Raw genomic sequence first — 57,671 nt, forward strand, 5'->3', positions numbered from 1 at the left:
ATATTTTACTATTTTACTCAAAAGAGAGAGAAAGGCCCGCAGATCCTCTTCGCCCGGCATACCTGACCATCCCTCCTCTCCTCTTATCACACTCCCGTCAAGTTGGTAAAATAGACAAATACCAAAATCAAAGCCGGAATCTACCTTCGATCGCTGAAATAAACCCGCAAACACTTGACGGACCATTTGACAACTACCCTCACCTTTCGGCAAGCCAGAACCCGTTCCTTTTCATCCCGCCTTTTTGGTAAAGCTCCCTGTTCCACCGGACCACCTTCTTATTCTCCGACCGCCGAAGCTCCGGATCCTCGGCATCCGGCCGTGTCTCCGACAACCGCTCCACACCTATGGCCGCTGTCTGGGCTAAGAGACCGTCCGATCCCTGCTCATTCTTCCCGTACAACGCATGGGAAAGCTGGCTCTGGGAAAGACCTGTCGCGACCCGGATATCCCCAAACGGAATAAGACCCGACTCCTGCTCACACAGCCATCCAAGGATCTTTGCCCCGGATTTCGACAGCTTATCATGCTGACTCCCCTTCTGATTGGCAAACAGCGGCTCCAAAATCTCCATCACCGCATAAAAATCCTCCTCCTCTGCCAGAAGATCCCCGCCGATCATCGATCTGCGAACAGGAGAATGCAAAAGAGCATGTGCCTCCACCAGACAAAACATCAGCTTCAGATTTCGTGAATCCATCATCGGATCACACCGGACCCGGTTCGCAAAGGGAACCGACACGACTTTTGGCTCCACCAGACCCCAAAGAGCACGGGCAATCGCAAAATTCGTATCCTCCCCCTCTTTCATCCGGGGCATCTCTGCCCGCTTCATGATCGCGGCATGCACGCTTTTTCTCTGCTCATCGGACTCATCGGTCCAGAAAAGCAGCTGACGGTCCAGAACCTGGTCATCCCCGTTCAGATCGACTTTGCAGACCCAGAACACGCAGCGGCGTGGAAGAGCAAGCGTAAGGCCGGCATTTCTCGCAACGGTCTTGTATTCTCCCGGATGATCCCAGTCAGACGTCGCCGTTTTGAACAGCTCCTGAAAATCCGGCGACATCTCCTGATCATCCAGAATAAGGACGGATCGGTCTTTGATCGGATGATAATACAGTGATTTGTCCGAAAGATGGGCATTCACGACCGCTGATTTTGGAAGACACGACGAGGCGACAACGGCCGCATGACTTTTTCCTGTGCCTGTCCTGCCGGAGATGCTGATATGGATGCCTTCCGAGTTCTCGACCCGGGTCGCTGCATAGGAAAGAAGCATGGCCCGTATGATCTGCGTGTCGCCGACATGGATCTTAGCGCAGATCTTTCTCAGAAAGGCAAGCATCTCTCCCTTTTCCCAGATCTGGCCGGCATAGACCTCGGCGGCATGTTCTCTGGTCGAGGGCTGGGTCAGATAGAAGGAAAGACGGCACGCGGAAAAGAGGTCGGCAGGGATGTAGGGCCGGGCGCCTTCGAAGATGTCTTCCGGGTCCGCGTCGCGGCCTTTCGCCCATCGGCCGATCTCAGATCCGTTGTGCCGAAGACTCCATTCGTGAGCTTCGAAAAGTTTGAGGCCTTCGAGACGTTCGCCTTTGTCGAGGGTCGCGGTTTTTTCGAGATAATAGCCGTGAGCAAGGGAGTAGTAGTCGTCTTTATCCGGTTCGATCCAGGATCCCGTCTCGGGAGAGAGGAGGTATTTTATGTCGGCAAAGACTTCCGCTGTTTCCACCCGTGAAAGGAAGTCTTTGATGCCTTCCCACAGCGCTTCTCTGCTTGAGTCAAACGAGGGAAAGGAGTGGCAGACCCATCCGTTATGGGTGAGTGCCCAGAAGGATTCGAAATAGCGGGGAAAGGTCTCGGTTTTCGCATAGACGAGCTCAAACGGACATACGAGCTCCCAGCCGTGAGGCAGGACCACCCGATCCAGGAAGTCAGTGGTATCCAGCGATGTGATCCGGTATTCCCGCATGCAGGAACTGCGCCAGGGAAGAAGGGCCAGGTAATCCGGGTCCACATCGTCGGGTATGTCGGGAATAAATTCAGGGTCGCAGAGGAGTTCGAGTTCTGCACGGATTTTTTCTGCTGATTCAGCTTTGTCCAGGGCGGATGAGGCGGATGGGATCGTGGTATTCATACAAAAACTTCGATCCGGATTTATATAAACCCCCAACCGCGCGGTGCGATAATGCCCCGGATTTTGGCAAAAAGAGGGTGGTCAGTGAGTGGGGAGGGTGTTTTTCGATGCAAAAAAATGAGATTTTGGGGGTCATCACGACCCCTCACATCAGCGGATAGCTCGCTTTAACGACGCTGCCCTCCGCCTCGATATTCCCGTTCCCTTTCATCCTCGGGACCCCCTCAACCGCCTCCCTGAAAACCATCTCTGCTCGGAGCATCCCGACCGGCTCGAACCGCATCTCTAACCTCTTGGGCAGACTTGTCAAAGGGTTATCTGAGATTGAAAATCCGACTCCTCTATTATCTTACTATATCTGCAACTCTATTTTTGTTTTTACTGTAATTCTCGAATATCCGCATAATAACTATTAATCCTACGATGGGTATTAATGATATGAGCATCTATCAATGAATTACGAAATGTCGACATACAAACATTTTGAGGTGAGAAATGAATATTCAAAAATTATGGGAACAACTTCAAACTAAAGAGGAACATGATGAATTGGAGGCGAAGCCCGGAAATGAAATAGGTCGTTCTGTTAAAGAGACGATCAGTGCTTTTTCAAATACCATCGGATTAGGAGGGGGAGTAATACTGTTTGGAGTAACTGAGATGAATGAGGGAGGCAAGAATAAATATGTACTTACCGGTGTAAAACATCCTGAGAAAATACAAAAAGACTTGGCAACTCAATGCAGAACGAATTTTAATGTACCCATTCGTCCGGAAATTAAAATTGAACAAATAAATGGAGTGTGTATAATCGGGGTTTACATTCCGGAAACAGACCCTTCCCAAAAACCGGTATATATTGATGCTTTGGGCCTTCATGAAGGTTCTTTTGTTCGGGTTGGTCCCACAGATCAAAAATGCACGGACACTGATTTTGCAAAAATATATGCAGCACGTGATTCGAAATCATATGATTCCCATGTTTTAGATTACTTATCAACAGATAATTTGAACCCCGTTGCCATTTCTGAATATAGGCGACTGAGAAATCTGGTGGATCCAACGGCAGTGGAACTTAAACTTGAAAATGATGATCTTCTTATATCGTTAAAATGCGCTGAAAAAGTCAACGGAGTTCTGAGACCAACGATTGCCGGCATTATTTTATTTGGCAACAAAGATGTGATCCAAAAAGAATTCCCGATGATTCGTTTTGATTATATTCGTATGCCGGGTACGACCTGGAATCCCGGATCCAGCAAATCCTACTACACACAGGAAATGAATGAAGGATTGTTCACTCTTTTACCCCGGGCTGAAGGAGCAATAATGGATGATATTCCACGAACAATACGTTTGCCGCAAACAGGACTGACACGAGATGATTATCCAATTATCCCTTCCCTCGTAGTTCGTGAAGCATTGGTAAATGCCGTCATGCATCGTGATTACAGAGTAAATGGACCAACACAAGTCATTCGCTATGCAGACCGGCTCGAATTTAGAAATCCGGGTCATTCATTGAAACCACATCCTGAAGAGGGAAATCCCGGATCAATTCTCAGAAATCCAATTATTGCAAATGTCCTTCACGAAACTAAATATGCGGAAAACAAAGGAATCGGCATTACAATAATTATGGAAGAGATGCAAAAGGTGAATTTATCTTTACCCATTATCAGATCCAGTCGGGAAAACAATGAGTTCAGCGTTACGGTATTTGTCCACAATCTCGCAGGGGAAGAGGATATCATGTGGTTGGCACAATTTAAAGAGTTCAATCTGTCAACCACTGAAGTTCAAATATTAATGCTCTTACATAAAAATGGAATGATAAAGAATGCCGATTGTCGTCAGCATCTCCAGTTAGATACCCTTCATGTCAGCAGTATTCTTCAACGTCTAAGAAAGCTGGATATTTTAGAGGTGCACGGCGGGGGAGGCTGGACATATTACACACTTAGTCCCAAATATTTGACGGGGGATTTTCTTGGGAGTGGAAATAAGGGATTAGTCGGGTTAAAAAAAGAAAATAAGCTTAAAAATGAATTAAAAGAGAAACCGCCTCAAATTACGCTGCGTGAAAATAATGGATTAAACAGCTCAAAATCTGGAAATGAGCCAAATATTAAGTTAAAAGACATTTTTAAGACAGGCCCGGGTGATGAATTTATTGGATTAAACCAATCTAATCCGTTGAAATCAGAAGAAAACCGATTAGATAAGAGTTCACCGGAAAGGATATTGGAGTCAAGTCTTGATTATAATGAACTATTGACATTATTACCGGAACATGTGCGGCATGAGATTAAACGCATTCCCGGCAGAGTTGATAGGGAATCTGCAACAGACGCTATTCTTAAAATATGTGACACAGGAAAAGCATTTACTCCAAATCAGATAGCAGTCCTTATCCGCCGGAATAGGAAATGGTTAACTCCTATACTCCGGGAAATGGTTGAAAACGGGTTGATTGCCCCCACGATCCCGGATAATATTGGATCAAGAAAACAGAGATATCATGCATTACATGCAAAAGGACAGAGTAAACTTAACAGTTATCTGAATAAAGAATAAGCATACTCTTTCTGGACTTCAGGCGATGGGCGAAGATCCGAACAGGAGGGCAAAGCAAAGCTTTGCAGTCATACAGATTTGTGGCGGGGTTTCCCATTTTCCCCCTCACATCAGCGGATAGCTCGCTTTAACGACTCTCCCTTCCTCCTCGATATTCCCGTTCCCTTTCATCCTCGGGACCCCCTCAACCGCCTCCCTGAAAACCATCTCTGCTCGAAGCATCCCGACCGGCTCGAACCGAAGTTCAAGCCTCTCAGGCTCGCCTGCCTTCGCCAGATCCTCCAGATGATCTGCGATCGATGCCGCCTGTCTCCGGTCAAGCGTCCACTCCCTTCCGCACTCGGCCACAAACCTCTGCAGATTCGCATCCTTCGAAAAATCAAACGACCGGCGCTTCCTGATCCCGATTTTCAGCACCAATCCCAGCACCAAAACCGCCATCGACCCGGACGTCAGCGGCGACGCGAAAAACAGCGCCAGCGTTTTTGGGAGGTCAGCATACAGATACGGACAGACCGCCGACGACACCCCGATCAAAATCGGCAGGATCACCACGAACTTCCGGCGGGGATCCAGCATCCGTGACGAAATACTCTGGATACCGCTGATCATCACAAACGTAACCGCATACAGAAGGGTCGCCCCGAGGATCGGCTTTGGGAGAATATGAAACACCCAGCCGATCGCCGGCAAAAATCCGCACAGGATCAGAAAGACCCCAAGGCCGAGGCCCACCCTTTTTGCTGCGATTCCGGTCCCGACAACGAGCCCTGTAGCTCCTGAAGATGACCCGATCCCCACCCCGCCCAGCGCTCCGGCGATCGCGATACCTGCTCCTTCCGACAAAAGCCCGTTTTTCAGCGTATCGTTTCGTCCCTCCCTCGTGTAGGCGTTCAGAAGCGAAATGTTTCCAACCGACTTCAGCATCACGCAGATCATCGCGATCAGAAATGGGATCAGCAGAGCGAAATCAAACGAGTATGCGACGATCCCGACAGGATTCGGGATCTCAAACACCGAAAGGTCCGCGATCTCCAGCAGGGTCTCAAGTCTGAACACCCCGAGAAGCACCGAGGCCGCCATCCCGATCACGATACCGATCAAAATTGCATAGAACTTGAAAAACCGCCTTGGGATCACGCTCAAAAGGATCGTTGCGGAAAGCGTGATCACGCCGACCGCGGCAGAAGCCGGATCCAGGGGACCTGAATCGGCACTCCCGAAAAACAGCGGGAATGCGAACGGAACGATGGCGATCCCGAGAAGAAACAAAACGACTCCCGTGACTTCGTTTGGGAACACGATCCGGAAAAACTTCGTGAACCGGCTGAGAACCATCTCAAAGAATCCCGAGATGATCAGCATTCCATAGAGAAGAGGGAGTCCTCCGGCGGTTGCCGCAAGAAGGGATGCCGGCAGATACGACGAGTTTGGGACCATTGGGAGAAGGTATCCTGCCCCTGTTTTTGAAAAAGACTGAAGGATCGTCGCGACCCCGGAACCGATCAGGGTCGCGCTGATCAGAAACATCGTCAGATCCGTCGAGCCTCCGACCGCATTGCTGATGATCACCGGATACGTCATATACACGGCGAGAACGAAAAAATGCTGAAGGATCGTGAGAACCGTCGTTCCTAAAGGCACCCTGTCCCTGACGTTGTAGACCGGTTCATCCCCCTCTGCCATTATGAACATCTGTTGGTCGTACTTTTATGTTAAAGCTTATTGTAGGAATAGGATTATCAATTTTTCAGACATACAGAGTAGAAATCCCATGTACGATAAAGATGAGTTCGTCGAAAGGATCGAAAACCAGATCCGGGTCGAAGAGGAGTACACAAAGATGCTCGAGGACGGCAGAAACCGTCTTGCCCGTTCAAAGTATCTGATCCTGATCCCGCTTGCAATGTTTCTGATCGCGGCGGCAGCGTTTGGGTTATCCTCCAATAATCCCGGGCAGGTCCTTATCCTCTGGATCGAAGGAAGCTTCTATCTCTACATGTTCTACTTCTTTTTGATGATGATCCCCTCCATCGGCTCGGATGCGAAGATAAACATCTTCGATAAAAAGTTCCGGGTGTATGTGATGGAGTTTCTCCGGCTCGCCAATATTCTCCGGACCGTTCGGAGAAATCCGCTGACCCTGGTGGAGTTTTTCTGGAACGCCTTTCTCATCAACACCAAACCGCTCGTGAAAGGATTCACGATCCTGTATCTGATCGATCTTGTCTGTGCGGTCGTTATGAAACTTTTCGATATCATCGACTGGATGATGTTTTTTCTGCTTGTTGTCCAGATCGGCGTGATCCTGCTTTTTTATTCGCGGGTCACTGCGGCAAAACCCGGAACACCGGGATTTTTTGTCGGCAAACCTCTTCCGGATGCGGACATATTCGATGTCAGAAATCTGAAAGCCTGGCTGTATGTCGGGATCTTCTGCATATTCACCTGTCTTATCATCGTTGGGGCGATGTTTTTCCCGGGGATGACGCTTGGTCAGTTTCTGCGGGATATCTCGCTTGTTCCCGGGCAGTATCCGCTCCTTCTCGCTCTGATCCTGATCACGCAGGGTCTGATCCTGCGGTATTTCCAGGGCGTCGAGAGCAGAAAACTGATGAATACGCTCAATGAGCATCATCTTTCGGTTTTGAAGGAGGATCTTCTGCCCCGGGTGAGCCGGTCAGAACCGGAGGATCTTCCCGGGCTGAAGCGCGAGTTCCTGCTGTTTATCATGAACAAACTGATGGTCCAGGAGTTCTTCTACCGGTTCCCGGCATATACGCTGATGCCCAATCTGCTGCTGGCTCTCGATCCGGTGGCTCAGGAGATCCTGACGGAGACGGGCGAGGAGAAAAGTCTGAAGGATATGCTGTAAAAAAAGATTGGAATCAGAATCGGCTCATCTTGTATTCAGCTGCCGATCCGGATTCCGATCCGGCATAGATCGCAGCGCTCTCGGTCAGCGATGCAGTCATAATATACGACACGACGCTCATAACGATCATCAGGATCATCGGGACAAGGATGCAGGTGAACACCTTCTTCGGCGGCAGTTCGGTGATCGAGGCGATCCCAAAGACCCAGACCGGGATACACCAGAACATCAGCGCTCCCTGAACGGCGAGGTTCATCAGGAGATCCACGGTCCCGATCAGGCCGACAAGTCCGGTCAGAAGCGCCCCTATCGCGAGGATCGCCGAGGCATAGCCGGTAACGGCGAGCATCTGCTTATATGTGCATTTCGCATACCCGATGAGTTTGACCCCGGCAAGAAACATTCCTGCGACGACCGCCCAGGAGATGAATACCCCGATCACTCCTCCGATCACGGTCATGACCGCCATAAACGGATCGGCAGGTATGAGGAAAACGATCGAGAGCAGCGTATAGGCAAGCGTGATCAGTACAGGGATCAGAAGACCTTTTGGGCACTCTTCGAAGAACTGCTTCTGATCAAAAAGCAGGTATTTCATTGCATTTTTCATATCCATAGATGTCGGATTATATTTCTATTCAGTCAGTATTAACCTTCGCCAGGGATCTCGTCAGAAGCGCGATCGTTTTAGCATCGACGATCTCTCCCCGGGCGATCATCGCAAAGATCTCGCTCTTTTTGATCCTGACCACGTCGATGATCTCATCTTCGTCTCTGGCGCAGTCTTCGCAAGGGATAAGTCCCCGCGCCTCAAAAAGCCAGAGTTTTTCCGTGCAGAATCCGGGCGTCGAGTAGACATATCCTCTTGGCACAAATTCGTTTGCCGAGAATCGCGCTTCTTCTGCAAGTTCGCGTTTTGCACACTGCAGAGGGGTTTCACCGGCATGATCCATCCCGCCTGCGGGAACTTCCAGGATGTATTCATTGATCACGGCTCGGTACTGTCTGATGAGATACACATGCTCCTCATCGGTCGGGAGGATACATACCGCCGGGACCGGCTGGACGAAGAGATAGTTTCTGTCCTTCCCGTTCGGGAGATGGACATGCCGTGTTTCGATGGTGAGTCTTGGGGTGTCGTAGATCTTCGTGCAGCTTTCTGCCGGAGCGGCAGATTTTGTTTTCGGCGACGCCAGATAGGCAAGCAGGGGAAGGATCTCCTCTTTTTTTACCCCGTCCACCTCCTCGATCTTCTCCTTTTTCAACATCAGTTTGTAGACCAGCCCGACCTTGTCGTAATCGAGCGCCCCCCGGAGATGGAAGACCCGCACCTTTTTCATCATATCGGGAGTGAAGTTTTTGAGCAGGAGATCCTCTGTCCGCCGTTTTTCCTCAGGATCGGTGACGCCGACGGTGAAAACGATCACCGATTTGTCCTTCAGCTGCCTGAAGTTATTCGCTATCAGGGCGATGCCTGCGATACAGCCGATATAGATGCCTGCACCGTAAATGACCGTGTCATAGGGGAGGAGGTCTTCGACCTTGGTTTCGTCGGCATTTTTCAGGTCGGCGCCCAGCTCTTTTGCGATCCATTCGGCATACTGTTTCGCGGATCCGTATTTCGATTTATAAACGACTACTGTACTCACAAAATATCCCTTCTCTATTCAGAATAGGTCGTGATGAGATAAGTGTTTTAGTATCGCACGGGCGAAAAAAAGGAGTGGATATTATTCTGCCTGGGAGATGCTGATGTGAACTTTGAGATCATCGATCTCCCAGTCCATTGCGAGGTCTGCCTTTTCAGCAACACCGCATCCGCAGGATTTCCCTTCCGGCACTCTGATCTTGAGACAGTTTGCTCTGACCTCGTTTTCGATGACGTCATGCTGAGAATCCACAAGAGGCATCACCCGTGCATCATCGATGACGACTTCGGCTTTGATCTTTGCATCGACGGCAAGACCTGCCTGTTTTCTCATCTCCTGGATCCTTCGGATGACCTCGCGGGAGTATCCTTCGGCTTCGAGTTCCGGCGTGAGGGTCACGTCAACATAGATCATACCGTTTTCGATCGGCGAGGAGAAGATGTTTTCCGGCATCTTTTCTTCGAAGGTTATGTGCTCTTCGGTAAGTTCGGCGGCAAAGCCGTCCTTTTCCATCATGACCTTTCCGTTTGCTGTCAGCAGAGCTTTGAGCTCGGTCCCGTTCGACTCTTCGATGAACGCCTTGACTTTGGGTCCGTCTCTGCCGAACTGTTTGCCGATAACTTTCATGACCGGGACCGCGGTCCAGTCGAGTCTGTCCCAGATGCCTTTTACGACCGTGACGGACCGGGCATTTGCCCGGTCACAGCACATATCGTTCATTGCCGAGATGGCGGCCGCGATCTTTTCCGCATCGGTCGCGACAACGATCTGTCCAACCGGCCAGCGTCCTTTCCGTTTTCCGTTCTGGCGGGCGTTCGATACCGCTTCGTCGAACTCCTGAACGATCTCCATCTCCTCTTCGAGGACCGGGTCGCGGAGTGAATCGTTTCCGCTGAACCAGTCGGCCATGTGGACTGATTTCGGATCGCCAACACACTTCAGGTTCTGATACATGCTTTCGGTGATGTGGGGAGCAAACGGAGCAAAGATGGTGATCAGTCTGCGCAGAACATAATACATGGTGTCGTACGCCTGCATCTTCGAGACCGACTCTTCTTCGAGCCACATTCTCGGTCTGACCAGCTGGACGTACCAGCGGGAGAGTTCATCGAGAATGAACGTGCTGATCGGGCGGGTCGCCCGGTGAAGGCTGCAGACCTCCATCTCTTTCGTGACCTGCTCTGCAAGAGAGTTCACGCGGGAGATCAGCCAGCGGTCTTCTCTGCAGAACTCTTTGATGTGATCTTCGACTGCGGACGGATCCCAGACGCCGTCTTTTTCCGCCGGCTTGTAGCTGTCGAGCGCCATGTACGGCAGCGGGAATTTGTAGACGTTCCAGAGAACGTTGAACATCCGGTGGTTCGTCTTGACTCCTTCAAGAGAGAAGCGCATATCATCCCAGGGGGCATTTGCCGAAAGGATGTACTGGCGCATAACGTCCACACCGAACTGTTTGATGACGTCTTCGGGTGCGATGACGTTTCCAAGACTTTTACTCATCTTTTTGCCGTTCGCATCAAGCGCGAATCCGTGCATGAGTACAGATTTGTACGGGGATCTGCCAAAGGCGATCGTCGAGAGGGCGAGCTGGGAGTAGAACCATCCGCGGGTCTGATCCTGCCCTTCGAGAATGAAATCTGCCGGCCAGTATTTGGCGAAGTCTTCGGTCTTCTCCGGGAACCGGAGTGTTGCCCAGGAGGCGATACCTGAGTCATACCAGACATCGAAGATGTCCGGGATACGTTTCATCGTTCCGCCGCATTCGCAGGGCATCGTGATGTCATCGACGTACGGCCGGTGGGGGTCGGTCATCTTCTGACCGGAGAGCTGTTCGAGCTCTGCGTATCTGCCGACGACATGATATTTATTACAGATCGGACAGACCCAGACCGGGATCGGGATACCCCAGTATCTCTGCCGGGAGATACACCAGTCGCGTGCCTCTTCGATCCAGTCATGGAATCTGGCGGAACCTGCCCACTCCGGATACCAGGTGACTTCTTTCGAGATCTCTTCGAGCATCTTTTCCCTGACATCCTTTGCTTTCAGGAACCACTGTGAGGTTGCACGGTAGATGATCGGGGTCTTGCATCTCCAGCAGTGTCCGTACCGGTGAGTGATCTTCCGGACAGCGAGCATGGCGTCACCTAAGACGTCGATGACCTCCTGATTGGTCTCGGGAGCCTTGACGTATTTTCCTGCAAAGACGCCGGCTTCTTCGGTGAAGTTTCCGTTTCCGTCAACGGGACAGACGATCGCAAGATCCTCTTTCAGACCGACAAGGTAATCGTCCCAGCCGTGACCCGGAGCGATATGGACCATTCCGGTGTTTTCCATCGCCACGTAATCGGCGATGACGACACGGTGCTCGATTTTTTCCTGGATGGGAACTGCGGAAGCGAGGGGAGAAATATATTTTGTTCCGGCGAGTTCAGCTCCGGTCTTTGTTTCAATGACGGAGTAGTCCTGATATTTTCCGTATTTCAGGATCTGTTCAGCGAGGTCTTTTGCGATCCAGAGATCTTCGGTCTTTCCGTCTTTTACTGCCCGGCATTTTGCGTAGACGAAATCCTTTCCTACGGCCACTGCCACGTTGGCCGGAAGGGTCCAGGGGGTCGTGGTCCAGATCACGAGGGACTCGTTCTCGGCTCCCCGGATCGGGAACTTGACGAAGATCGAGGGGTCGGTCTCGTCCCAGTACTCGACTTCCGCGTCCGCGATGGCCGTTCCACAGCGCGGACACCAGTTGACGACCCTGGATCCGCGTTCGAGCATTTTTTCTTCTTCGCAGCGTTTGAGGGTGTACCATGCAGCTTCGATGTATCCTTTGTCGACCGTCTGATAGGGATCGTCGAAGTCCATCCAGGTACCGAGTTCCTTGAACTGTTCGCTCATCAGATCTTTATGGGTGAGAGCGAACTCGCGGCACTCTTCGATGAACTTTGCGACACCGTATTTCTCGATGTCGGCCTTGTTTTTGAACCCGAGCTTCTCCTCGACTTTGACCTCGATCGGCAGTCCGTGCATATCGTAACCGGCACGTTCGATGATATGCTGGCCGGTCATTGAGTGGTATCGTATGATTGCGTCTTTGAGGATCTTGTTCCAGGCGGTTCCGAGATGGATGTAACCTGTGGTATAGGGCGGGCCGTCGACAAAGAACCACGGCTGGCCCGATTCGTGAAGTTTGCGTGTTTCACGATAGGTATTGTTTGTTTTCCAGTACTCCCGGACGTCGTTTTCGACAACGGCGGGTACATAGCTTTCTTGTATTTCTTTCACGAGTTTCCCTCACTCAATATGTGGGTAACTATTGGTCGTCGTTATACATAAGGGGTTTTGTGCTCCGGATGATTTTTGCCGGCAATGTTATTGCCCGCGTTTTATTGTTTCGAAAGCAGACACAGCTTTATTATCCCTAAACACGATACTCCTGTTTGGTAATCATCATGGACGGATACGCAGGGAACATGGTCTATGCCGATCTCTCGGCAGGGGTGGTAACGATCAAACCAACGCCCCCGGAACTGAAGTTGAACTATCTTGGCGGCCGGGGTTTTGGCATACGTATCCTGACCGACATGGTTGATCCTAATACCGAGCCGTTGAGCGATAAGAACATTCTTGTCTTTGCGGCAGGACCGCTGACCGGAACCGGGATCCCCCTTGGGAGCAGGTATGAGGTCTCGACGATCGCTCCTTTGACGGGACTTGCCATGAGCGCAAACAGCGGAGGAGTGTTTGGCTGGAAGCTGAAAAAAGCCGGATTCGATGCGGCCGTCATCTCCGGCAAATCGGCAAAACCGGTCTATCTCTTCCTCGACAACGGGAAGGCCGAACTTCGGGATGCTGCACATCTGTGGGGAATGACCACCGGACAGACTACCGACGCGATCATGGATGAGCTGAAGGATCCAAGCGTTCGCGCTTCCTGTATCGGCCCGGCAGGCGAAAAACTTGTGCTGATCTCCTGTATCATCAATGAAAAAACCCGGGCAGCCGGCCGCGGCGGGGTCGGCGCAGTGATGGGGTCGAAGAATCTGAAAGCGGTCGCAGCCAGAGGTGATCTCGCAATCAAAACGGCAGATGAAGCAGGACTGAAAGCGGTTAAAGACCGCGTGAAAAAGAAGATCGAGGCAAACGGTATCGCCAAAGGTCTGCATGATTACGGAACGGCTGTTCTCGTCAACATCGTGAACGAGAACTATCTTATGCCCACCCGGAACTTCCAGACCGCCCACTTCCCGGAGGCGGAGAAGATCTCCGGCGAGACGATGGCAAAAACGATCCTCAAAAAACCCAAAGGGTGTTATGCCTGTATCGTTCAGTGCGGAAGGGTCCATGAGTTCGACGGCGAGACAGGTGAGGGGCCGGAGTATGAACCCGACTGGGCGTTTGGTGCTGACTGCGGGGTCGACGATCTCAAAATGATCGCCCGGGCAAATAATCTCTGCAACGAGTACGGGCTTGATGCAATCTCGGCGCCGGCAACGATCGCCTGTTTGATGGAGATGGCCGAGAAAGGGTATGTCAGCCACCCGATCCGGTTCGGCGATGCAAAAGGCATGCTGAAACTCGTGGAGCAGATCGCCTTGCGCGAAGGAATCGGCGATGAACTTTCAGAAGGATCCTTCCGGTTTGCGACGAAATACGGCCATCCGGAATACTCCATGAGCTCGAAAATGCAGGAACTGCCGGCGTATGATCCCCGGGGCATCCAGGGATACGGGCTTGCAGCAGCGACCTCGGTCCGCGGAGGAGACCATGTCTATGCGTATATGATCTCTCCGGAGATCCTCGGATCGCCGGAAAAGATCGATCCGTATCTGATCGAGGGAAAACCCCAGTGGGTCAAGACCTTCCAGGATCTGACCGCCGCCATAGATGCAACGGGTATGTGCCTCTTTACGTCCTTTGCTCTCGGAGCTGAGGATTACGCGGATCTCCTTTCGGCAGCAACCGGAATGAAGGTCGACGCCGGCGAACTTTTGAAGATCGGCGAACGGATATGGAATCTCCAGAAGCTCTATAATATCAAACGCGGGTTTTCCCGCAAAGACGATACTCTGCCGGCCAGGCTCCTGACCGAGCCGCTGAAAGAAGGCGCCCCTGCCGGTCAGGTTTCCCGGATCCATGAAATGCTCGACGAGTATTATACTCTTAGAGGCTGGGATCCGGAAGGGACTCCTACAAAGGAAAAGCTCAGAGAACTGGGGCTGATGTGAGCAGTCGGATCTTCCCGGACCATCTGATATGTCTACAGCGTCTCCTGACTCCCGGTTTTTGAGACAGATTCCTCTTTTCGGGAAAGAGGGGCAGAAGAAACTTAAGGACGCCCGTGTCCTCCTGGCCGGGGCAGGGGGTCTTGGTTCAGCGATCGCTTTGTACCTCGCCTCAGCCGGGGTCGGGTTTATCCGGATCGCCGATGAGGATGTTGTCGAACGGTCCAATCTCAACCGGCAGATCCTGTATCATGAAACCGACATCGGCGCATGCAAGGTAGAAGCAGCAAAAAAAACGATCCATTCCCTCAACAGCGGGATCGAAGTGGAGGCGGTCTGCCGGCATATCGATGAGAAGTCGGCGGGAGATATCGTTCGCGGGATGGATCTGATCATCGACGGGATGGACAACTTTGCTGCCCGCTACGTTTTAAATCGTGCCGGCCTCGATGAAAAGATCCCGTTCATTCATGGAGCCGTGAACGGGTTCTACGGGCAGGTGACAACGCTGATCCCCGGAATCACGCCGTGTCTGCGCTGTCTTGTACCAACAACGCCAACCTGGGAAAAGAAGGTGATCATCGGGGTGACCTGCGGAGTGATCGGCTCCATCGAGGCAAACGAAGCGGTCAAATATCTCACCGGGACCGGGAAGCTTCTGCAAAACCGGCTCCTGCTCTGGGACGGGCTTTTGGGCGAGGCTGAGTCGATCGAGATCGCCAGCTCTCCCGACTGCACTGACTGCGGTTTTTCAGAGAGGGAGCCGGATGGCCGGAGGATCGTATCATGAAGATCACCATAAAGGCGTTTGCCATGTTTCGCGAGGTCATGGATATACAGCTCGAGCTTGAGGTTCCGGCAGGCGGGACCGTCCGCACGCTTCTTTCTGACCTGACCGCGCGATACGCTGGATTGGATGCGCTGATGTTTGCTGCGCCGGATACGCTGCGTGACTTTGTCAATATCCTCAAAAACGGCCGGAACATCCATTTTATTGCCGGTCTTGACACCCCACTCGACGAAGGCGACCTGATCGCCCTGTTCCCTCCGGCAGCCGGCGGGTAAGGTGTCTCTTTGCCGAAACGTGATCACGGTATCTCTCCTCTGTATTCCCCGGATCCGTTCCCCGGCCCGGATTTAAAAATCACTCCGGATCTTCCGTCAAACCGTCCGGCGGCGTTCTCTGCTGGTATACACAACTATATATCCCAGGGAGACGTATAAAGAGTCGCAGTTATCTGTGGGAAATATCAGTAAGACTTTTTTGTCTCATTGTTTTTTTCGTGAGCATTTATGCTCCAAGGAAATCCTATCATGGAAAGAAGAAATAATTTTGGCGCACCACGCCAGTTTAATGACGGCCCACGCGAAATGACCAAAACAGTCTGCTCAGACTGTGGAAAAGAATGTGAGGTACCGTTCAAGCCAACAGAAGGCAGACCAGTCTACTGTCAGGAATGCCTTCCAAAACACCGGACCCCACGGAACCGGTTCTAATACTGTTTAGACACTCTGTCTAAACACATCATTTTTTTAGTCTGTTCTTTTGGCAGCTTTTTGTATCCTTTGCCCGCTTTGTCCCTTCATCAGTCAGATTCATCTGTCAAAAAATCCAACATGATAAATAATGGAGATTCAGATATACGGAAAAGCGGTGTTGGCCAGACGCGCCGAACCGGTTGATACGATAACCCCTGAACTTTTAGCCATTCTTGATGAGATGGTCCCGATGCTCAAAGAACACCGCGGAGTCGGTCTTGCAGCTCCGCAGATCGGGATCGGGAAACGATTCTTTGTGATGGATCCGGGAGACAAACTCAGAAAAGTCATCAACCCGGAGATCCTGAAAACCGGCAGCGCCTTTGCCGAGATGGAGGAGGGCTGTCTTTCTGTTCCCGGCATCCATAAAAAAGTCCGCCGTCCACGGCGCATCACGGTCAGATACACGAATGAAGCGGGTGAGCTGATCGAAGAGGAGCTGAAGGATTATCCTGCCCGGGTTTTCATGCACGAGTATGATCACCTCGAGGGGATCTTATTTGTCGATAAGGTATCGCCGATCGCAAAAAAGATGATCGCAAAGCAGCTCGAGGATCTGACCCGAAAGGAGGCGTAACGTGCGTGTCCTTTTCATGGGAACGCCGGAGTATGCCCTTTCCTCTCTTCGTGCGGTTTCTGCAGAGCACGAGATCGTGGGGATCCTGACCCGGGCCGATAAACCAAACCGGCGGGGAAACAAGGTCGAGTTTTCGCCGGTGAAGGTGTTCGCTCTCGAACACGGGATCCCGGTTTTTCAGCCGGAGGATATGAAGGATCCGGCTCTGTTCGAACAGCTGAAGGCTCTTTCCCCGGATATTTCGGTCGTTGTGGCATTCGGGATGATGATCCCGGATGCGATCATCGATCTCCCGAAATACAACACGATCAATCTGCACGGCTCGCTTCTGCCGAAGTACCGGGGAGCAGCTCCGATGCAGTATTCTGTGCTGAACGGGGATTGTGAGACCGGGGTCTCGATCATGTACGTGGCTTCGCGTCTGGATGCCGGTGATGTGATCCTTTCCAAATCGGTTCCCCTGGGGGAAAACGAAACCTACGGCGAGGTACATGACCTTCTGGCCGATCTCGGGGCACAGGCGCTGACCGAGGCGCTGACCCTGATCGTGTCGGGAGAGGTCACCCGGACTCCCCAGGATGAAGCGAAGGTGACGTTTGCCCCCTCCATCTCGAAAGAGGAGTGTGTGATCGACTGGACCCTTCCGGCGGCCACGGTGCATAACAGGATCCGCGGGCTTTCCCCGATCCCGGGAGCAAACACCAGGCTTCCGGACGGAAAACTCCTGAAGATCTACCGCTCAGAAAAGGTCTCCGGAGAGTATGCCGGAGAGCCGGGAGAGATCGTCGGTCTGATAAAAAAGAAGGGACCTGTCGTGATGACGGGAGACGGCGCTGTGTGCATTCTTTCTGCAAAACCGGAAGGAAAACGCGAGATGCCGGGCTTTGAGATCGTGAACGGTCATTATCTGAACGTCGGCGACCGGCTCTGATCCTGCTCTTTTTTTGGAGATTAAACAAGGCGTTACGCGGGGCGATCTCAAATGAAAAAACAACTGAAGTCGTTTGGGACGTACTTCGATTTCGTGTATGGTCAGGGGTGGATGCATGAGATAAAACCAACCGCGAATCTCCGCGAATTAACGCGAATCGCATTTTCCTTACGTTCGGGTGCTCTGCTTCGGCTGATCGCCTCCGCAGGAATCGCACCCTCTCTTGAAAAATGCTGAGGAAAAACCCGCGTGCGGGTTTTTCTGTTGATTCATTCTTTTTCGATTACATCAAATGAGAAGGTTACGGAGAGAAAAACCGGCACGCCGGTTTTTCCAATAGAATTTTTCCAGACGGTGTGCGATTCGCGCAGATTCGCGATTGCGTGCAAGCCGAAGGCTTGCGTGCCGCCTCAAGCGGGCTTTGCCCGCTTGGGCTTATTCGCGGTGGAATTCTCATACATATAGACCAGGCCTTACCCTTCCCGAATTGGATTGTGATTAACACCGCGTAAGTCCTATTAAAAAAGAGAAGGGGGTGCTCAGTCGGTCGACATCGCTTCGACCGGGTTGAGGTTCGCTGCTTTCCATGCAGGATAGAGACCTGAAATCAGGCAGACGATCAGCCCGATAAGAATACCGATCGGCACATACACAAGAACGGCCGGACTCAGCATCGCTTCGACCGATCCGATCATCCCAAGCAGCATCACCGGCGCTGCGATCAGCGCGAGCAGCGTTCCGGCAACGGCGCCGATCAGTCCGATCAGTCCTGCTTCGTACAGGAACATCTGCAGGATCTGACTCCGGTAGGTCCCGATACTCCGGAGAATACCGACTTCCCTCGTCCGCTCCTTCACGCTCATCAGCATCACATTTGTGATGGCCACTGCTGCCACCAGAAGCGAGATACCGCTGATGATCGTCGTAAAGATGCTGGACATGGACATGATCTCATCGAAGACCTCCATGATCTCATAGGAGTTCAGGATATAGACCGTATCATCCGAGTCTTTATCCTCCTTGCCGTTCATCTTCTTCTCGATCGCGTCATCGATCGGGGTCAGCTCTGTCGGGTCATAGGCCTTGACGATGACCTTGTCATACAGCCCGTGATTATCGCCGACAAGTCCGGTGTACCACTCGATCGAGCCGACGACCGCGCTGCTTGTGGAGAATCCAAGGGTCATCATCCCGGTATCCTCTAAGATCCCGACGACCCTGGACGTGACCTCCTGGCCGCCCGAGTTCAGCATGATCATCCGGCTTCCGATCCGGAGATCATTGTCCTCGGCAAAGGTCTCGCCCACGACCACATTGGTCGAACCGCGCGGAAGGGTTCCCTGGATAAGGGTGGCGATCTTCTCGAGATCATTTGCATCCATACCGGATACCGAGGCCATCGCCGTTTCTTTCCCGATATAGACGTACTTCGTCGACGAGTACATCGGAATGAACTCATACTCTTTGGTTACGGATTTTACCGCCGACTCGATGTCTCTGAGATCTTTAGCGGAGAAACCTGTCGTCGTCGTTCCGTCGATCACCTTTTCACCGACCGGCGAGATCGTCAAGGTATCTGCCGTATCGGAGATCATCGAGTTCATCTCCTCGGTAAAACCGGCGCTGATCATTCCCATCCCGCAGATGGCAAACACGCCGATCACGATACCGATCATCGAAAGGATCGTCCGAAACTTATTCAGTTTCAGATTCCTGACCGCCAGTGAAAGGATCATCGGCGAGTAGATCTTCTGCCAGATCGATTTATTCTCTTCACTCATTGACGATCTCACCATCCTTAATGATCACTATGCGCTCGGCATATTCAGCCGTTTTCGGATCATGGGTGACCATGACGACCGTTCTTCCCTGGGCATGCAGATCTGTGAGGATCTCCATGATCTGCGTACTCATCTTCGAATCGAGATTTCCGGTCGGTTCATCGCACAGAAGAAACGTCGGATCGTTTGCAAGAGCGCGGGCAATGGATACTCTCTGCTGCTGACCGCCGGAAAGTTCATACGGCGTATGCTGCATCTGGCCTTCGGTCAGTCCGACCATCGTAAGAAGATCTCTGGTCCGCGTCGTCGTGTCCTTGTGTCCGTATTTTAAGATCAGCGGATACTCCACGTTTTCATATGCGGTCAAGAGGCTGATCAGGTTGAACTTCTGAAAGATGAATCCGATCGTCTCTCTCCGGTGCAGGGTCAGCTCATCGTCCGTCATCTCAGACGTCGACTTTCCGTTGATCTTTATCTCCCCGGATGTAGGCACATCCAGGCATCCGATCATGTTCATCAGTGTGGATTTGCCTGAACCTGACGGTCCCATGATGGCCACAAATTCCCCTTTCTGAATGGAGAAGTCTACGTGGTTTAATGCATGGACGTCGCCTGCCGGCATCGGATATATTTTGGAGACGTCATGCAGTTCGACCACCGGGATCGGATTCATGGCTTACTTCCGCGCAAATATTTTCCCTTTCTTCCAGGCGGCAAATCCGCCGGCAAGAATGACCAGGATCACAATAACGATCAGAACGGCCGCGACCGGGTTCGATCCGCCGCTGGTTTGTGCTTCCGTGACTGCTGAAGTGGTCGGCACTTCCTGCTTTTGCGTGTAGGTGTTTCCGTTGACGTCTTTATAGGTAAAGACCAGGGTCACTTTGCCGTCGGCCGGGTTGCTGAAGGTCACTTCGAACTCGGAAAGTCCGTCTTCGTCCAGTGATCCGACGACATAGGAGGGGTAAAGACCGGTTTTCGTGACGCCTTCGGTGGTGACGACCAACGCCTTTGCGGTCGTAAGGCCTGCATTGTTCACATCGCCGATGACCGTGTAGGAGCTGCCGGTGTTTTTCACTTCGATGTTGTTGACGATGAGTTCGGCACCGGTTTTGGAGACGCCGGACTCAAGAGGGATGGTGATGCTCTCGGTATGCCAGGCAGGCCCGTTTCTATATCTGACATCAAAAGTGACCTCTTTTGTTTCTTCAGCGGTCGAGACGCTCAGGGTCCCGTTTGCCGCTTTGTTCGCGTCGATCGTTCCAAGGAAGAGGGAGGTCTGTTTGGAGGTGACACCGGTTCCGGAAGCGCTGATCTCAACTGCCTCGATCGCGTTCATTCTGAGATTTCCGATCGTGAGAGCGACAGTTTGCGTAGTGTCAGGCTCGAAGACATCCGGGCGTCCCGTGACCGAGATCACGATGCTCTTATCATCAACGATGACTGCGAAGGGGTATTTCAGATAATTGCCGCTGTTTCCGTCAAAATCGACGTACAGGACCGGATAGAAGGTCCCGGTTTTTCCCGTCGAGATGACCGGCAGGGATAACGTGAACGTATCTCCCGCGCCGACTCCCCCGATCGGGTTCTGATACGGGGTCACGGTCGATTTGATTCCGTCAGAGTCTTTGATAAAGATCTGATTGACCGGAACGAACGTGCTGCCGGTATTTCTAAGCGTTACGGTAATGATTCCCGAGTCGCCGGGCATCAGGGACTGCGGATACATGGAGAAATCGGTAATGACAAAGGTTGACTGGTTTGCAGCCGATACTGCCCCTGTGCCGGAGAGGATCAAAGCGCAGACGATGCATGCTGCGATAAGTATACGTCGAAGATTATTTCTGTTCATGAAAGACCTTTAGCTATTTTTGTTCTTAATAAATTGTGGGCGGGGGGATAAATAGTTTCCATGTCTTTTTCTCATCTGTCAGTGGATAGGGATTTTTCAGAATAATACTTCGTTATTTCCAAAAAAATCCTCTTTCGCGCTTTAGCGGGTTTTGAAATGCCGTCCGGCGTTCATGCCGGAAAGCTAATATATCCATGTGAGACTAATGAACATCATGTCAGAATGACTGGCGCGAAATTTGTGTGGTGATATTTATGAGTGAAACGGTACAAAAAACGATCCGGTACAGAGTTGGAATAATCGGCGGAACCGGTAATATCGGTGAGGGTCTTGCCCGCCGTATATGTATCGGCGGGAAGTATGATGTCTCACTTGGATCACGCGACCCGGCAAAAGCCGAAACCGCGGCTGACGGAGTGACCTGCTGTCTTGCCGAGCGCAAATGCGAGATCGGGGCGACATGCAGCGGCGGATCGAATGCGAGCGTCTGTGATGCCGACATTATTATCTTGTCAGTGCCGTTCGACAAGGTCGAGTCGACGATCGAGACGATCGGAAAGTCCGCGTTCGAAAACAAGATCGTGGTCTCGCTGATCAATCCGATGCTCCGCTTCCCAAAAGAGAAGTACTTCCTGCCTGACCGTCCGGCGGAAGGCTCGGCAGCTCTCGCGATCAAAAAGATGCTTCCTGCATCTGCAAAACTCACGACAGCCTTCAACAACGTTGCCTCCGGCAAATGGATGGAGCTTGATGAGGAGCTTGACTACTCGGTCTGTGTCTGCGGAGATGACGAGGAGGCAAAACGGATCGTGATGGATCTTGTCGCGAGCGTTTCAAAACTCGTCCCCCTGGATGCCGGTCCGCTTGCCTGTGCGGCGACGATCGAAAGCATCACGCCTCTTGTCATTACCCTTGCCATGAGAAACGGGCTCAAAGACGTCGGCGTATACTTTAAGTAACGATGATTTCCCCGCCGGAGAACCGGGCCGATACCGCCCGGCCATCCGGCAGAACCGATCCGAACATGACGCAAAATCTGCAAAACGATATCCTTACACCGGATTCCGGCCCGAGAGACCGGAGGTTTTTGAAAACGGAACGGGCCATCCGCTGCGCTTTCATCGATCTCGTCGCGGAGAAAGGATTCGATGAACTGTCGGTGAAGGATATCGTCGATGCCGCTGATATCGGCCGGGGGACCTTTTATCTGCATTACAAAGACAAGTATGATCTTCTGGAGTCATTTGAGACCCAGATCGGCAACGATCTCCGGGAGATCATCAGAGGAGAGGTGTTTCCCCTGACGGAGGGCCGGACGCTGACCAAAACCGTTGTGGCGCTGTTTGCCTATTTTGAAGAAAACATCCGGGTTATGCGGGCGCTTTTCGGCGAGAAGGGATCCTGCTCGTTTCAGACACGGCTCAAAGAACGTCTCTGGCATGATGTTTTTGCGGAAAAACTGGTTACCGTGGCATTGCAGGACAGTTTTGCCGTCCCGCTCGAGTATCTTCTTGCCTACGTCAACGCATCGCATTTCAATGTGTTTCTGACCTGGATCCAGAAAACGGATCATGAACGCGAGTCTCCCGAAGAGATCGCCAGGATCATTTTAAAAATAAGTCTCCTTTCGCCTTACCGGATCAGATGATATACGGGTGAAAGGCCGGTCTTTTCAAAAGCGCGGACGACCTCCGTCTCCGGCGAATCTTTTCGGTAGAAAAGGTGCGAGTCGCAAAAACAGTCGGAGCAGCCGAACTTTTCCACTCTGTCCCCTCCGATATTCTGTGCAAGCACGCACTCCAGCCGCTCTGGTGTTTTTGCACAGAAGACGCCCTTAAGCGTGATTTCACCGGCTGCCATCAGGTAGTCGATGTGCCATTTTGGTTTTCTGTACTGTTCATGAAAGAATCTGATGTGCCGGCTGACCCTTGAGAGTCCTCCCGAACCAAGAGCCGAGCCTGCATACAGATACCAGCCTTTTTTGAACGCTGTCGGCCCGAGTGCGCCGATCGTTATCGTGCACTGCTCAGCGCAGGAAAGGATCAGACAGTAAATGCCTTTATCCATATCGTTCCAGAAACTGTTTCGACAAAAGGACATGGCGTTTTGCGTCAGTTACGACCGGCATGTCATGTCCGGGCCAAAGCGAGTTGACCGGAAGTTCCGCGAGTTTGGAGATCGAACCGACCAGATCCCCCCGGCTGCCGGTCGGCAGATCGAACCGACCAAACGACCCTTCCGGAAAGATCGTGTCCCCGGCGATGAGCGCTCCGTCTGATTCCCGAAACAGGCTGATGCTTCCGCGGGTATGTCCCGGCGTGTGGTACACCCTGAACCCGCCGACCGTATCGCCGTCTTTTAAGATCTTTGCCGGATACGCCGTCGGTCTTTGACCAAACTGATGCGAGAGGCTGATCCGCGGATCGGATAAAAACGGCAGATCATACTCCCCGATCATGACCTCTGCACTGCAGAGTTCTGCAAGCTCCAAAAGATTTGCCGTGTGATCAAAGTGTCCGTGTGTCAAAACGATCGTATCGATCTGCTCTCTGTAAGGATATACGGCGTCCGCCGATACGGCCGCGTCAACTAATATATTGCCGGCAACATAAGAGTTCGCCCGCCACCCGGTGCCCGAAAGCCAGATTATTGACTCGTTCATACTTCTGATATCTTCTGCTTCCCTGGTTTAACTTTCTTTGTATAACCTATAATGCGAAAGGAAACCAAATAGGTACGTACCTATGCACTCTATAATCCAGAGCTGCCTTCACGGAGATTTATCCGGAGTTGTCGAGGCTGCAAAATCCGAGGGAATGACGCCGGAGGCCCTTTCCAGAAATATCATCGCCGGCCGGACCATTCTTCTGCAAAACGAGACGCGTGAATACAAACCCTGTGCGATCGGCGAAGGAACCTCTGTCAAAATAAATGTGAATATCGGAACTTCCGGCGTCACCTGCGACCCGGCAAAGGAGATGAAAAAAGCTCAGGCTGCAATCGATAACGGCGCCGATGCGATAATGGATCTTTCCACAGGCGGCGATCTTGCGGCGATGAGAAAAGAGATCCTCAAACTCAGCATCCCGGTCGGGACCGTGCCGATTTATGAAGCGGTCCGCCGGGCGGGCAACGTCGTTGACCTGACGTCCGACATCCTGTTTTCCGTGATCCTTGATCAGGCAAAACAGGGCGTGGATTTCATGACGCTTCACTGCGGTGTGAATCTGGAGGTTCTCGACGCCCTGACCCTTGATCCGCGGGTGATGGGAGTCGTTTCCCGGGGAGGATCGTTCCATACGGCGATGATGATTTCAAGCGGCGAGGAGAATCCGCTCTATAAAGAGTATGATTATCTTCTCGAGATCCTGGACGAATACGAAATTTCCCTGTCGCTTGGCGACGGGATGCGTCCCGGAGCTTACGTCGATTCAACGAAACTTGCCAAATCCCAGGAGTATCTGACGCTGGGAAAACTTGCCAGACGCGCCAAAGACAAAGGGATCCAGCGGATGATCGAAGGGCCGGGGCACATGGACTACAACGAGATCTCCTACAATGTAAAAATGATCAAGGAAATCACGGACTTCGCGCCGCTGTATCTTTTAGGTCCGCTGGTCACGGACATTGCTCCGGGGTATGACCATATCACGGGGGCGATCGGCGGGGCAGCTGCAGCCTGTGCCGGAGCGGATTTCCTGTGTATGGTCTCGCCTTCAGAGCATCTCGCTCTTCCCGATGTAAATGACATCATCGAGGGTACCCGGGTCTGCAAAGTCGCAGCCCATGTCGGAGACCTTTCCCGCCGAAGGGAGGCCGAGCTTGCCCGCCAGGCAAAAATGGCCGAGGCACGCAAAAATCTCGACTGGCAGGCGCAGTATGATCTTTCGCTGTTTGGCGAACATGCAAAAAAGATCCATGACCGGGACGGGGCATGTGAGACCTGTTCGATGTGCGGGGACCTTTGCGCGATAAAGATCGTGGAAAAAGCTCTCGAGAAAAAGATCTAAATTAGTTCCCCGGAGGAAACGACACCGGAGATGCTCCCGCACTCTTCATAAAGCGGGGCATTTCTCCACCGGAGCGTCTTCTCGGTCCCGTCTTTACATAAGACAGCTCCCACATACGCATAATCATCGTCACGGACCTTTCCAGCAATGATCTTCTGGAATCCGTCCATCCGCTGTTTTCTGACCTGTTCAGGGACCGCAGTCATAAACCAGTTCCTGCCCATCAGCTCCGCTTCGGTATAGCCGAGGATCTTCGTGCCGTATCTGTTCAGCATCTCGACATTCCCGTCCCGGTTCACCATCACCAGCACAACGCCGGCAACATCAAGATAGCTTCTCGTCCGGTCGCGTTCCCGCTGAAGTTTCTCCTGCACCAGACACCGTGAGGCGACCGTGCTTATCTGAAACGCCGTCGATACAAGCAGGGTCCTTCTGACCGTATCCGGGGAGAGGGGCGTTTTTGACCCCAGGATCACGCAGGCGACTGCCCTTCCGTCGAATATCACCGGCATCAGAACCAGTGATTTCGCCTGATCCATCGGAGATGCTGCTGATTCCGGCAGAAGCTTCATCCGGTGTTTATCGAATATCACCGGCTCACCTTTCCTGATGATCCGGTGAATGATCGAATCAGTATGGATCGCCGGAGCAAATCTTCCGTCTTTTGCCCGGAACAGGGTGTAATCATCAAAAATACTGCGCTGGTAGATCGCCACCGATTCGTATCCGGATATCTTCGGGAGCATCTCAAGAAGGGGATCCCACATCTCCTGGGTCGTCGAAACGCCTTCGAGAATAAATGCGAGTTCCCGGCTCATCATCTGCCGCTGCCGGTCAGCGTCCTCTTCGGTGATGTCGTTGACGATCGTCAGCAGATACCGGCGGTCGACTGAGAGCTTCATCGGAATGACCCGCGCGGAGATGTATCTGGTCTCTCCGTTGACGACGATCCGGTCCTCGGATACCCGGACTTCATCGCCGGTCAAAGCAACCGTGTCGTGTGCTTCGGTCAGCCGGACGGATCCGATCTTCGCCAGGACCTCCTTTGAAGTCATACGGGAAAGCTCAGCGCGTGATTTCTGCAGAAACAGCTCAGCGGATTTGTTCACATAATAGTATTTCCGGGACTCCATCCCGATCACCGTGATGATCGCCGGAATATTGTTCATCACCGAGTCAAGGAATCTCTTCCACCGTTTTGCCCCGAGCTCCGCATCCCTCCGGTCGGTAACGTCCCGCAGAGCGCCGTTGTAGCCGAGAAAAATGGATCCTTCCTGTTCAAGAAGGACCGGGGATCCGGAAAATTCGCAGTAGATCTTTCTGCCGTCTTTGCAGATGAAGGGGAACTCCGGGAGGGTGAACCCGTTTTCCCGGGAGACCGCTGATGCAAGTTCCCAGTCGAAACGGGCCGCCGCTCCTTTGGGCATGAACGCCGAGAGTTTGCGCCCGTTCAGCTCCTCCGGCAGATAACCTGTCACGCTGGTTATCTGGGGGCTGATGTACTGGATGCAGAATGTTTCATCGACGGACCAGATGACATCATGGATCGTTTCGACGAGACGGCGAAACATCGCCTCGCTTTGTTCAAGCGCGGCTTCCGAGTTGACTTTTTCGGTGATATCGTCCCAGACAACGGTAACGCCGGGGCGTCCGTCGGAGAGGACCATGGGATAGATCCGCTGATCCAGATAACTTTCGGTACCGTTTTTCAGCAGACGAAGTTCGCTTCTGACCATTTCTCCCTGAAGGGCCGCTCTGATCTGGTCGGTCAGGACATCACTGCAGAATGTTTTGCAGGCGCTTTCATACACATATTTTCCGATGATCTGGTCGGATTCTGCGCCAACAAAGGAGAGTAATGATTCGTTTGCCTGAATGACCCTGAGATCCGCATCGATCAGCAGCACCATCTCAGAGGAGAGGTTGAGCATCGCGGATACGGGGACCCGTTTTGATAAGAAAAAAACCTTGGCTTTGCCAAAGGTGCGCATCTCGACCCGGCCGGACACCAGCAGATTATCCATGTATCGCGCTATGGTGTTTCGGTTCAGATGCGTGGCGTCGGCGATCTCCGTGACTGACATCCCCCGGGGATTCTCCCGTAAAAGCGTGAGTATTTCAGAGAATTCGCCAGTCTGCTCTGCCATTACACTTTATTTGGTTCGGGAAATAATAATGCTTTGCACTATGCAGTGCATCTATGCCCATCATCAATGCCGTGCATTGGTAGATATATTTAAATATAAGAATGACAAATAGTATTGTAGCAGCTTGTGAGAAGAGCACAAGCGGCAAACAGACCCGTGAACAAAATCAGTTCTGTAAAATGGGAAACAAGGACACACCACACACATACCTGCCTTTTCCACAGAATATACACCTCACAAAACACCACAAAAACACCACACCACTACAGTTTTCGGGTCTGTTCCATAAAATACTCAGGTTAATGACACGTACCACTCTCTCTTAAAACCTCTCCAATTTTTTTAGGTTTTTCCCTTCTTTGCCGGAAGGGGAAATCTATTCAGATCACTGACCTGTTCTTTGCGCTTGTTTTCCGCAGAGCGGGCGGTTTTGTTTTCGTCAAAACAGCGGACAGGAATTAAAATAAAAAAGCAGGATGGTCAGACAGATTCACGGACAGGAGTATGAATCCACCATGCCGATCTCGCGGTCATCCTCTTCCTCTCCGGGTATCGCCACCGGATACCGGCCGGTAAGACATCCCAGGCAGAGGTTTTCCCGGGGGATCCCGATCGCCTGAATAAGCCCGTCCAGCGAAATATGGGCCAGACTGGTCGCATCGATCTCCGTCTCCACTTCCGGAACGGATTTTTTCGAGGCGATCAGTTCATTTCTTGTCGGAAAATCGGTTCCGAGATAACAGGGCGCAATGATCGGCGGCGAAGCGATCCTGAGATGCAGTTCCTTTGCGCCGAACTCGCGCACAAGAGACAGGATCTTTTTCGAAGTCGTCCCCCGGACGATACTGTCATCAACCAGGACCACAGACTTGTCTTTGATATGGCCGCGAACAGGATTCAGCTTCATCCGAACGGCGATCTCGCGTTTTTCCTGGGTCGGCATAATGAATGTCCGGCCCGTATACCGGTTTTTGATCAATGCTTCCCGGAACGGAATGCCTGATTCACGGGAAAAGCCGGTAGCCGCCGCGGTCCCGGAATCCGGGATCGGCGAGATCAGATCCGCTTTTGCCGGAGCTTCCTGTGCGAGAAGCGCGCCGGTCTTTCTGCGGACTTCATACACCGACACGCCGTCGATGATCGAATCCGCCCGCGCGAAATACACATACTCAAACATACAGTGGGCACAGGACTTTGCTTTCATCATACTGCGGGAAAATACTTCTCCTCCCTGCAGTCTGACACTCTCTCCGGGAGCGATATCCCGGACGAACTCTGCCCCGAGCGTATCCAGCGCCACGCTTTCCGAAGCGAGGATGTGTCCACCGGCCTCCGTCTTCCCAAGACACAGCGGTTTGATCCCGAGCGGATCCCGGAATGCATACAGCGTTCCATCCAGCATAAAAATCACCGCATACGACCCGCTGATCTTGCGCATACAGTAACTGATCGCTTCGTCGGGCGTGTGATCATGGATGATCTCGTTTGCAAGGATCGCCGCGATCACCTCCGTATCCGATGTCGTGGAAAAGATATGCCCGTGTCCTTCGTATTCGTATCTGAGTTCATCCGTATTGATCAGATTCCCGTTGTGCACGAGTGAAAGGGAATGCCCCCGGAACATAAAATGGAAGGGCTGGATGTTCTCCGGTTTCGACCCTCCGGTCGTCGGATATCTCACATGCCCGATGCCGGTCGTTCCGGTCAGACGTTCGAGCACAGGTCCGCTAAATACTTCGGCCACCAGTCCGTAGCCTTTGTATTTATGTACGGTCTCACCATCATACGTGAAGATGCCTGCACTCTCCTGACCCCGGTGCTGGAGTGCATATAATGCCAAGTATAATGATCCCGATACCTCAGCCGTATCGGTAATGCCTGCGATGCCGCACATGTTGTGTAAATATTGGCTGTATTCAGATATAGGTTTAACAGACGAAGACCGCGGTCGCGACAACGGTCGTCCAGCTGCCGTTTGTATCCGTCTCGGCTGCAATACTGATGTTGCTGGTTTTCACGATATCCCCGCCCTCTTTTTCAAGAATTGTTGCAAGCATCGTTCTTGCCAGCTCTTCGGCATATTCTCCGCACGCCTCTTCCGAGACCCCGAAACAGTGATGCTCCGAAAGATACCCGTGCTGCCTGTCATGGATCTTTGGAACGGCAAGTCCGATAGCTGCCGCTATCGTCTGATCCGGCTCGTTCGATGCGTTTTTCGCCATCACGCAGTACACGATCTCCCCGGGTCTCAGACAGGCGAGCCCCTCCTCGCGCGAGACGATATCCGCGTCCGGCGGCATGATCGAAGAAACGTACACCAGATTGAATGGGGCGATCCCTGCGTTTCTGAGGGCCATCTCGAACGAAACGAGCTGATCTTTGTGAACACCCCGGCCTTTCGTAAAGAATACTTTTGCAGGAACTACCATCGTAGTTAATTGGTCTCATTAACTAGCTCTTAAGGGTTGTGTTAGAGGACCAAGACCTGAAGCGAGTGGATTAAAATACGGTGATATCCTATTAATTGTTACGTACAAAAACCCGGCCGGGGTATGAACTGCCCCAAACCGGCTTTTTGAACAGAACACCAGTAAATCGAGGAAGTAATTGATGGCGGATTCAGTAGTTGACAGTATTTTAGCGGCGAGATATTACCGCACCGGTGAGGCATCGTTTGAAGATGTCTGCAGGCGGGTTGCAGATGCATTAGGTGAGACACCGGAAGAGACAAAGGAATACTTTGACGCGATGATGACCTTGTCGTTTCTTCCAAACTCTCCGACACTGATGAACGCGGGAACTCCGCTCGGCCAGTTATCGGCATGTTTCACCCTCCCGGTGAGCGATTCACTCCCGGAGATCTTTGACGCGATCCGCTGGGGAGCGATCATTCATCAGTCGGGAGGGGGCACAGGCTACAACTTCTCCCATCTCCGTCCCGAAGGCTCCCCGGTCCGTTCAACAGACGGCGTAGCATCCGGTCCGGTCTCGTTTATGCGGGTCTTCAATGCCGCCACCGATGTCATCAAACAGGGCGGCAGACGCCGCGGGGCAAACATGGGTATTTTGAACGTCTGGCATGCCGACATCATGAAGTTCATCAAAAGCAAAGCCAAAGAAGGTGACTTCAGCAACTTCAATATCTCGGTCATGGTCTCGGACGCGTTCATGGACCTGGTCGTAAACGGCGAAACGGACAAGGTCTGGGTGACCGGCGCCGACGGTACAGAAATAACCGTCGGAGAGATCTGGCAGGGCATCATCGAAGGAGTCTGGAAGAACGGCGAACCAGGCATCCTCTTCTACGATACGATCAATAAGAAAAATCCCACCCCCAGCCTTGGGGATATCGACACCACCAACCCCTGCGGCGAACAGCCGCTTCTTCCCTTCGAATCCTGCGTTCTCGGCAGTATCAACCTGGCAAAGTTCGTCAGAGCCGACGGGATCAACTACGAAGCTCTCGACAACATGACCAGAATGGGTGTCAGGTTCCTCGATGCCGTCATCACCAAAAACGTCTTCCCGATCCCGGAGATCCGTTCGGCGACCAACCGGACACGAAAGGTCGGTCTTGGTCTGATGGGCGTCCATGATGCGATGCTCATGCTTCGGATCCCGTATGATTCAGAAGCAGGCAGAAACTTCTGCACCGAAGTGATGGAGCGGGTCAACAATGTCGCCGTCGAAGAGTCTGTCATTCTCGGGAAAGAAAAGGGCACGTTCCCCGCATATGAAGGAAGTGTCTGGGATAAGCAGGGAGTCATTATGCGAAACGCCGCCCTCACCACCATCGCCCCGACCGGAACGATCTCACTTCTCGCAGGCTGCTCGTCCGGTATCGAACCCGTCTTCTCGTTTGCCTACACCCGGAGAAACACGGTCGGCAAAACATTCGTGATGGTCCACCCCTACTTCGAAGCGGAACTCAGACGCGTCATCGCCTCGCTCGGCTTTGACGGCGCCAAAGCGGAAGCAAAACGCGATGAGATCATCAACCATGTCCATGAAACCGGATCGGTCCAGGATGTCGACTGGCTGCCGGATTCATTCAAAGCGGTTTTCAAGACCGCTCTGGATATCGGCTGGAAGGATCATGTCTTAATGCAGGCGGCATTCCAGAAACATGTCCATGCCTCGATCTCGAAGACGATCAACATGCCGGTCTCCGCATCGAAAGAGGATGTTGAACAGGCAGTCCTTCTTGCATGGAAGGAGGGGATCAAAGGCATGACCCTCTACCGAACCGGGTCCCGGGAGGATGTTGTTCTCGCTCTCGAGAAGCAGGAGTCCGCAAAGCCTGCCGACGTCCCGGAGAAGCCGGCTCCCGGCACCGTCCCGCAGTTACTCTTCACCCGCCCGCGTGAACTGGTCGGAAGGACCTTCCTTGCTCAGTCGGGATGCTGCCGCCTGTATATCACGGTGAACACGATGGACGGAAAGCCCATGGAAGTGTTCATCCGAACCGTCGGAGCCGGATGCGAAGCGAGCAGCAATGCTCTCGGCCGGAGTATCAGCACGGGTCTCCAGAACGGGGTGCCGTATGAGAAGTTCGTAAAACAGTTTGCGAAAGTGAACTGTGTTTCCGCGATCAAAAACAAAAACTCGGAAGGTATGTCCTGTGCCGATGTGGTTGGGAAATGCATCGAGCTTGCGGCAACCAATCAGGCGATCACGACACTGGATAACTGGTCTTTGACCCCAGTCACTCCGGGAGAAAAGAAAAACCCGCCCTGCCCCGAGTGCGGCGAGCCTCTGGACTTCGGCGAGGGCTGTAATATGGGCATCTGCAAACACTGCGGATGGAGCGGATGCAGCTGAGATTTTACCAATATCAGCACATCCCTCTTTTTTAAGGAGGATTCGCGCCGCAGAATTTGCGAATCGAATCCGCCTCCCCCTTTCTCCTTATTTTCTCGGGAAGTATGAGAGCAGATCCCACGCCAGGGACTCAGCCTTCTTTTCATTGGTCATCATTGTGTCCAGACGGTGAGCTCCCGGCACTTCGATCGCTGAATCTTTGATATCCTGAATAAATAGATCCACTACATCCTTGTAGACCTGCCAGGTCCCGTAGGACGTCGATTCATATCCCCATGCCTTCATCAGGGCGGCGGCAGGTCCGCTGACAGGCCGGTTTCCGATAAACGGACTAACGGCCACCGTAAACGTATTCTGCAGAGCCTCGCGGACCCCTTCACACTCAAGGATCGGGCCGATACTCGTCACCGGATTCGACGGACCGATGATCACCCCGTCACTTGCTTCGATCGCTGCCAGAACTTCGGGCGTCGTTTTCAGCGGTTCACTGTCGGCGGTTTTTCTCACCACTCCGGTGATCTCCACATTCCCGCGCAGTTTCACCCAGTACTCCTGATAATGCATCAGGGTCCCATCTTCACAGACGACATAACTCGTCACCTCCTGATCCGACATAGGCAGGATCTTTGCCGATATCCCATAGCCTTTCGCGATCTTCTCCGTTGCCTTCGTCAGACTCATCCCCTGCCGCAAAAACTCGGCGCGGGCAATATTTGTGGCCCGGTCACGATCCCCAAGCGGCAGAAGCTCCGTATATCCAAGCTTTTCCATCGCATGGAACGTTTCAAACGAATCCCCGCGGATCCCCCACCAGGAATCCGTGTTCAGCAGTCCGGAAAAAAGATACTGCACGGTGTCGATATCCGGAGAAACATACAGACCCGACATTCGGATATCCTCTGCCGTATTCACGACGACCGTGATCTCGTGATCGCGCAGGATCTGCCGGAGACCCCGGATGAGTTTGGGCGTTCCTGTGCCGCCGGAAAAAACAGTGATCATTGCTAAAGGGAATTGGACGGGGGATGTTATGAAAATTATGGATTCGCCGGGAGTTTTGCTTTCAGCGCAGAAACGAACTCATCCATACCGGCGACCCCTGCCGGAATGATCGCGCCCTGCAGAGAATCCACATAGATATACACCGCCCCGTTCCCGGTCACGATATCCTTTACCGATGCATACGGCGAAACAGAAATATTTGGCCCGATCGAAAAATGCATCCCGTCCTCTTCGAGCGACAGAGCGGCCTGCATCTCCCAGGGGGCGTTCGATCTGCCTTCCCGCAGATACTTTCTCAGATTCCTGTCGATGATCTTCCAGTAAAACTTTGGATAGACCAGATAGATCAAAACGGCAGTGATCACTCCTCCGGCGACCCCTGCCCAGATGTAAGTGAATCCGGAAAAAGTCACGGCAAGCAGGACAGGCAGGAAAAAGAACACGCCCGCCATATACACGCGTGAACGTGCAAACTGGGATCTCATGGAACGAGAACGGGCGTAATGGGATTTATTGAACGCGATATAGTCGTTCTCGGTTAACGTATACTCGAGATGCATTACCATTCGGTAGGTTTTGGAGATACAAGAAGTTTCCCAAAAAAAAGTTACTGGCCTGCCGGTGAGATATGCCGGCAGCAGCAGGAGCATTCGTTTTTGATATCCAGAGGGAACGTCCCGCCCGAACACGCCATACACAGATCCTCTGCAGGAATCCCGATCGAAGCGACGAGATCCTCGGTCGAAACATACTTCAGGCTCGTCGCGTGGATCTTTTCGCGGATCGACTCCAGATCAAGGCCGGCCGCGATCAGCTCATCACGGGTCGGCAGATCGACCCCGAAATAACACGGGGCAACGATCGGCGGTGATCCGATCCGGAGATGGACCTCATCGGCGCCGAAATCTTTGACCATGTCCACGATCCGAAGCGAAGTCGTTCCCCGAACGATACTGTCGTCAACCAGAATGACCGACTTGCCGGTCACGTGGCGGCGGACCGGATTCATCTTCATCCGCACTGCGTTCTCCCGGAGATTCTGGGCCGGCATAATGAAGGTCCTGCCGACATACCGGTTCTTCAGCAGACCTTCGATATAGGGGATACCGGACTCGGACGCATAGCCGGTAGCAAACGCGATTCCAGAATCAGGCACCGGCGAGACAAGATCGGCTTTCGGGGGATTTTTTGCCAGACACGCCCCGATCTTTCTTCTGGCGTCATACACAAGCACGCCGTCGATGACCGAATCGGGCCGGGCGATATACACATATTCAAAAACGCAGTAGGCCTTGTGATCCGACTCAAGGACCTGACGGTGTGTTACTCCGCCCTGGGTTATCGTAAGAAGTTCGCCGGGACAAACATCCGCTTCGAACACTGCCGAAAGGATATCGAGAGCCACACTCTCCGACACTACGACATGCCCAAACCCGGTCTTTCCAAAACACAGCGGTTTTGTGCCGAGAGGATCACGGAATGCATACAGGATCCCATCGAGAATCGCGACGCCTGCATACGCGCCTGAAAGCCGCAGCATGGTATTTACGAATGCCTCCTCTGCAGACACGCCGGATATCAGCTCATGAGCGATCATCGCGGCGATCAGTTCAGCATTGGTCGTTGTGGAAAAAATGTGCCCCTTCCCCTCATACTCGCTTCGAAGCGTCTCGCGGTTGATCAGAGCAGCGGAAACGGTAACAGAAAGCTTGTGGTTTTTAAAAGTAAAATTGAGAGGCTGGATATTTTCTATCCTGCCCCGGTGTGCTTTCTGGGTGTACAGAACCTGTCCCACGCCCACATTGCCGGCTAGTCTGCCGAGGATCTCTTCACAAAACACTTCAGAAAGTTGTCCGGGACCTTTGTGCATAAAAAATGCCTGCCCGTCAAAAGTAGATATGCCTGCCGCTTCCTGCCCTCTGTGCTGCAGGGCGTGCAGAGCATAATAAAGGGGGTAAGCGACACCTCGGGAGTCGATGATGCCTGCAATACCGCTCATATTACAACCTTTTTAGTTATCTGCTGCTTTTTTCGTCCAGTTGTACCCGCGGATTTTTGAGCTTTTGCCAAAACCGCATGATGAACATACACCGTGCCTTGCGTGCATAGACTGCTTTCCGCAGCGGCGACAGATGATGTGGGAATGCTTGTTGCGCAGACCCATTGATGGAGTGCCTTTTGTCATTGGTTAAATTCACCTCGATGTTATTCTACGGAGGGGGAAATGTAGATTACGTTGTCTCCACGTACGATCAAAGTGCCGAGTGGAACCATGCCGTTCTCCCCTTCTTCCTCAGCCTTGTCAAGAACCAGGTTCATGTGAACGTCGTATCCCTGAAGAACTCCACGGATCTCCCGTCCACCTTTCAGTGAAATGATTACCGGCTGGCGGTTCAGAACCTGATCTAAAATTTCAAGTGGTCGCTTTGTCATTGGATTACCTCTCGTTCCTCTCAGGGAGAGAGTCCGAAACGAAATGCTCCGGCACACCGTGCCGGGCTTATACGCAAAGCCGAAGGCATATGCGCACGTTTCGGACGTCACATAAGCTTAGAGACTCATGGACGAGTGCTTAATGTATATGCCACTGAAACACATAAAGATAGCGGGAAAAGAAGCCGGCGGCAGACCGGATGCCAAAAGAAAATCTCTGCAGATATTGCAAAAAAAATATCCGCAGGCGCCTCCCGGGTCACCCCGCCGGATCCCCCAACCCGGCACGGAGTCTATTTACTTTCCCGCGCCAAATGATACACTAACCTATGGCAGACCTTATCATCAAAAAACGCCACGCCATCAAAAAAAGTCAGCTTGCAGCTTTGATGACCAAGCTTACAGACAGTATCGGGGATGATGCAGCATTATACGAGGCTCCGATGATCGAGATCGCGGAAACGGCATCCAAATTCAACATCTACATCATCGACAAAAAACCGCTGATCATGGAAAAGGATGACTGGGCATTTCCAACGCTCCGCGGCGCGGTCACCCGTCCGTTTTCCGGGCGGCGGATCGTCGTCGACATGGGGGCGATCCCCTATATGATCAACGGGGCAGACGTGATGAGGCCGGGTATCGTTTCGGTAACGGACGATGTAAAAGCCGGCCTGCCTGCCCTCGCAGTCGACGAAAGCCATGACAAACCCCTTGCCGTTGTTCTTCCACTCTATGACGCAAAGGAAATCATCGCGCTTGAGAAGGGCAAGGCGGCCAAAAATCTCCATTACATCGGCGATGAGCTCTGGAATATGGAGATCTAGACGGCCCGCACAGATAGAATTAAATAACCAACAACTAAACTATTTTTCATATGGGATTTCTTGACGGAGTATTTGGCTCAAAGGAAAAATCGACAGATGAAGATACCTACATGAAGCTCGATCTGCAGGCGTACGAAGGGGCGGTCGGCGAGAACGAACCGGCAACCATGTATGTCAAGGTCGCCAGCGTCAGTGATATCAAAGACTGTCCAAAGATAAAAGACGAGATCTATAACGGAAATATTGTCATCATCGATATCACCAAACTGAAACTCGACAAGATCATGTTCGATCGCGTCATGGGCGATCTTCGTGCCGTTTCCCGCGATGTAAACGGTGATATCATCGGCCTTGGCGATCAGCGCTATGTGATCGTTGTGCCGACCGGTGTCCGCATCTCCCGCGAGAAACTCGGCGGGTACTAATTCCCGATGCGCCAGGTAGTTCCAGCACCCTGTCCTGACTGCGGAGAGGAGATCGAATATATCTATGATACGGAAAACATTCCGTATTTCTCCGACATCCTCCTTATCTGCGGCGTCTGCAGCTGCGGATTTAAGATCGTTGACACGATGGTCATGAACGATCATGAACCAAGCTGCTGGGAGCTGAAGGTCGAGACCCCGGCCGATCTGGACGCCCGCGTCGTTAGGAGCATGCAGGGAGAGATCGATATCCCTGAGTTCGGGATAAATATCCGTCCCGGCCCCGCCTGTTTCGGGTTCGTCTCAAACATCGAAGGCGTCCTTGAACGTGCAGAGGATGCCGTCAAACGAGCTGCGATCTCCTGTGAAGGAGACGAGATATGCCGGGCGGCCGAACTCCTCAAAGAGATCGAAAAGGCACGAAGATCCGAGCTCCCCTTCACTGTCGTCATCATGGATCCCAGCGGAAACTCAGGCATCGTTTCCTCAAAAGCAAAAAAGACCAAACTCGATATTGAGCCGGAACAAAACGGATACTCCGTCAAACCGCTCGCTTAACCCCAACATGGATAATCCCCGATACATTCCGAACGCTGAGGAGATAAAACGCCTCAGCGCTTTTTTAAAGATACGCAGCATTCCCGAACTCGAAAAACAGACGGTCTCCTACATCGAAAAGGTGACTGGCAAGTCCTGGAAGGATGAGACGGTCCTGGAAAAGATCCGAAACGCCATCCTTGCCCAGAAGGAGTCATACTGGAAAGAGGGGGGCAAAAAAAATGTTTCCTACAAAGGAGCATACAGTGTTCTGGGTTATATGGCGTACCAGATGCCCGGATATGTCATGGAGTTCTCCGAGTTTTTTGCCGGCCTTGTTACCTCCGGACTGATCCGGAAACATGTGAAGATCTTAGATATCGGATCCGGACCCGGGACGGTTTCGATCGGGATCGGCCGTGTCCTTTCCTGTCTTGAAGGGATGACGGCCGAGATCACGCCCCTTGAGCAGTATGAGACCCATATCGAGGCGTATCAGGCGGTCGTGCCGGCATTTCTGACCCAGGCCGGCGGCAAAGTCACTGCAAACAAACCGCTTGCCCTGGATATCACCAAAGAGATCCCCGAAGGCGAGTTCGATCTGATCGTCTGTTCGAACGTGATCAACGAACTGAGCGGGCTCGACCCGGAGCAGAAAGCCGATCTGGTTCTCGCGCTTTCGAAGCATCTTGTCCCGGACGGGAATCTGGCGATCCTTGAACCGGCCGATCTGACGAATTCGACGATGCTTCGCGATCTCTCACGCGATGTGAAGAAGAAGGGCCTCACGATCTACGCTCCATGCAATGATCTGCGGGGCGTGTATTGTACGGTCTCTCCCTGCTGGTCGTTTCGGTCCTACGCAGACATCAAGCCGACGGAGCTGATGTTTGCTCTCGGCGGTGCTGAGGAGAAGTTCCGGTTCGTGAACACGGATGTGAAGTTTTCGTATGCGATCCTAAGAACCGACGGTCACAGAAAATGCGGATACAGGATCCCTGCTGAGGCGAAGCGGGCGAGGCTTTCCCAGCTGAAGAAGCATCTGGAAAAACGGATCCATATCACGGTTTCCGTAATGTCGGCCGACATCGGGGATGCGAAAAATTATCTGTTCCTTGTCTGCGACGGGACGGGGACGACGCCGACGTACCTCGCCCTTCCGGCATTCCACCGGACGCCGGAGCATGAAGCTTTGCTTACCGCATCCTACGGATCTGTGGTGGCGGTCGATTCGGTGCTTGTCCGATTCAACAAGCAGCAGAATGCCTATAATCTGCTGATGGGCCGGGAGAGTTTTACGCGGATGATCGCGGGGACCCCGACGGGAAATGCCGCGCCGGATAAGATCGCATTGCTGAAGGAAAAATACGGCAGAAAACCCTCGCCGAACTACCGCGGGAAGAAGACGGGAAAGCCTGCGAATAAGAGATAGGGGGTTTTTTTCTCCCGGATATTTTCCTTTTTTCTATGGTCCTGCCGGATAGATTTATCCGGGCTGACTGCATAACGATGGACATATGAAAAAAATCGCAGTCTTCGGGATGATCCTTCTCGCATGTGTCTTTGCAGCCGGATGTGCGGTCCCGGGAACAACGCCTGACCCTATCGTCGGTATATGGAGTGCGGATGATCCGATGCAGTTCAATGATTCGAGTTTCACGTATGTTTTCCATGCGGACGGGACCGGGAATGCCCTGGAGACGTCTGCGGATCCTGGAGAGTCTTCCGGGATGTACAATATTACCTGGAGATCGACGGGGGAGGGGACGTATGAGGCCATATCTCTGTATGAGCTGGTTTTTTCAGAGGATAAGAAGGTCTTTACCATCCTGGGCGACGGATCCGGCGACCGGTTTATTGGAGACGGTTTTGTCGGCGTCTGGATGAAGGAGACCCCGGAGGAGTTCGACGGCGTTTTGTATGAGGCGAGGTTTGCGTTTTATGAGGATACTACCGGGTCGTTTTCCTGGCATTATCTGAATAACGGGACGCAGGAGTCGAGTTATCCGCTTGTCTGGTCGGCAGAAGACGGCGTGTACCGGTATTGGTATCCGGATGATCTTTCGACGTTCACGATCGGAGCTGACGGGGTTCTTACGGAGAGATGGGGTGACGGGGTCTATACCTATACCCGGGTATAGGAACCACTTTTTTTAATTGGGGTTACGCGGTGCGATTTCAACTGAAAAAAACATCAGTAGTGCTTTGATGTACTTCGATTGTAAGAAAGAAACCAAGTATACACTTCCCGAATTGGCTTGAAACTAATATCGCCTCCGTCCTATTTATACAAGGGAGAGCAAATCTCTGATTTGCGAGCGCGGTTGGTTTTTTCTCTTGTGTCCACAAAATGCCGTACACGAAATCGAAGTACATTCATTATGACTTCAGTTCAGCCCGATCAAAATCACAACACAGAATAAACCCATTCCAAAACAATATCACGACGTTTTTCTATGGAAAAACCGCAAATATATCAAAATTCCAAGCATCTGCCAAATGAGCTAAAACTGAAAATCAGAAACAAAACATAATATTTTAACAACAATATCATAACAAATCTCAAAAACCCTTAAGAAAAATGGACCCGCTGGAATTCGAATCCAGGATCTCCGCCATGTCAAGGCGACGTCATAGCCAGCTAGACCACGAGTCCGATGAATCGCACCTTGTGTGCCTTACTAGATTGTTCCTCGACACATATAAATTTTTTTAACTTGTGCCGGAAAAAGAAGGGGAGATCCCCCGCATTCACAGACGAACAAACTTCGCTGCAGTGATCCCGTCGCTTGACGCGACCTCCTTCATCACTTCAGGAGAAACAACATCATCAACCGCGAGGATCATCAGAGACTCGGAACCGACATTCCTGCCGCCGACCTGCATACTGGAAATATTCACGTTATGCTTGCCAAGGATCATACCCACCGGACCGACAACTCCCGGGCGGTTCACATGATCCGCAAGGATAACAAATCCGCTTGGAACAATATCCGTCGCGTATTTCCCGATCGCAATGATCCGGGGACCCGCGCGCGTAACGATACCCGAGATCGACTCCCGGCCCTTCTCCGTAGTATAACTCAGCGTCACCAGAGACTTATAATCCCCTGCTTCGCTTGACGTCTTCTCAAAAATCGTAATACCGCGTCCCTGGGCAATAACCTCAGCGTTCACAATATTCGCCGGCTCATGAAGAACCTGCTCAAGCATCCCTTTGATTCCAAGACGGGTCACATACTTCAGATTCTGCTTCAGATCAGCGATCTCGCCAAGATACGCAAACTCCACTTCCGTGATCGCTCCGTCCGCGATCTGGGCCGCAAGGCTTCCCATCTTCTCAGAAAGAAGCGCATACGGATCGATCTTCGCCTTCACATCTGCAGAAACCTGAGGCGTATTCACCGCGCTCTTCGCAGAGCCGCCCTTCAGCACATCGATACACTGATAGGCAACCGAGATCGCCACATTCTTCTGGGCTTCAACAGTACTTGCGCCAAGATGCGGAGTAACGATCACCGAATCCAGCTTCAGCAGCGGAGACTCGGTCGGCGGCTCAACCTCATACACATCCAGAGCAGCTCCGGCAACTTTGCCGGCAACGATCGCATCGTACAACGCAGCTTCATCAATGATCCCGCCCCGGGCGCAGTTGATCAGCCGGACACCGGTCTTCATCGTCGCGATCGACTCCTTATTCACAAGATGGGTCGTGGACGGAATAAGCGGCGTGTGGACCGTGATAACATCAGCCTTCGTAAAAAGCTCGGCAACGCTCATCATCTCGACACCCATCGCCGCTCCGACCTCCGCCGGAATGAACGGGTCGTAGGCAATGACCGTCATCTGAAGGGCCTGGGCGCGCTTGGCGACCTCACGGCCGATACGGCCGAACCCGACAACGCCGAGGACCTTGCCGTTCATCTCATTGCCCATAAACTTCGAACGCTTCCACTCGCCCTTCTTCAGCGATGCATTTGCCTGCGGAATGTTTCTCGCCATCGCCATCATCATCGCGATCGTGTGTTCCGTCGCTGCGAGCGTATTTCCTTCCGGCGCATTGGAAACGATGATGCCCTTCCTCGTCGCCGCTTCGCAGTCGATATTGTCCACGCCCACGCCTGCACGGCCGATATACTTCATCCTGTCAGCCGCCTGAATGATCCGGGCGGTCACCTGGGTCCCCGAGCGGACGATCAATGCGTCGTATTCGCCGATGATTCTGACGAGTTCGTCTTCCGAGAGATCAGCTTTCTCATCGACATCGCAAAATTCCTTTAATATAGCAATACCCTCTGCTGCAAGAGGATCAGATACCAGTACTTTGAAGCTCACGGATAATCGTGTACTTATTTGGCAGTCACCCGTATAGTATGTTTCTGTGCTGAGCAAAACCCTCCGCCAAAGAAAAATCCCCACCCAAAAATCCCCGGAAAAAAGATATCCTTTTGCCCGGCATCCAAAGGACCCGGCCGGCGAAAAAACTGCTCCCTGCCAATAATCTATTATTGTTAAGGGAGTAATGATATAATGAGTATCTATGGACAAATCACCCAATATTCTCTGGCTGACTGAAATCCGCAACACTGACATCACCTCAGTAGGCGGGAAAGGCGCTTCCCTTGGGGAGATGACCCATGTCGGTCTGCCTGTCCCACAGGCGTTTGTGGTTACAGCGCAGGCATTCCGCCGTTTCTTACAGCTGACAAAACTGGAAGACCCTCTTTTCACCATCCTTGAAAAACTCGACGTTGACGACAACGATGCCCTCAACGCAACCTCCGAAAAAGTACGGGCAATGGTCGGTACGGCAAAAATGCCGGACAAAATCAAAAAAGAGATCATTGAATCCTACAAAAAAATGGGGAACCAGACCGTTGTCGCCGTTCGTTCAAGCGCCACTGCTGAAGACCTTCCCGATGCATCCTTTGCCGGTCAGCAGGACACCTATCTCAACATCCTTGGCGACAAAGACCTCCTTGAAGCCGTCCAGAACTGCTGGGCATCGCTCTACACCTCCCGTGCCATCTACTACCGTTCAAAGAACGGCTTCGATGACCGCAGCGTGAATATCGCGGTCGTCGTCCAGCAGCTTGTCTACTCGGAGAAAGCCGGCGTGATGTTCTCATCCCACCCGGTCTCCGGTGCCAAAACCGTCATGATCGAAGCATCCTGGGGACTTGGCGAAGCCATCGTTTCCGGAACCGTTTCTCCCGACAACTATGTCTATGACAGAAAAGGCAGAAAGATCATCCAGAAGACCGTCGCCACAAAATCCGTCGAGATCATCCCTGACGGAAAGAAAGGCACAAAAGTCGCTGAAGTCGCAAAAGACAAACAGAACATCCAGGTCCTTTCCGACAAAGATATCCTCCGGCTTGCTGAGTATGCAGTAAAATCCGAGGAACACTACAAGAGCCCCCAGGATATGGAATGGGGTATGGTCGGCGACACGATCTACATCCTCCAGTCCCGCCCGATCACGACGATCCAGAAAAACCCGGCAAAATCCTCTTCCTCGGCTTCATCCGCCTCGGGAACCATCATTCTCCAGGGATACGGCGCTTCCCCGGGCGTTGCATCCGGAAAAGTCATTCTCGTCAATGATGTGAAAGACACCTCCAGAGTCCAGGAAGGAGACATCATGGTCGCCACCATGACGAACCCCGACATGGTCCCGGCAATGAAAAAAGTCGTCGGCATCATCACCGATGAAGGAGGAATGACCTGCCACGCCGCGATCGTCTCCCGTGAACTCGGAACACCGGCAGTCGTCGGAACCAAACAGGCGACCTCCCTTCTGAAAGAAGGTCAGATCGTCACGATCGACGGAGAAAAAGGTATCATCTACGACGGAAAGCTTGCCGTCGCCGAAGAGTGCGGAGCTTCACCCAAAGGTCCGGCCATCGTCGCTTCGCCGATCATCACCGCGACCTCCGTCAAGGTCAATGTTTCCATGCCCGAAGCAGCAGCACGCGCTGCAGCCACCGGAGCAGACGGAGTCGGTCTCCTCAGGATCGAACACCTCATCATCGGGATGAACAAAACCCCGTCCTGGTACATCAAACACGACAAACAGGAACAGCTCATCAATGAACTGATGGACGGCATCAGGACCGTTCTCGATGCATTCCGCGGAAAATCGGTCTGGGTCAGAACACTCGACTCGCCGACCGACGAGTTCCTCAATATGGAAGGCGGCGAGGATGAACCTCATGAGCACAACCCGATGCTCGGATTCCGCGGTCTGCGCCGTGACCTCCGTCAGAAAGAGCAGTTCAGAATGCAGGCCGAGTGTTTCCGCCGTCTCTGGGAAGCGGGCTACCACAACCTTGGTATCATGTTCCCTCTCGTCCAGCACCCGCGCGAGTTCCTTGCAGCAAAAGAGTCGTTCCGCGAATGGGGAGTCGATGTGGAGCACATGGATCTGGGTATCATGGTCGAAATCCCGGCATCGGCGATCATCATCGACGAGTTCATCAAAGCCGGCATCGACTTCTGTTCCTTTGGAACGAACGATCTTGTCCAGTACACGCTCGCAGTTGACCGCAACAACGGTCTGATTGGCGAGATGTACGAACCCGAACACCCGGCTGTCATGCGTTTGATCGCATCATGCATCGAACAGTGCAGAGAAGCAGGCGTGGAATGTTCCATCTGCGGTCAGGCAGGCTCAGATCCGAAGTTCGTCAAGTGGCTCGTAAACCAGGGGATCGCAAGCGTTTCGGCCAACATCGACGCCATCCAGAAGATCAGAGAGACCGTCGCAAAGACCGAGAAACAGATTCTGCTCAACGCAGCACTCAAGAAAAACTAACCCCAACATATTTTTCAGCGTGATTATTCATGGAGGAGAAAGGATGCAAAAGAGAGGAGGTCATCTCTCTCCTCTCAGGATATCGCTCAGAGGATCTGCATCACGATCATATCCTCAGTTCGATGTGTACGATTCCGCATGAGATCGCGGTATCCGTACATGAAATGTTCAGCGGCACAAATCTCGGCGACCCGGGACTGTTTCCGGGCACAACACAGATAGAGGACCGTCTGGTCCATTCGCTCGGCGAACTTATGCACCATCCAAAGGCCGGCGGCTATGCGACCTCGGGCGGGACCGAGTCAAATCTGCAGGCGATCCGTATCGCAAAAAAACTCAAGCCCGGGATCATAAATCCCAATATCGTTGTGCCGGCTTCAGCGCACTTTTCGTTCGATAAGACCTGCGATATGCTCGGACTTGAGATGCGAACGGTCCCTTACGGGAAAAATTACACCGTTGACTGCGATAAAATGGCGGAGATGACCGATAAAAATACCATAGCCGTTGCCGGAATAGCAGGAACGACCGAGTACGGGATGATCGACGATATTGAGCGGATCGGCCGAATCGCTCTGGAAAACGATTTGTTCTTCCATGTTGATGCAGCGTTCGGCGGAATGGTGATCCCGTTTTTGCCAAACCCTGCGCCGTTCGATTTCGAAGTTCCGGGAGTATCCTCGATCTCGCTCGATCCGCACAAGATGGGAATGAGCACGATCCCCTGCGGATGTCTGCTCCTCCGTGAACCTGAGCAGTTTGGAACCCTCAACGTCGATACGCCGTATCTGACCGTGAAGAAGGAGTGCACGCTTGCCGGGACCCGGCCGGGAGCGGATGTTGCCGGCGCTTACGCCGTCATCAAACTCCTCGGACGAGAGGGTTTCCGTTCGGTCGTTGCCGGCTGTATGGAAAACACCCGCCGCCTGATCGAAGGTATGGAAGCGTTCGGTTATGTTCGGGCCGTTGATCCGGTGATGAACGTTGCGACGTTTGGTGACGGATCGGTCCCGAAGGGATGGGTCGTCTCCCATACACGGTTCGGCCATCTCAGATTCGTCGTGATGCCCCACGTGACCCGCGATGTCGTGGAAAACTTCCTCGCAGACGTCGCAAAGATCAACTAATTTTTTTAGAGAAGTTACGCGGTTTTGTGATCTCGATCGGGAAAAACTGAGGTAATTATGAGATGCACTTCGATTTCGTGTAGGTAAACATGTGGATACATGAGAAAATTCCAACCGCGAATCGGCGCGAATCCGCCCTTCGGGCGAGAAAAATCGGATTTGCTGACCCTCACTCTCGCAAGTCTCTCGCAAGGCAAAGCCTTGCTCGGCTGAGGCCTCCCCTGCGGGTCAGCCCGCCCTCGACTTGCTCGTCCCTTCATCGGGAGCGTTCGGGCAAATCCTGTCGGCGCCCCAGCGCCTCCTGTGAGAGAAATATTTGGAGAGTATTTTTATGGAAAAGAGGAGGAGAACTTACTATTGGGAGCCGCTGGAGCGGCGACAGGATTTGCCCGAACGCTCCCGATGAGGGATGAGCAAGACAGCGAAGCTGGATGGCGAAAGTGAGGAATAGCAAATCCGATTCTGGGAGCAAGCCAAAGGCTTGCGGGATTCGCGCCGATTCGCGGTTGGTTTTTCTTAGTTTTCCACACCCAACAAACTCCTTCCCGAATTGGATCCACACCAACACCGCGTAAATCCCATTTACAGTACTTCTTGTACGAAACCGGACCCGTCCCAGACAAACACCTTCGCTTTCCCTGTTTTCAGAAATGCCCGGACCCGGGCGTCATGATCCTTTCTCACGAACCGAATGCCTTCGTCGGAAAACTTCTGCAGGATAGCTTTATGAAAAGCGATCTCCTGTTCCAGATACGCGGTTTCATAGACGATCGTTTCTTCGGCGATCCGGGAACACTCCTCATCAGAGATGATACAGTCATACTCCCCGTGTTCGTCGAGACCCGATATCTGCCGCCAGTCGATCTTTCCCCGGGCATCCGGCTCCCGGTGAAGCATATACGGATACACACGGCAGATCGCAAACCGCTGATCATAGATTTTGCATCGGCGGTTTTCGTCCAGAAACACGCAGTCCCCGTTTTCTTGTGTTTTCAGCGCATACCCGGACACATAGAAGTTCCCAAACGGATCCGAGTACGGAAAATCGGGTGCCGGGATCATTGACTCAGGCGAAAACGATTTCAAACGGTTGGCATCCTCCGAAAGAAGAAACACATGACCGTTGAACGCTTTTGTGCAGCATTTCCCGCAGCAGGTACAGGAAAACCCGATCTCTCTGATGATGGTTTCCAGACCCTCTTGTGGATACGCTTTCAGCAGGGCAAGCTCATCTTCAAGCTCTGAAAGCTGCTCTTTTGGCGATGCCGCCATTTCAGAACTCCTTTTTCTCATAGATCCTGACCGATACAAAGTATGAGGCGACGACCGCAGCGATGGACGCTGCATCGAGCGTCAGCACAAAGGGCAGGAGATCTCCGGTAAACGATTCGCCGAAAAGAGCGAACCAGCCGACCAGAAATACTCCGGCTGCGATCATCAGCACAAACATCAGATACCTGGCTTTTTCCGAACCGAATTTATAGAGGAGCGGGATCAGACATGCTCCGTAGAAGATACCCAGAGCAGCGACAAGCAGCATAAACCACAGCGGGGTCGCGTTCGAAGGATCCAGATACATCATGACAGCAGCGATGGTCCCGGAGACCAGAAACGCGATCACGAAAAACACCAGCATCAGCAGATACTTGGATCGCACGATCTCCTGTCTCGTAACAGGCATCGTTAAGGCATACCGGTCCCACTTCGCCAGATCATCCATCGAAAGCGAGGTCATCGGAAGCAGAGCGGCAAAGATCATCAGCAGGAAGTACACGGTCATGATATTTCCCATCGGGATGAAGATGATCCCGAAGATGAAAAACATCAGAAGAAGGGTCTTCCCCATCGGCCGAAGGTTCAGCAAATCCTTGAGCATAAGGCCGGGAAGCAAAAACGCGGGTTTCATACCGCTGTCCCCCGGGCGTACATCAGCATCACCGACTCGGTCGAGACCGGATCCACGATCATCTCAGGATGCCGGACGATGAACTCCTTCTTGTCTTTGATGAGGACCTCACACCCAAACTGATTCGTCCGGCAGGTCAGGAATGATTTTTTGTCGAGAGCATCGAACTCCTCACGGCTGCATTTGAGAATCCCCAGATCTTCCAGAAGCTCATCTTTGGATTTGGAAAGCACGATCTTTCCTTCATGGATGAAGGTCAGGTAATCGGCGATCTTGTCAAGATCGCTCGTTATATGCGAGGAGAGCAGGATCGCATGCTCCTCGTCCTGAATGAACTCCAGGAAGATATCCAGGATCTCCTCGCGGACGACCGGATCGAGGCCGCTCGTAGGTTCATCGAGGATCAAAAGATCCGGGTGATGGGAAAGGGCGGCGGCGATGCTGAGTTTCATCTTCATTCCCCGGGAGTACTCTTTGATCTTTTTCTTTTCCGGAAGGCCGAACTGTCTGAGATATCTGAGATAGAGCGGATCGTCCCACGCGGGATAGATCCTTCCAAGGATCTTCGCCACGTCCGCCGCAGTGAGCGTGTCGTGAAAACTGCATTCATCGAAGACGACGCCGATACGGCTCTTGATCTCCTTTTCGTGATCAGCAAAATCCAGCCCGAACAGTTTCACCGAACCGCCGGTTTTTTTCGCGATCCCAAGCATGGTTTTTATCGTAGTGGTCTTTCCTGCTCCGTTCTCCCCGATGAACCCCATGATGCTTCCTTTCGGAAGACAAAACGAGACGTCCTGCAGGGAAAAATCCGGATATTGTTTACATAATTTCTCTACACAAATCGCGTCAGACATTGTTATTCTCCATCATAGATGAGTTCGAGCATCTCCCTGAGCTCGGATCTTGGTATCCCGAAATGTTTCGCCGCATCAACGGCCTTCTGCAGATGCTCCTGAGCCAAAAGCAGCTGCTGTTCTCTGATCAGTTCGGTATTTTTTTTGGCGACAAAACTGCCTTTCCCGGGAACGGTCTCGATAAAACCGTCGCGTTCCAGATCGGTGTACGCCCGTTTTGTGGTGATGACACTGATTCTCAGCTCTTTTGCAAGAAGACGCATGCTTGGAAGCGGCGACTCGGGAAGAAGCTCGCCGCTGATGATCATGGCTTTGAGCTGCGTTGTTATCTGCTCATAGATCGGCTTTTCACTCGCGTTGCTGATAAGGATCTTCACCTGTTCGTACCTTGCCTAATGTGTATAATGTATATATACATTAAGCTTCCGGACGGAACGGTCCCTTTTTTCCTCCCGTCTCAACCGTATAGGTCCTGGCACTGGATTCACGGAAATGATGAAAAAAGGTCTGCCGGAACCGTCAGAGACATCCCGGTCACGGATTTTAACGAAAATTTCACCGCCGTTTTCCTTCTCTTAGAAAAGAGGCCGGGTCCCGGAGTGTTTATCAGGTTTCAACCCCTATAATAAAGTACTATAGGGGAAGTATCACTTGGGAAGAATAGAGAACGCTAATCAGGACGTATCAGATGACGGCAGTATTATTCGTGTAAAACTGCCGAATAAACGAATACGCGAACAGTTTGCACAGGCCGAACTGATGCTTGGATCAAACCACATCAGAGTTCGATGCTCAGACGGCGTTACGCGCTTAGGGCGGATCAAAGGCAAGATCAAGAAACGAGTATGGATCCGTGAAGGAGATATCCTTATTGTTGTGCCCTGGGATTTCCAGGATGACAAGTGTGATATCATTTATCGGTATACCACCCCTCAGGTAGACTGGCTTCGCGGCCACAAATATCTTTAACATTTTTTTGTATGACAGTTGTTCCGGATTTCGATACGATAGCAAAAGCACACGGACATGTCTGTCCGGGGATCGCGCTCGGTTACAAGATTGCGCTTGAAGCAGCGGCATGGGCCGGGAATGAAACAAAGATCACCGTTCTGTCCCATACACAGCGGTGTCCGCTGGATGCTCTTAGATACATCTTCGATCTAAACAGCCATCCGGATCGTCTCACAATTGAAAACACGAACACCGGGAGTTATGTTCTGGAAAAACCGGACGGGAGCAGACTGTTCATCGATGAGGTCCCGGATACGAAACTCACGAGTGATGAACTCCACCGGCTCAAAGTGAGAGCAGCGGCAAAGACGGCAACGCCCGAAGAGTCGGACCGTTTGCAGGAGATCAGACTGGAAATGGTGAAAATCATGCTGGCTACGCCAAACGAGCAGCTGTTCACTGTGCGTGAAGAGCGGTAAAAAAGGGTGATCAGGTTCTGTATGCAAAAACATCTGCAGCAGATACCGCGTCCCAGGCTTCTTTTCTAAAACCTTCCGGCGATTTTTCCGCGTAAAGGGCAGCAGCTGCGGGCAGGCCGGCAGCTTCATTCAAAGCAAAGAGCTGATCAGCGGTTTCATCGACAGGATGAGCGAGGATCGCAAAAACGGCGTCGCGCATCTCCTGATATGCCGTGTTGACCGGATGCTGTCTGACCGCATTTTCAAGAGCAGCGCGTGCCTCTTCATAGCGGGATGTTCGGATACAGGATTTTGCAAGACCGGCCCAGGCTGCCGGGAACCGTTCATTGTGTTTTAAGGCGGAGAGGTAGGCTTCCGATGATCCTTCATAATTTCCAACTTCATACTCCAGCCAGCCGAGTTCCGCAAAGATCCGGGACCGGACCGGATTGGAGGGGTTGGCACGCAGAGCTGAACGAAACATCTGGCGTGCTTCATCCGGCATGCCAAGGGCCATGCAGCAGTGGCCGAGCCCCGAACAGATGAAGGATCTTTCATCGTCACGGGTCGAACGGTCGGCAAGGATCTCGCAGACAAGCATACGGTCTTTTGCCGGAAGCATCGTGATTGCCGGAGTAACGATCGTCTGGATATCGCTGCCGGTTTTCCAGGCATCGGTGACGGCCGTGTTCAGTTCGCGGGCAATTATGTGGGGAGGAGCCCCTTCCATTACGAGAACCACGGCGTGTTCTGCAGATGACGATGCATACTCTTTTGCTTCGGCGTACAGACCTGCAGCAACCGCCGCCCGGAATTTGCTGCCGGAGGAGGAAGGACCGGTGATCATATCCGCCCGGTTATACCAGTAAAGGGCACAGACGGGATCGAAACCGAAGTAGGCGGCATCCCCGCGTGATCTGAGCATGCCGGCCTGTTCATCCCGGTCTTTTGCCGAAAGCAGAGTGACGTCGGGTGTGCCGTTTTCATCGAGAGACTGATTCATCTCGGAGATGCGGGACAGCGCCCGGGAGAAGTACGGTTCCTGCGGTTCTTCCTCGCTGATGATGCGTTCGAGATAGGCATACTCATCCGCATACTGGTAGTTTTTTCTGGCAGACGAAGCGAGATCGAAGTAGAGTCTGATCCGGTCGGCAGAAGGAAGTTCTTCTGCGATCGAGGCGATACGGACGTAATAATCACGCATATCTTCGCCAAGATCCTCACCTACTTCACAGAGATTTTTCAGGCCGAGAGCAGTCTGGTAAGGACCTTCGTTTCTTGCGAGAAGAAACGCGCTTTTGTAAGACTCAAAGGCGTAGTCGGCATCGCCGAACTCACGCAGAATGGCGCCCATCAGTTCAAACGAGGATTTTTCTGCCGGCGTATGGGGGAAGGCAAGAGTTATCCCGGCATAGAGGTCCAAAGCCGCATCATGATTTCCTGAGGCATACAGCCAGTTTGCCGTTGAGAGGGCAGGACCCGGCGTCTCGAGGGCAAGAAGAGGGGCGGCATATTTTGTCCATTCCTCCGTGGTCGTCCGGGGCATGTTCAGCCAGATGATCTTTTCCTCGCGGGTCAGGGTGGAGAACCAGGCGCCGGCAACGCAGACGACGATATCATAGATGATCTCTGGAGAGAGTGTTTCAGCGCCGCTCAGGACGGCAGCATACTCGTCGAGAGGGAAGGAGTGCCAGAACGGCCGGCGGCCGATTCCGAAGTAGATGTCGGCATTTTCGATCTCTTCCACGGTCAGACGACGGCTTTTGAGCTGCCACCAGCTTTCGGGATACGGACTTCCAGAAGCGGAAACGATCTCGGCAGCCATATTCGTTCCGGCGATCTGGGAGCGGAGCATGGCAGAGAGAGCGGTTTTCCTGGGGATATCGGCATTCTTTACTGCAGATTCATATGCAGATTTCAGCCAGTCGTCAAGCCGAAGGGGAGCGTATTCTTCGCCGGAGACTTCCTTGAAGAGGCTGATGAGGAGCGTGCGGTCTGATTCGTGTCCGAGGATCGAGAAAATTACCCGTGCATGAAACCCGCCGTCGACACTCATCCGGTGAAGAAAGAGATTGGCTAAGACGATGTCTTCATGATCTGTTTTTTTTTCGGATGGAGCCCCGGCAAACAAGGTCAGGTAATCGCAGAAGTACTGCTGGGTCAGGTTCCCCTCACGGACATGCATAATTACCAGTGTTTCGCTGTCAGTCTATGTATTTCTTCTGATGCGAAAAGAGCCTGACCGGAAAAATAGATTTAAAAAAACAAATGAAGGGAGAGATCTCCCTTCCCTATTCTTACGTTTATACGAGTTTGGAGATCGGACCGTCTTCGACGCCGAGGGTTCCGCCAAAGTCCTTGAAGGCTTCGGCAAGAACGATGTCAGAGAATGCGGTTGCAGTTGCAGCGCCTTCCATGTTCTCGATCGGACCGTACATGATTAAGTCTGCACCAAGGGTCATTGCCATGATGTTGCAGCCGATATCAGGTGAGGACCATGCAGCCTGGCGTACGCCTTCGATGCCGCCGTAGTGGTGGTGGAACATCTGCTCTGCAAGGAGCGGTTTGTCTGCATACTGCTCGTGGATGTTCTTTCTCCAGCGTTTCAGCCAGGTCCAGGACACCGTCATGTTGTGGTATGCACCACCGGTTGGCATACCGTGGATTGCCTTGCATGCAAGGATCTCACGGTAGGAACCAAAGGAACCGAGACCAAGGGGAGTTGCTGCAGTGTCGAGAATCGGGCGGGTGATACCGCATTCTTCTGCGATCTGGATCATACCTTTTGCCTGACCAGCGACACCACCATCGACGAGTGCTTTCTCACGTCCGGCAACGGATGAGTCACCTGGGTTGAATGCCAGAACGATTGCGGAGTTCACATCGGACTCTGCAAGTGCCTGAACGTTCTCCGGAAGGATCGAACCGTTGATAGAGTTGTAGATTGCACGGTCTGCAAGACCGACTTCCGTAACATATTTCGTTGCGTGGACAAGTGCTGCCGGAGCAGAGGAATCCATCAGGAATGCGGTCTTGTTGTCGATACTGTCGAACCAGGAGAAATACGACTCAAATGCCTCAGCGTGTTCTGCGAGGATCTGGAGGAAGTACTTGTTACCGGTAATGTCAGAGAGTTCCTGACAGCGGTTCCAGAGTGCTTCTGCTTTTGGTTTGTCGATTTCACCGGTGTGATCGTTTAAGACGATCTCGTGTTTGTTGTAGAAGATGGACGGTGAAAGTACACGCGGATATTCTCCGGGCTGTCCACCAATCTTCGTTCCATTAAAGTCAAAGACCTGCTGTTCTTTTTCAAACTTGAACATATTGGCACCTCATTACATGAATAATAACCCTGACATCCAGTAAATGATTACCAGGAAGGCAATGATACCTGCTACAAGTCCGTAGAGGATACCGATGTCACGGCCAATTTTTCTTCCGACACGCATCGCAATTTCTGCGTCCGTGAACTCAATCTTTTGCTCGATTGCATCAAGACGTTTCTCGATCTCGAGGAACTGGGGGTTGGCGCTGGCAACCGTTGCACCGCCTTCTGATCCGCCGGCGTCATCAGTTAACTGAATGACGATCGGGTCAGCAGCGAATGCTCCGGGGTCGCGGGCCTTGAGCTCGTTGATCTTTGCGGAGATTTTACCGATGTCTTCGGTCTCCATGATGTTTACGAGTTCAATCTGTTCCTGGAAACGTTTGATGTGTTCTGCCGTCAAGTTCTCAAGGAACGGAATAGCACCGGTAGAACCGACGATCTTTCCGCCTTCAACTCCATTCTTGTGCATTGCTTCGATGGACTGACCCGAAAGGTGACCTTTCACTTCAGTTCCACAGAGCAGAACAAACCGGATGTTTGGGTTTGAAATGACGTTTGCAACAACTTTCTCGATACCGAGGTTCTCAGTCTTACAGGAACCTGCAAGAGCTGCGCCTGCGGCACAGATTCCGGCTTCATCAAGGTGGGAACCCATGGTGATAACAGCGACTGGGCTGTTTGCATCACCGGTGTGGTAATCTCCCTGAATGATCGGCCATCCATTTGCTGGTGATTTTTTATCTGCCATTTTTTTCACCTCAGAGTAACACCAGCGCTGGTACAAGAATCAGGACGAGAGCAAGAACGAGACCTGCGGCAAAGCCAACAAGACCGGAACTCGAGATTGCAGAGTCGACCTTGTTTGTTCTGGCAAGAATCTGGCCCTTGTATCTGATATTATCCACCATCTTGTCGATGGCGGCCATTCTAATAATCGAACCTGCCATTTTAGATCACCTGGACACCGATAAGTGCGCCGAGAATAACCAGAGAGATGATCAAACCGATCATGAGACCTTCGATCTTGCCTCCGTAGAGACCGGATGCGAATCTGTTGCGGTAACCGATGTCGGTAACCATCATCTGGATAGCTTTGATGCGGGCGGTAATGAGTGCCATTTCGCCGGTCAAAGGTTCTTCTGCTCCGGATTCGGCACCTGATGCTCCATCTTTATCATCATCAGACAACTGGACGACCATCGGGTCTGCACCGAATGCTCCAGGATCTCGTGCCTTGAGCTCGTTCATTTTTGCGGAGATTTTACCGATGTCTTCGGTCTCCATAATATTTACGAGTTCAATCTGTTCCTGGAAACGTTTGATGTGTTCTGCCGTAAGGTTCTCAAGGAACGGAATCGCACCGGTAGAACCGACGATCTTTCCGCCCTCAACACCATTTTTGTGCATTGCTTCGATAGACTGACCCGAAAGGTGACCTTTCACTTCAGTACCGCAAAGCAGAACGAAACGGATGTTCGGATTCGAAATGACGTTTGCAACGACCTTCTCGATACCGAGGTTTTCTGTCTTACAGGAACCTGCAAGAGCTGCACCAGCGGCACAGATTCCAGCCTCATCAAGGTGAGAACCCATGGTGATAACAGCGACGGGGCTGTTTGCATCACCAGTGTGGTAATCACCCTGGATGATCGGCCATCCGCTTGCCGGGGATTTCTTGTCTGCCATTTTAGATACCTCCGAAGTAGAGGGCAAATGTAAGGACGAAGGCCACAAACAGACCGACAGCAAGACCATACCAGAGAGAGGTAACCATACCTGCTTTCATGAGGGTCTTTTCACGGCCGGGGAAGCTGTTTAAGAAGTTGCCTTCACCCGAAAGCATGCCGACAAGATCTTCAGCGATTGTTTCGAGTTCTGCCACCTGATCGATGACCGGCTGATATGATACGCCGGCAGTCGTTACGATACCTGCTATTGGATCAGCTACGAGGCCAAATTCCGGTAATACTAATACATATCCCATTTTTGTTTCCTCCTAACTTACTCCTCCGCATCGGAGAACGGCTTGGCATCAAGCCAGGCTGCTGCATCGCGTTTGGATAAAGCGATGTATTTGACATAGGACACTGCCCATCCGATGAGAGCCACGATAAGTGAGATCCAGGCCGCTGCCAGTGAGACAAAGACGAAGGAGATCACTGCCATGATGATCATGGAAAGGAAACCGCACTCGATTGCGAGCATATTGGTTCTGTCCTGTTTCTCGCCCGGACCGAGACATGCATTGAACGGGTGCTGGAGAGCGATGGCGCCGAGCATGAATGAAACTGCAATTACACCTGCACCAAGATAGGATGCATTGTATACAGTGACACCGAGGATCTCGATGGTGGCGATTCCAGTAAAGCCAACGGTTCCGGTTGCAACAACGCCAAAACCCATAAGGGCAAGGGCGCCGACTGCGGCGAGTTCTGCAATACTTCTGGTCATAACCGGGATCTTCATGTTCAGAACGGAGTTTGAGATCCATCCAAGGAAGAGACCGACGATGAGAGCGATTACTAATGCTGCTACAGGTATGATCCAGATGCTGAATCCGCCAAGGGTGGACGCAAAGAGCAGGGCGATTAAACCAGACCCGAATGCGAGCATACCGGCAGACGGAACACCGGTTCCGATACCATAGCTGCACAGCTTTTTAATTGTGCTGTTACCCCAGATAAGGGCGCCGACTGCTGCAAATCCACCAAAGAATGCAAGGTAGTCAACACCGATTACTGTACCGATGATTGCGATGTAAAGGGATACCAGTGAAATAACGGCTCCAATGATCATGACTTTGTCATGTGGAATGCCGTCGTGGGATGCTTCAACTTTTACTGACATTTTTTACACCTCAGAATAATGCCACCACCAGCATTGCAACGAGACCGCAAACAGATGATGCTAAGATTGCGGCGACGATTGCACGGGGGAAACGTTTGAACTTCGGGTCGTGAGGGCCTTCAATGGTTCCGGTGATGTTGTATGCAGAAAGTACTGCGATAACAAGGAACATACCGATTGCAAAGATGCCGGCAAGACCAACAGAGAGCATGTTGATGTCTTCTGCGCCAACAAAACCAAGTGCCGGAAGACCGGCGTTGTAGAAGTTGAGAAGTTCAACGTAGATGAGTGTTCCGCCAAGACCGCCGAAAAGACCGCCGATGACACCGCCAACATAAGAGATGAACGGTAAACCGTGACCTTCGGTTCCCTGGGATTTGTATGCTGCCTGTAAGTCACCAGTGATTGGGTCTTTCAGGACCTTACCTGATGCTGCGGGGATACCCATGCCGAAGACATAGGAGATGTTCACCATAAGACAGGTGATTGCCATCATTAATGCGCCGCCGATCGCTCCACTGGCGAGTGCGACTCCAAGACCTAACTCTGCTGCCCATGCTCCTCCAAAGAGTCCTGCAAGACCTGCACCAGTTGCAAGCATTGCGACACCGGTAGCGATACCGGGTGCCTGACCCATTGCTGCCGGCGCTCCGCCGACGGGAACAAAGTGAACACCAAAAGCGATTAAGGCTGCACCAAGAATGATCAGACTCAGCGTCTGAAGCACGTACATTGCACCGCCTGCGAGGATGCCGGAACTTCCAAGGAAGTAAGCAACACCAACGAGAACGATGGCAATGATGATTGCGATGACCGAAGGAACGGGCTGGAATGAGCCGGCGTTTGCTCCGGGTTTAGCTGCAATTGCACTCATATTCAGGCCTCCACGGTGTAGGGTCCGTAGTTCTTACGTGCCCAGACTTCAACGTAACGGTCGATGATCATGAAGATGATGATAACAAGTGCTCCGACGATAACGGCACCCCATCCGGCGAGGTAGTCCTCGAAGATGATTGTACGCCAAAGTTCGAAGAACACGATCAGACCGAAACAAAGACCGGAAGCGGGTCCACCGAATTTTGCGGTGAAGAAACCGTTGTCGATCGAGCTTCTCTGTCCGGCTTCTGCATAACGAACGATGTTACCTGATGCAGAGATTGGGACACCAGCACCGAATTTCTGGTTCTGATACTGACGCTCTTTACCATAGTACGGGTTTCCGGTTGCAGAACCTGCTGCACCAAGGGCAAGACCCCATACGATACCGAGAAGCGGAAGAGCAAACGGATGACCGATTACTGTCATCATAAGGTAACATACAGTTACCGTTGCGAAGATAGCTACGAATGCGTGAGCCATAGTCACGGTCGTTACTGATTTAACAACATCAATAAAGACCGGCTGTCCGAACTTGGAAAGACTTGCGGTTCTTCCAAGGTATGCAGTAGTTGCGTAAACTCCCTGCACAAAGGTTGCGAGAACTGTTCCGAAGATGATTGCGAGGATTGCATTCACTCCTAACATAAGGAATGCCCATGCAACACCACAAGCAAGGGTCACCCACAGGGTGTATGCCGGTGGTTCCCCACTCACTGCCTTGTTATAGATACGGTGAGTGTATCCCATCTGCGGTGCGAGCTGGACCTGAGAGTTCGGGTCACCTTGTGATCCGATGTTGGACTCAGTATCTTCGGCTGCACCGGCAACCGCTGCGAGAGCTCCCGCAAGGGCAGTTACTCCAATGCCGATTATAATTTCTTGCATGTAAGATTCTCCCTTGAGTTTTGTTTCCCGATCGTGGATAACTGATCAGGAACCTAATATGTTTCAGCATTCTAACTGAAACGAAGGATGCGTCTCAAGTGTTCGTTTAACGTTACCACTCTAAAGAATGGAGTACAAAGTGTGGACAAGTATTCTGTTTACTTTCAGAGATATATAAGACATGCGAAAAATGCGTGAGATACTGACGGAGATGACGTTTTTTACTAAAATACTGCCGGAAAATCTGCGAATTAACGCCAGTTTATTTGTATTAATA

56 protein-coding genes and 1 tRNA gene are annotated in these 57,671 nt (G+C 52.2%); 22 read left to right on the plus strand and 35 right to left on the minus strand.

Translation table 11 applies throughout. From position 1 onward, the window contains the following. From EYA77_RS09815 to EYA77_RS04905, 3 genes are all read right to left on the minus strand, one after another. The coding region (locus tag EYA77_RS09815; protein ID WP_209315012.1) for a hypothetical protein at window positions 1-186 on the minus strand (186 nt) is incomplete at its 3' end. A gap of 13 nt (window positions 187-199) precedes the next feature. After that, window positions 200-2,134 carry a hypothetical protein gene (locus tag EYA77_RS04900; RefSeq protein WP_167816068.1) on the minus strand — a complete coding sequence of 645 codons (1,935 nt, stop codon included), beginning with the start codon at window positions 2,132-2,134 and terminating at the stop codon, window positions 200-202. A 145-nt stretch (window positions 2,135-2,279) separates the two neighbouring features. Further along, window positions 2,280-2,444, minus strand: a complete 165-nt coding sequence (locus tag EYA77_RS04905; protein ID WP_209315013.1) for a hypothetical protein — start codon at window positions 2,442-2,444, stop codon at window positions 2,280-2,282. A gap of 185 nt (window positions 2,445-2,629) precedes the next feature. Between EYA77_RS04905 and EYA77_RS04910 the strand changes: the two genes are divergently transcribed. Continuing rightward, the gene (locus EYA77_RS04910) at window positions 2,630-4,711 is read left to right on the plus strand and encodes an ATP-binding protein (RefSeq protein ID WP_167816070.1); all 2,082 of its coding nucleotides are present in this window, start codon (window positions 2,630-2,632) and stop codon (window positions 4,709-4,711) included. Between the two features lie 105 nt (window positions 4,712-4,816). Here the strand turns inward: EYA77_RS04910 and EYA77_RS04915 are convergent, their stop codons facing one another. Continuing rightward, window positions 4,817-6,397 (minus strand): uracil-xanthine permease family protein, encoded by a 1,581-nt coding sequence (locus EYA77_RS04915; RefSeq protein WP_167816071.1) that lies wholly within the window; start codon window positions 6,395-6,397, stop codon window positions 4,817-4,819. Between the two features lie 88 nt (window positions 6,398-6,485). Between EYA77_RS04915 and EYA77_RS04920 the strand changes: the two genes are divergently transcribed. Next, a complete protein-coding gene (locus EYA77_RS04920) occupies window positions 6,486-7,586 on the plus strand; it encodes a hypothetical protein (protein ID WP_167816072.1) in 1,101 nt (366 codons plus the stop codon). A 13-nt stretch (window positions 7,587-7,599) separates the two neighbouring features. Here EYA77_RS04920 and EYA77_RS04925 read toward each other — a convergent pair whose 3' ends face one another. From EYA77_RS04925 to ileS, 3 genes are all read right to left on the minus strand, one after another. Next, entirely contained in the window at window positions 7,600-8,184 is a 585-nt protein-coding gene (locus tag EYA77_RS04925) for a Yip1 family protein (RefSeq protein WP_162139391.1), read from the minus strand. A gap of 40 nt (window positions 8,185-8,224) precedes the next feature. Next, window positions 8,225-9,235, minus strand: coding sequence for a flavodoxin domain-containing protein (locus tag EYA77_RS04930; protein WP_167816073.1), 1,011 nt, complete (start codon window positions 9,233-9,235; stop codon window positions 8,225-8,227). 81 nt (window positions 9,236-9,316) lie between these two features. Next, on the minus strand, window positions 9,317-12,517 hold the full coding sequence (ileS, locus tag EYA77_RS04935) for an isoleucine--tRNA ligase (protein ID WP_167816074.1): 3,201 nt from the start codon (window positions 12,515-12,517) through the stop codon (window positions 9,317-9,319). A 155-nt stretch (window positions 12,518-12,672) separates the two neighbouring features. On the opposite strand from ileS, the gene EYA77_RS04940 reads away from it, so the two are divergent. From EYA77_RS04940 to EYA77_RS04970, 7 genes are all read left to right on the plus strand, one after another. After that, a complete protein-coding gene (locus EYA77_RS04940) occupies window positions 12,673-14,460 on the plus strand; it encodes an aldehyde ferredoxin oxidoreductase family protein (protein WP_306463688.1) in 1,788 nt (595 codons plus the stop codon). Window positions 14,461-14,518: 58 nt separating this feature from the next. Then, complete coding sequence (locus tag EYA77_RS04945) at window positions 14,519-15,247, plus strand: HesA/MoeB/ThiF family protein (RefSeq protein ID WP_306463689.1); 729 nt, start codon at window positions 14,519-14,521, stop codon at window positions 15,245-15,247. Further along, window positions 15,244-15,522, plus strand: a complete 279-nt coding sequence (locus EYA77_RS04950; protein ID WP_042697958.1) for a ubiquitin-like small modifier protein 1 — start codon at window positions 15,244-15,246, stop codon at window positions 15,520-15,522. The genes EYA77_RS04945 and EYA77_RS04950 overlap by 4 nt, the downstream gene beginning before the upstream one ends. Window positions 15,523-15,771: 249 nt before the next feature. Continuing rightward, complete coding sequence (locus EYA77_RS04955) at window positions 15,772-15,954, plus strand: CxxC-x17-CxxC domain-containing protein (RefSeq protein ID WP_081406649.1); 183 nt, start codon at window positions 15,772-15,774, stop codon at window positions 15,952-15,954. 130 nt (window positions 15,955-16,084) lie between these two features. Beyond that, window positions 16,085-16,573: a peptide deformylase gene (gene def, locus EYA77_RS04960; protein ID WP_042697955.1), complete on the plus strand. Its 489-nt coding sequence runs from the start codon at window positions 16,085-16,087 to the stop codon at window positions 16,571-16,573. A gap of 1 nt (window position 16,574) precedes the next feature. Continuing rightward, window positions 16,575-17,504, plus strand: a complete 930-nt coding sequence (gene fmt, locus EYA77_RS04965) for a methionyl-tRNA formyltransferase (RefSeq protein WP_042697952.1) — start codon at window positions 16,575-16,577, stop codon at window positions 17,502-17,504. A gap of 51 nt (window positions 17,505-17,555) precedes the next feature. After that, window positions 17,556-17,741 (plus strand): hypothetical protein, encoded by a 186-nt coding sequence (locus EYA77_RS04970; RefSeq protein WP_042697950.1) that lies wholly within the window; start codon window positions 17,556-17,558, stop codon window positions 17,739-17,741. A gap of 302 nt (window positions 17,742-18,043) precedes the next feature. Here the strand turns inward: EYA77_RS04970 and EYA77_RS04975 are convergent, their stop codons facing one another. Genes EYA77_RS04975 through EYA77_RS04985 form a run of 3 tightly spaced genes read right to left on the minus strand, consistent with a single transcriptional unit; the run spans window position 18,044 to window position 21,137 of the window. Next, window positions 18,044-19,285: an ABC transporter permease gene (locus EYA77_RS04975; protein WP_042697947.1), complete on the minus strand. Its 1,242-nt coding sequence runs from the start codon at window positions 19,283-19,285 to the stop codon at window positions 18,044-18,046. Next, window positions 19,278-19,958, minus strand: coding sequence for an ABC transporter ATP-binding protein (locus EYA77_RS04980; protein WP_042697944.1), 681 nt, complete (start codon window positions 19,956-19,958; stop codon window positions 19,278-19,280). Before EYA77_RS04980 ends, EYA77_RS04975 begins: the two co-directional genes overlap by 8 nt. Before the next feature lie 3 nt (window positions 19,959-19,961). Beyond that, window positions 19,962-21,137, minus strand: a complete 1,176-nt coding sequence (locus EYA77_RS04985) for a hypothetical protein (RefSeq protein WP_167816076.1) — start codon at window positions 21,135-21,137, stop codon at window positions 19,962-19,964. Window positions 21,138-21,391: 254 nt separating this feature from the next. On the opposite strand from EYA77_RS04985, the gene npdG reads away from it, so the two are divergent. After that, window positions 21,392-22,096 carry an NADPH-dependent F420 reductase gene (gene npdG, locus EYA77_RS04990; protein ID WP_042697939.1) on the plus strand — a complete coding sequence of 235 codons (705 nt, stop codon included), beginning with the start codon at window positions 21,392-21,394 and terminating at the stop codon, window positions 22,094-22,096. 2 nt (window positions 22,097-22,098) lie between these two features. After that, window positions 22,099-22,785, plus strand: a complete 687-nt coding sequence (locus tag EYA77_RS04995; RefSeq protein ID WP_052319938.1) for a TetR/AcrR family transcriptional regulator — start codon at window positions 22,099-22,101, stop codon at window positions 22,783-22,785. On the opposite strand, the gene EYA77_RS05000 is transcribed toward EYA77_RS04995, so the two are convergent. Beyond that, entirely contained in the window at window positions 22,770-23,204 is a 435-nt protein-coding gene (locus EYA77_RS05000; RefSeq protein ID WP_042697936.1) for a DUF123 domain-containing protein, read from the minus strand. The two genes, EYA77_RS04995 and EYA77_RS05000, sit on opposite strands and share 16 nt — an antisense overlap. Continuing rightward, window positions 23,197-23,799, minus strand: coding sequence for an MBL fold metallo-hydrolase (locus EYA77_RS05005; protein WP_042697934.1), 603 nt, complete (start codon window positions 23,797-23,799; stop codon window positions 23,197-23,199). Before EYA77_RS05005 ends, EYA77_RS05000 begins: the two co-directional genes overlap by 8 nt. Before the next feature lie 82 nt (window positions 23,800-23,881). On the opposite strand from EYA77_RS05005, the gene thiC reads away from it, so the two are divergent. Continuing rightward, on the plus strand, window positions 23,882-25,147 hold the full coding sequence (thiC, locus tag EYA77_RS05010; RefSeq protein ID WP_167816077.1) for a phosphomethylpyrimidine synthase ThiC: 1,266 nt from the start codon (window positions 23,882-23,884) through the stop codon (window positions 25,145-25,147). On the opposite strand, the gene EYA77_RS05015 is transcribed toward thiC, so the two are convergent. The 3 genes from EYA77_RS05015 to EYA77_RS05025 form a co-directional block, all read right to left on the minus strand. Continuing rightward, window positions 25,144-27,294 carry a PAS domain S-box protein gene (locus EYA77_RS05015; protein WP_167816078.1) on the minus strand — a complete coding sequence of 717 codons (2,151 nt, stop codon included), beginning with the start codon at window positions 27,292-27,294 and terminating at the stop codon, window positions 25,144-25,146. The genes thiC and EYA77_RS05015 overlap by 4 nt on opposite strands. Window positions 27,295-27,784: 490 nt before the next feature. Continuing rightward, window positions 27,785-29,188, minus strand: a complete 1,404-nt coding sequence (gene purF / locus EYA77_RS05020; RefSeq protein WP_167816079.1) for an amidophosphoribosyltransferase — start codon at window positions 29,186-29,188, stop codon at window positions 27,785-27,787. A gap of 34 nt (window positions 29,189-29,222) precedes the next feature. After that, on the minus strand, window positions 29,223-29,723 hold the full coding sequence (locus EYA77_RS05025; RefSeq protein WP_042697925.1) for a pyruvoyl-dependent arginine decarboxylase: 501 nt from the start codon (window positions 29,721-29,723) through the stop codon (window positions 29,223-29,225). Window positions 29,724-29,904: 181 nt separating this feature from the next. On the opposite strand from EYA77_RS05025, the gene EYA77_RS05030 reads away from it, so the two are divergent. Continuing rightward, window positions 29,905-32,115 (plus strand): adenosylcobalamin-dependent ribonucleoside-diphosphate reductase, encoded by a 2,211-nt coding sequence (locus EYA77_RS05030; protein ID WP_167816080.1) that lies wholly within the window; start codon window positions 29,905-29,907, stop codon window positions 32,113-32,115. Window positions 32,116-32,202: 87 nt separating this feature from the next. Here the strand turns inward: EYA77_RS05030 and cofD are convergent, their stop codons facing one another. Genes cofD through EYA77_RS05055 form a run of 5 tightly spaced genes read right to left on the minus strand, consistent with a single transcriptional unit; the run spans window position 32,203 to window position 35,550 of the window. After that, entirely contained in the window at window positions 32,203-33,117 is a 915-nt protein-coding gene (cofD, locus tag EYA77_RS05035) for a 2-phospho-L-lactate transferase (RefSeq protein ID WP_042697918.1), read from the minus strand. A 35-nt stretch (window positions 33,118-33,152) separates the two neighbouring features. Next, window positions 33,153-33,677, minus strand: a complete 525-nt coding sequence (locus EYA77_RS05040; RefSeq protein WP_042697915.1) for a YcxB family protein — start codon at window positions 33,675-33,677, stop codon at window positions 33,153-33,155. Between the two features lie 47 nt (window positions 33,678-33,724). Then, window positions 33,725-35,116: an amidophosphoribosyltransferase gene (purF, locus tag EYA77_RS05045; protein ID WP_167816082.1), complete on the minus strand. Its 1,392-nt coding sequence runs from the start codon at window positions 35,114-35,116 to the stop codon at window positions 33,725-33,727. Window positions 35,117-35,128: 12 nt separating this feature from the next. Continuing rightward, window positions 35,129-35,302 carry a 50S ribosomal protein L37e gene (locus tag EYA77_RS05050; RefSeq protein WP_081406636.1) on the minus strand — a complete coding sequence of 58 codons (174 nt, stop codon included), beginning with the start codon at window positions 35,300-35,302 and terminating at the stop codon, window positions 35,129-35,131. A gap of 20 nt (window positions 35,303-35,322) precedes the next feature. After that, window positions 35,323-35,550: an LSM domain-containing protein gene (locus tag EYA77_RS05055; protein WP_042697909.1), complete on the minus strand. Its 228-nt coding sequence runs from the start codon at window positions 35,548-35,550 to the stop codon at window positions 35,323-35,325. 329 nt (window positions 35,551-35,879) lie between these two features. Between EYA77_RS05055 and EYA77_RS05060 the strand changes: the two genes are divergently transcribed. The 5 genes from EYA77_RS05060 to EYA77_RS05080 all read left to right on the plus strand — a co-directional run bounded on the left by EYA77_RS05060 (window position 35,880) and on the right by EYA77_RS05080 (window position 39,480). Then, window positions 35,880-36,377: an RNA-binding protein gene (locus tag EYA77_RS05060; RefSeq protein ID WP_042697905.1), complete on the plus strand. Its 498-nt coding sequence runs from the start codon at window positions 35,880-35,882 to the stop codon at window positions 36,375-36,377. A gap of 50 nt (window positions 36,378-36,427) precedes the next feature. After that, window positions 36,428-36,802, plus strand: coding sequence for a cell division protein SepF (sepF, locus tag EYA77_RS05065; RefSeq protein WP_042697903.1), 375 nt, complete (start codon window positions 36,428-36,430; stop codon window positions 36,800-36,802). 6 nt (window positions 36,803-36,808) lie between these two features. Further along, entirely contained in the window at window positions 36,809-37,360 is a 552-nt protein-coding gene (locus EYA77_RS05070) for a ZPR1 zinc finger domain-containing protein (protein ID WP_042697900.1), read from the plus strand. A 7-nt stretch (window positions 37,361-37,367) separates the two neighbouring features. Continuing rightward, entirely contained in the window at window positions 37,368-38,771 is a 1,404-nt protein-coding gene (locus tag EYA77_RS05075; RefSeq protein ID WP_167816083.1) for a small ribosomal subunit Rsm22 family protein, read from the plus strand. An 85-nt stretch (window positions 38,772-38,856) separates the two neighbouring features. Then, window positions 38,857-39,480, plus strand: a complete 624-nt coding sequence (locus EYA77_RS05080; RefSeq protein WP_167816084.1) for a hypothetical protein — start codon at window positions 38,857-38,859, stop codon at window positions 39,478-39,480. A 441-nt stretch (window positions 39,481-39,921) separates the two neighbouring features. On the opposite strand, the gene EYA77_RS05085 is transcribed toward EYA77_RS05080, so the two are convergent. Continuing rightward, a tRNA-Val gene (locus tag EYA77_RS05085) sits at window positions 39,922-39,995 on the minus strand. A 95-nt stretch (window positions 39,996-40,090) separates the two neighbouring features. Beyond that, window positions 40,091-41,674 carry a phosphoglycerate dehydrogenase gene (serA, locus tag EYA77_RS05090; protein WP_042697891.1) on the minus strand — a complete coding sequence of 528 codons (1,584 nt, stop codon included), beginning with the start codon at window positions 41,672-41,674 and terminating at the stop codon, window positions 40,091-40,093. Between the two features lie 205 nt (window positions 41,675-41,879). Here serA and ppsA point away from each other — a divergent pair, with 205 nt between their 5' ends. Beyond that, window positions 41,880-44,156: a phosphoenolpyruvate synthase gene (gene ppsA, locus EYA77_RS05095; RefSeq protein WP_042697888.1), complete on the plus strand. Its 2,277-nt coding sequence runs from the start codon at window positions 41,880-41,882 to the stop codon at window positions 44,154-44,156. A gap of 29 nt (window positions 44,157-44,185) precedes the next feature. Beyond that, window positions 44,186-45,283, plus strand: coding sequence for a tyrosine decarboxylase MfnA (mfnA, locus tag EYA77_RS05100; RefSeq protein WP_042697885.1), 1,098 nt, complete (start codon window positions 44,186-44,188; stop codon window positions 45,281-45,283). Window positions 45,284-45,865: 582 nt separating this feature from the next. Here the strand turns inward: mfnA and EYA77_RS05105 are convergent. From EYA77_RS05105 to EYA77_RS05120, 4 genes are read right to left on the minus strand one after another with little or no spacing between them, the layout of a single operon-like run. Next, window positions 45,866-46,555: a YkgJ family cysteine cluster protein gene (locus tag EYA77_RS05105; protein ID WP_167816085.1), complete on the minus strand. Its 690-nt coding sequence runs from the start codon at window positions 46,553-46,555 to the stop codon at window positions 45,866-45,868. A gap of 1 nt (window position 46,556) precedes the next feature. Next, on the minus strand, window positions 46,557-47,189 hold the full coding sequence (locus EYA77_RS05110; protein WP_042697880.1) for an ABC-2 transporter permease: 633 nt from the start codon (window positions 47,187-47,189) through the stop codon (window positions 46,557-46,559). Further along, complete coding sequence (locus EYA77_RS05115) at window positions 47,186-48,046, minus strand: ABC transporter ATP-binding protein (RefSeq protein WP_167816086.1); 861 nt, start codon at window positions 48,044-48,046, stop codon at window positions 47,186-47,188. Before EYA77_RS05115 ends, EYA77_RS05110 begins: the two co-directional genes overlap by 4 nt. Window positions 48,047-48,048: 2 nt before the next feature. After that, a complete protein-coding gene (locus EYA77_RS05120; RefSeq protein ID WP_042697873.1) occupies window positions 48,049-48,423 on the minus strand; it encodes a GntR family transcriptional regulator in 375 nt (124 codons plus the stop codon). Window positions 48,424-48,697: 274 nt separating this feature from the next. Here EYA77_RS05120 and eif1A point away from each other — a divergent pair, with 274 nt between their 5' ends. Beyond that, the gene (eif1A, locus tag EYA77_RS05125) at window positions 48,698-49,015 is read left to right on the plus strand and encodes a translation initiation factor eIF-1A (RefSeq protein ID WP_042697870.1); all 318 of its coding nucleotides are present in this window, start codon (window positions 48,698-48,700) and stop codon (window positions 49,013-49,015) included. An 11-nt stretch (window positions 49,016-49,026) separates the two neighbouring features. Next, a complete protein-coding gene (locus tag EYA77_RS05130) occupies window positions 49,027-49,476 on the plus strand; it encodes a formylmethanofuran dehydrogenase subunit E family protein (RefSeq protein ID WP_167816087.1) in 450 nt (149 codons plus the stop codon). A 10-nt stretch (window positions 49,477-49,486) separates the two neighbouring features. Here EYA77_RS05130 and EYA77_RS05135 read toward each other — a convergent pair whose 3' ends face one another. The 9 genes from EYA77_RS05135 to mtrE form a co-directional block, all read right to left on the minus strand. After that, window positions 49,487-51,640 carry a tetratricopeptide repeat protein gene (locus tag EYA77_RS05135; protein WP_042697864.1) on the minus strand — a complete coding sequence of 718 codons (2,154 nt, stop codon included), beginning with the start codon at window positions 51,638-51,640 and terminating at the stop codon, window positions 49,487-49,489. A 118-nt stretch (window positions 51,641-51,758) separates the two neighbouring features. Then, the gene (mtrH, locus tag EYA77_RS05140; RefSeq protein ID WP_042697862.1) at window positions 51,759-52,778 is read right to left on the minus strand and encodes a tetrahydromethanopterin S-methyltransferase subunit H; all 1,020 of its coding nucleotides are present in this window, start codon (window positions 52,776-52,778) and stop codon (window positions 51,759-51,761) included. A 12-nt stretch (window positions 52,779-52,790) separates the two neighbouring features. Then, the gene (mtrA, locus tag EYA77_RS05145) at window positions 52,791-53,531 is read right to left on the minus strand and encodes a tetrahydromethanopterin S-methyltransferase subunit A (RefSeq protein ID WP_042697860.1); all 741 of its coding nucleotides are present in this window, start codon (window positions 53,529-53,531) and stop codon (window positions 52,791-52,793) included. A gap of 10 nt (window positions 53,532-53,541) precedes the next feature. Further along, a complete protein-coding gene (locus EYA77_RS05150) occupies window positions 53,542-53,730 on the minus strand; it encodes a tetrahydromethanopterin S-methyltransferase subunit F (RefSeq protein WP_042697857.1) in 189 nt (62 codons plus the stop codon). 1 nt (window position 53,731) lies between these two features. Next, window positions 53,732-54,469, minus strand: coding sequence for a tetrahydromethanopterin S-methyltransferase subunit A (mtrA, locus tag EYA77_RS05155; RefSeq protein WP_042697854.1), 738 nt, complete (start codon window positions 54,467-54,469; stop codon window positions 53,732-53,734). Window position 54,470: 1 nt separating this feature from the next. Then, window positions 54,471-54,767 carry a tetrahydromethanopterin S-methyltransferase subunit MtrB gene (gene mtrB, locus EYA77_RS05160; protein WP_042697851.1) on the minus strand — a complete coding sequence of 99 codons (297 nt, stop codon included), beginning with the start codon at window positions 54,765-54,767 and terminating at the stop codon, window positions 54,471-54,473. 17 nt (window positions 54,768-54,784) lie between these two features. Beyond that, window positions 54,785-55,630, minus strand: a complete 846-nt coding sequence (gene mtrC / locus EYA77_RS05165) for a tetrahydromethanopterin S-methyltransferase subunit MtrC (RefSeq protein WP_042697848.1) — start codon at window positions 55,628-55,630, stop codon at window positions 54,785-54,787. Between the two features lie 10 nt (window positions 55,631-55,640). Beyond that, window positions 55,641-56,504, minus strand: a complete 864-nt coding sequence (gene mtrD, locus EYA77_RS05170) for a tetrahydromethanopterin S-methyltransferase subunit D (protein WP_167816088.1) — start codon at window positions 56,502-56,504, stop codon at window positions 55,641-55,643. Between the two features lie 2 nt (window positions 56,505-56,506). Continuing rightward, window positions 56,507-57,394 (minus strand): tetrahydromethanopterin S-methyltransferase subunit E, encoded by an 888-nt coding sequence (gene mtrE / locus EYA77_RS05175; RefSeq protein WP_042697842.1) that lies wholly within the window; start codon window positions 57,392-57,394, stop codon window positions 56,507-56,509. Between the last annotated feature and the right edge of the window lie 277 nt (window positions 57,395-57,671).

It is taken from the genome of Methanocorpusculum sp. GPch4 (genome assembly GCF_012062385.1).
Taxonomy (GTDB): Archaea; Halobacteriota; Methanomicrobia; order Methanomicrobiales; family Methanocorpusculaceae; genus Methanocorpusculum; species Methanocorpusculum parvum.

Coding starts and splice junctions, on each gene's coding strand:
- EYA77_RS04900 (WP_167816068.1), bottom strand. CDS start 2,134: ATGAATACCACGATCCCATCCGCCTCATCCGCCCTGGACAAAGCTGAA.
- EYA77_RS04910 (WP_167816070.1), top strand. CDS start 2,630: ATGAATATTCAAAAATTATGGGAACAACTTCAAACTAAAGAGGAACAT.
- EYA77_RS04915 (WP_167816071.1), bottom strand. CDS start 6,397: ATGGCAGAGGGGGATGAACCGGTCTACAACGTCAGGGACAGGGTGCCT.
- EYA77_RS04920 (WP_167816072.1), top strand. CDS start 6,486: ATGTACGATAAAGATGAGTTCGTCGAAAGGATCGAAAACCAGATCCGG.
- EYA77_RS04925 (WP_162139391.1), bottom strand. CDS start 8,184: ATGAAATACCTGCTTTTTGATCAGAAGCAGTTCTTCGAAGAGTGCCCA.
- EYA77_RS04950 (WP_042697958.1), top strand. CDS start 15,244: ATGAAGATCACCATAAAGGCGTTTGCCATGTTTCGCGAGGTCATGGAT.
- EYA77_RS04955 (WP_081406649.1), top strand. CDS start 15,772: ATGGAAAGAAGAAATAATTTTGGCGCACCACGCCAGTTTAATGACGGC.
- def (WP_042697955.1), top strand. CDS start 16,085: ATGGAGATTCAGATATACGGAAAAGCGGTGTTGGCCAGACGCGCCGAA.
- EYA77_RS04970 (WP_042697950.1), top strand. CDS start 17,556: ATGAAAAAACAACTGAAGTCGTTTGGGACGTACTTCGATTTCGTGTAT.
- EYA77_RS04975 (WP_042697947.1), bottom strand. CDS start 19,285: ATGAGTGAAGAGAATAAATCGATCTGGCAGAAGATCTACTCGCCGATG.
- EYA77_RS04980 (WP_042697944.1), bottom strand. CDS start 19,958: ATGAATCCGATCCCGGTGGTCGAACTGCATGACGTCTCCAAAATATAT.
- EYA77_RS04985 (WP_167816076.1), bottom strand. CDS start 21,137: ATGAACAGAAATAATCTTCGACGTATACTTATCGCAGCATGCATCGTC.
- npdG (WP_042697939.1), top strand. CDS start 21,392: ATGAGTGAAACGGTACAAAAAACGATCCGGTACAGAGTTGGAATAATC.
- EYA77_RS04995 (WP_052319938.1), top strand. CDS start 22,099: ATGATTTCCCCGCCGGAGAACCGGGCCGATACCGCCCGGCCATCCGGC.
- EYA77_RS05000 (WP_042697936.1), bottom strand. CDS start 23,204: ATGGATAAAGGCATTTACTGTCTGATCCTTTCCTGCGCTGAGCAGTGC.
- EYA77_RS05005 (WP_042697934.1), bottom strand. CDS start 23,799: ATGAACGAGTCAATAATCTGGCTTTCGGGCACCGGGTGGCGGGCGAAC.
- thiC (WP_167816077.1), top strand. CDS start 23,882: ATGCACTCTATAATCCAGAGCTGCCTTCACGGAGATTTATCCGGAGTT.
- EYA77_RS05015 (WP_167816078.1), bottom strand. CDS start 27,294: ATGGCAGAGCAGACTGGCGAATTCTCTGAAATACTCACGCTTTTACGG.
- purF (WP_167816079.1), bottom strand. CDS start 29,188: ATGTGCGGCATCGCAGGCATTACCGATACGGCTGAGGTATCGGGATCA.
- EYA77_RS05025 (WP_042697925.1), bottom strand. CDS start 29,723: ATGGTAGTTCCTGCAAAAGTATTCTTTACGAAAGGCCGGGGTGTTCAC.
- EYA77_RS05030 (WP_167816080.1), top strand. CDS start 29,905: ATGGCGGATTCAGTAGTTGACAGTATTTTAGCGGCGAGATATTACCGC.
- cofD (WP_042697918.1), bottom strand. CDS start 33,117: ATGATCACTGTTTTTTCCGGCGGCACAGGAACGCCCAAACTCATCCGG.
- EYA77_RS05040 (WP_042697915.1), bottom strand. CDS start 33,677: ATGCATCTCGAGTATACGTTAACCGAGAACGACTATATCGCGTTCAAT.
- purF (WP_167816082.1), bottom strand. CDS start 35,116: ATGAGCGGTATTGCAGGCATCATCGACTCCCGAGGTGTCGCTTACCCC.
- EYA77_RS05050 (WP_081406636.1), bottom strand. CDS start 35,302: ATGACAAAAGGCACTCCATCAATGGGTCTGCGCAACAAGCATTCCCAC.
- EYA77_RS05055 (WP_042697909.1), bottom strand. CDS start 35,550: ATGACAAAGCGACCACTTGAAATTTTAGATCAGGTTCTGAACCGCCAG.
- EYA77_RS05060 (WP_042697905.1), top strand. CDS start 35,880: ATGGCAGACCTTATCATCAAAAAACGCCACGCCATCAAAAAAAGTCAG.
- sepF (WP_042697903.1), top strand. CDS start 36,428: ATGGGATTTCTTGACGGAGTATTTGGCTCAAAGGAAAAATCGACAGAT.
- EYA77_RS05070 (WP_042697900.1), top strand. CDS start 36,809: ATGCGCCAGGTAGTTCCAGCACCCTGTCCTGACTGCGGAGAGGAGATC.
- EYA77_RS05075 (WP_167816083.1), top strand. CDS start 37,368: ATGGATAATCCCCGATACATTCCGAACGCTGAGGAGATAAAACGCCTC.
- EYA77_RS05080 (WP_167816084.1), top strand. CDS start 38,857: ATGAAAAAAATCGCAGTCTTCGGGATGATCCTTCTCGCATGTGTCTTT.
- ppsA (WP_042697888.1), top strand. CDS start 41,880: ATGGACAAATCACCCAATATTCTCTGGCTGACTGAAATCCGCAACACT.
- mfnA (WP_042697885.1), top strand. CDS start 44,186: ATGGAGGAGAAAGGATGCAAAAGAGAGGAGGTCATCTCTCTCCTCTCA.
- EYA77_RS05105 (WP_167816085.1), bottom strand. CDS start 46,555: ATGGCGGCATCGCCAAAAGAGCAGCTTTCAGAGCTTGAAGATGAGCTT.
- EYA77_RS05110 (WP_042697880.1), bottom strand. CDS start 47,189: ATGAAACCCGCGTTTTTGCTTCCCGGCCTTATGCTCAAGGATTTGCTG.
- EYA77_RS05115 (WP_167816086.1), bottom strand. CDS start 48,046: ATGTCTGACGCGATTTGTGTAGAGAAATTATGTAAACAATATCCGGAT.
- EYA77_RS05130 (WP_167816087.1), top strand. CDS start 49,027: ATGACAGTTGTTCCGGATTTCGATACGATAGCAAAAGCACACGGACAT.
- EYA77_RS05135 (WP_042697864.1), bottom strand. CDS start 51,640: ATGCATGTCCGTGAGGGGAACCTGACCCAGCAGTACTTCTGCGATTAC.
- mtrH (WP_042697862.1), bottom strand. CDS start 52,778: ATGTTCAAGTTTGAAAAAGAACAGCAGGTCTTTGACTTTAATGGAACG.
- mtrA (WP_042697860.1), bottom strand. CDS start 53,531: ATGGCAGATAAAAAATCACCAGCAAATGGATGGCCGATCATTCAGGGA.
- EYA77_RS05150 (WP_042697857.1), bottom strand. CDS start 53,730: ATGGCAGGTTCGATTATTAGAATGGCCGCCATCGACAAGATGGTGGAT.
- mtrA (WP_042697854.1), bottom strand. CDS start 54,469: ATGGCAGACAAGAAATCCCCGGCAAGCGGATGGCCGATCATCCAGGGT.
- mtrB (WP_042697851.1), bottom strand. CDS start 54,767: ATGGGATATGTATTAGTATTACCGGAATTTGGCCTCGTAGCTGATCCA.
- mtrC (WP_042697848.1), bottom strand. CDS start 55,630: ATGTCAGTAAAAGTTGAAGCATCCCACGACGGCATTCCACATGACAAA.
- mtrD (WP_167816088.1), bottom strand. CDS start 56,504: ATGAGTGCAATTGCAGCTAAACCCGGAGCAAACGCCGGCTCATTCCAG.
- mtrE (WP_042697842.1), bottom strand. CDS start 57,394: ATGCAAGAAATTATAATCGGCATTGGAGTAACTGCCCTTGCGGGAGCT.